Below are 55887 nucleotides of genomic sequence, written 5' to 3' on the forward strand. Positions count from 1 at the left end.
AGCGATCCACGCTGCTTCAGTGCCTGATTATACGCGGGCCAATTGATGGTCTTATAGGTCGGCTTCGGCGGTCTGCTCATGCGAGCCCGCTACTACATTGGACCCACGAAGTGAATCCCGGAGCCTCTTTGTGCAACAAGGCCCTGCAAAGCCCTCAATTCCGTCAGGAGCGCGACGATAGGCAGCTTCCGCAATCAGCCTTAGATGTTGGCACGTCATTGCGGGCAATGAAAACGGTCAAAAAAGGCAATCCTGAGTTGGTTCTGAAACGGCTGGCCACCGCTTTGAATATAACATGCACGCGACAACCCCACTTCAAAACGCCATATAAATTTAACGAAACTTCAATGGTTCATCCGCATCAAAAAGATAAGAAACGTTCCAATTTTCGGGCTCCGTAAAACCTTTACTCGCCAGCATATCGATAATTCTCTTATCTATTGTATCCACAAATCGTCCGAACTCCATTTCGTCCCGAACGACCTTCGCCACGTCTTGTGCGATTTGTACGCGCTGCTGCGCCAGCAATTCCCCGATCCAATGACGCGAGGCCTCGGAAAAAATCTTCGCAGAGGCCATCATGATTTCACGCAGCTTTTCCGGATCCAGTGCATCCTTGTTGAGGCAGTCCATCGAGCCCTTTTTCATTGACGCCACCGCAACATCGGTTCGCATCTCGGACGAGATCATGACAACGGCAGCGCCAAAATTCATGGCGTGATTGTTCACCAAACGTTGCGCAGTCAAGCCATTGCCCTTGGGCAGCATGTAGTCGATCAGGATGACGTCATACGCTTTTTCATCAAGAGCTTGACTGAACTCGTCCATGTCGGAGGTCAACCGCGTCGTCACTGGCAAGCCAGTTTTGCCGCAGGCCCGTTTGATCTGGTTTTGATCAAATCGGCTATCATCTAGCACCAGAACCTCGAAGGATGCGCGCTGTCGGTCCTGCAAGCCGTCTGTGCGGTACGCTGCGCGTATCGCGGCCAGCTCTGCATCCTTGGTTTTATCTGCCATGACCACTATCTCCATTGCCCAAACCCACTCCGCATAAGCTTACGCCACGTGCACCCTTCAATTCAAACAGTGCATTCCTTGCTATTTCATCGAAATTTATGAAAAGTCACTGGCCATGGCATTTGCCCGGCAGCAATTGGGCTGATATCATTTTGATAACAAGAGCTGCTTTGATCGGATCAAGCAAAATGAAGGATGTGGAGACAGATCAACAGGATTTTGAATCCTATCTTTATATTATCACGCATGATTTAAAGACCTATTCCCGCGCGATGCGCGTTATTCCCGAATGGATCGAAGAAGATCTACATGGCGCCGGCATGACACTTCCCGAGGAGGTCGTCACTCATATGTCGATGCTCAAATCCTATGCTCAGGGCATGGACCGCATGTTGGATGGGCTGACAGATTTGTCTCGCGTCGGACGACTGTCCGATCCGCATAGCGCGATCAGCCTGTGCAGTGCGATCGGCGCAGCTTGGGCCCGCATGTCTGACAACGTGGGGTTCGAGCTGGATCTATCTGGCGTCGTGGGCACGGTGCAGGCCCCGCAGAACGATCTGGATCGCCTGATCGAGGCCCTGCTGTCCAACGCCATCATCCACCACGGGACGCGCACCGGCAAAATCCGCGTTTCCGGACGTGAGGACGGGCATCGTGTCATGCTGCGCGTGTTGGACGACGGGCCGGGCATTGACGACGGCTACGCGGAAAAGATTTTTCAGCCGCTCTACACGCTGCGCCCAAAGGACGAGGTCGGCACGGCAGGTATGGGCCTCGCCATCGCGCGAAAAGTGGTGACTTTGCTCGGTGGGCACATTGGCGTTTTGGAATCGCCCGCCGGTTGGGGATGCTGCATAGAATGCGACCTCCCCCGCGCAGGGGTTTGAGAAGCAGCGCAGAATCGGGTAGCTCTGGGGCAGATCACCGCCGGGAGAATGTCCATGACCATGCGCCGCCTATCCCGAGACGAGGTTCACGGACTCGCCACCCGCACCTTGCAGGCTGTAGGCTACGGCCCGCGTCATGTTCAGGCCATCGCGGACATGTTGACCACCTGCCAGATGGACGATTGCCAGAGCCACGGGCTGTTCCGCCTGTTCATGTGCGCCGAAACCACCCGCACCGGGCGCGTCGATCCGCAGGCGGACCCCGCTCTGACCTTGGACGACAGTGCCGTGGTGCGTGCTGATGCGGGCGGGGCGATCTCATTGCTCGCCGTACAAGTCGCCATGCCCCACCTTGTGGACCGCGCAAAACGGTTTGGTGTCGCGGCTTTGGCGGTGACCCGGTGCTACCATTTCTCCGCCCTATGGCCCGAGGTCGAACAGCTGACAGGCCACGGATTGTCGGCCCTCTCCATGACGCCTAGCCACGCATGGGTTGCTCCGGCGGGCGGCACGCGCGGGGCGCTTGGAACCAACCCGATTTCCTTCGGCTGGCCGCGCAACGGCGATCCCTTTGTCTTTGATTTCGCGACTTCTGCCTTTGCCCGTGGAGAAATCGAACTCTATCGCCGTGAAAAAAAAACCCTGCCCGAGGGCGTGGCGCTTGATGCGAACGGTCAGCCCACCACGGACCCGGAGGCTGCCATGGACGGTGCCATGTGCACCTTTGGCAGCTACAAGGGATCGGCACTGTCCCTCATGGTCGAGCTCATGGCCGGGCCGTTGATTGGCGATCTCACCAGCCTCGACAGCATGGCCTATGCCGAAGGCCGCCCCGAAGCCCCCTATCACGGACAAATCCTGCTGGCCTTCGATCCGGACCGGCTGTCAGGTGGCGCGGTGGCAGACAGCGACGCCCGCGCCGAACGGCTCTTTGCCGAGATCGGGGGACAGGGTGCGCGACTGCCATCCGAGCGGCGCTACGCGGCGCGCGCGCGCAATGCCGCGCGGGGCTACGTGGAAATATCGGAAACGCTCTATCAGGACCTCTTGGCGCTGAGCAGCTAACCCCCGAGCGCGGGCCCGAATAATCTCGCGACGTTCCACACCGCCCCCGGCTCACATCGTGGATCACCCGCCAGCCGCCGGGCCTGTGGGCCTCGCAACGCTCAGGAGGCGTAGCCGATCGTCGCATCCACCGCCTTGCGCCATGACGTGTGGCGCGCATCCCGGGTGGCATCATCCATCGCAGGTTCGAACCGCGCCTCGGCGGACCAGCCCTTGGCAAAGGCCTCCATGTCCGGCAACAGCCCCGAATGCGCGCCCGCCAGCCATGCGACCCCCGTCGCCGTGGTTTCCAGCACGGCAGGCCGCTCCACTGGCGCGTCGATGATGTCCGACAGGAATTGCATCGCGTATTCAGAGGCGCTCATTCCGCCATCGACCCGCAGGGGAGCATTCGACACCGCGTCGCCGGACGCGGACCAGTCGGCTCTCATCGCGTCCAACAGGTCGCGCGTCTGAAAACCGACGGATTCAAGCGCCGCGCGGGCAAACTCCGCCGGGCCGGAGCCGCGTGTCAGGCCAAAGATCGCGCCACGGCACTCCGCATTCCAATAGGGCGCGCCAAGGCCGGTGAAGGCAGGCACCAGCACGACCTCCTGCGAGAGATCCGCGCGTTCCGCCAAGGGCTGCGTCTCCGCCGCGTTGCGGATGATCTGCAAGCCGTCACGCATCCATTGCACCACCGCCCCGGCAATGAAGATCGACCCTTCCAACGCATAGGTCGGCTTGCCGTCCAACTGGTAGGCGATGGTGGTCAGCAATCGGTTTTGCGAGCGGACGGGCTCTGACCCGGTGTTGAGCAGCGCAAAACATCCCGTGCCATAAGTGGATTTCAGCATTCCCGGCTGGAAACACGCCTGCCCGATGGTGGCCGCCTGCTGGTCACCCGCGATGCCGCGAATGGGGATCGGCTTGCCAAACAGATCGGCGCGCGTCTCGCCAAAGTCGGCCGCGCAATCGCGCACCTCCGGCAGCATGGACATCGGGATACCCAGGCGGTCGCAGATCGTCTGCGACCAGCGCCCCTTGCGAATGTCATACAGCATTGTGCGCGCCGCGTTGGTCGCATCTGTCAGGTGGTGCTTACCGCCGGTGAGGTGCCAGACGAGCCAGCTGTCCACAGTGCCAAAGCACAGCTCCCCCGCTTCGGCCCGCGCCCGAGCGCCGTCGACATTGTTCAACAGCCACGCCAGCTTGGTGCCCGAGAAATAGGGATCGAGCAGCAGGCCCGTGCGGTCGGTGACCGTGTCCTCGAACCCCTCGGACTTCAGCCCCTTGCAGAACTCGGAGGTGCGGCGGTCCTGCCAGACGATGGCGTTGTGGATCGGCTTGCCGGTCTTGCGGTCCCAGACCAGCGTGGTTTCGCGCTGGTTGGTGATGCCGATGGCGGCGATTTCTTCGGCTTTCACCCCGGCCTTTTCCATCACACCGCGACAGGTCGCGGCGGTGGTCGTCCAAAGATCGGAACAGTCGTGTTCCACCCAGCCCGACGCCGGATAGTGCTGCTCGAACTCTTCCTGCGCGCTGGCCGTCACCTGCAGCTCTTCGTTGAACAGCATCGCGCGGGTAGACGTGGTGCCTTGGTCGATGGCGAGGATCAGCGTCATGTGGGGAAACTCCGTGTCGGGGGCGGTGTCGCGTTGTGGCCTGCAATCCGCAGAGAGGCCAGAAAACAATCACACCGCCGAAATGTCAAAACGCCGGGGCCTCGCGACTGGAGGCCCCGGCAAAGTCAGGCTTACTGCCAGGACTTGATCAGCTCATCATAAGAGATGGTCTCGGGCTCTTCTTCCTCGTTCTCCAGCTTCGCCTTGGGCGAACCTTCCTGAGAAAGCCAGTATTCCGGATCACGCTCTTCGTTCAGCTTCGGGCCGATTTCGCCCTGAATGCCAGCACGTTCGAGGCGCGCCATGACATCTTCCTGGTCCTCGCACAGGGCGTCGAGCGCCTCCTGCGGGGTCTTGGCGCCGGACATGGCGTCACCGATGTTCTGCCACCACAGCTGTGCCAGCTTGGGGTAGTCAGGCACGTTGGTGCCGGTCGGCGACCATGCCACGCGTGCGGGCGAACGGTAGAATTCCACCAGACCACCCAGCTTGTCGGCACGCTCGGTGAAGGACTCGTGGTTGATCGAGCTGTCGCGGATGAAGGTCAGACCCACATGCGACTTCTTGGTGTCCACGGTCTTGGAGGTCACGAACTGCGCATAGAGCCACGCGGCCTTTGCACGGTCCACCGGCGTGGATTTCATCAGCGTCCAGGAGCCCACGTCCTGATAACCGATCTTGGTGCCCTCTTCCCAATATGCGCCGTGCGGGCTGGGGGCCATGCGCCACTTGGGCGTGCCGTCCTCGTTCATCACCGGCAGACCCGGCTTCACCGTGTCGGCGGTAAAGGCGGTGTACCAGAACATCTGCTGGGCCACGTTGCCCTGCGCCGGGATCGGGCCTGCCTCCGAGAAGGTCATGCCAGCCGCCGCCGGGGGCGTGTACTTTTCCAGCCATTCGATGGCTTTGGTCACAGCGTAGACCGCTGCGGGGCCGTTGGTGGCACCACCACGTGCAACACAGGAGCCCACGGGCTGGGACTGCTCGTTCACACGGATGCCCCACTCGTCGACCGGCAGTCCGTTCGGCTCACCCTTGGACCCTGCACCCGCCATGGACAGCCACGCATCGGTGTAGCGCCAGCCAAGGCTCGGGTCTTTCTTGCCGTAGTCCATGTTGCCATAGATCTCGTCGTCGATGCCCATGTGGGACAGATCACGACCGGTAAAGAACTCGGCGATGTCCTCGTAGGCGGACCAGTTCACCGGAACACCCAGCTCGTAGCCATATTTCTCCTGGAAATCGGCCTTGTTCTTCTCGTCGTTGAACCAATCGTAGCGGAACCAGTAGAGGTTCGCGAACTGCTGCGTCGGCAGCTGGTACAGCTTGCCATCGGGCGCAGAGGTAAAGGCCGTGCCGATGAAGTCGTCGAGGTCGAGACCGGGGTTGGTCACGTCCGCGCCTTCGTTCGCCATCCAGTCGGTCAGGTTGCGCACCTGCTGGTAGCGCCAGTGCGTCCCGATCAGGTCGGAGTCATTGACGTAGGCGTCATAGATGTTCTCGCCGGACTGCATCTGGGTTTGCAGCTTTTCGACCACGTCGCCTTCGCCGATCAGGTCGTGTGTGATCTTGATGCCGGTGATGGCCTCGAACGCCGGTGCGAGCACCTGGGATTCGTATTCGTGGGTGGTGATGGTCTCGGAGACGACCTTGATCTCCATCCCTTCCATCGGCGCGGCTGCGTCGATGAACCACTGCATCTCCTGCTCCTGCTCTTCGCGGGTCAGGGCCGACTGGTCGCCGATTTCCTCGTCAAGGAACTTCTTCGCGGCTTCCATGTCCGCAAATGCCGCTCCGCCCGTCAGGCTAAGCGCCACCGCCAGTGCGGTGGTGGATTTCAACGTAAAGTTCATATTGGTTTCCTCCCTTATGTGAACTTTTGTTTAGGCCGCGCGCCCCCAAGGCTGGGACCACGCGCAAGTCTGTCTTACACCCAGCGGAACACCGCCGCGGCGTAGACCCCGCAGACGACAAGCGCCCACGGCTGCGTGTCGGCGCCAACCAGCCCCAGCCACGCAAGATTGATAAAGGCGCTGCCCAGAAGCGTGATGAACAGGCGGTCGCCTCGTGTCGTTTCGATCCGAAGGATGCCGGTGCGCGGCGTCTCCGGGAATTTGATCGCGAGGATCGTGAAGAGGATCAGAAGGCTTGCGATCACCATGAAGAAGATCGCGGTCGGCCATGTCCATGCCATCCATTCCATGTCAGGCGCTCCTCGTTTCAAATTGCGTCGTGGTGTCCGTGCCCAGAATTGTCAGCTGACAATTCTGGATGGGACGTTCGTTGCGCGGATGTCCCTGCATCATCACACCCTCCCCAGGGCAAAGCCCTTGGCGATGTAGTTGCGCACGAAGTAGATCACGAGCGCGCCCGGCACGATGGTCAGGATGCCCGCCGCGGCCAGTACGCCCCAGTCGATGCCCGACGCCCCTTGGGTTCGGGTCATGATCGCGGCGATGGGCTTGGCGTCCACCGTGGTCAGGGTGCGCGACAGCAGCAGCTCCACCCACGAGAACATGAAGCAGAAGAACGCCGCCACCCCGATGCCACTGGCGATCAGCGGCATGAAGATCTTCACAAAGAAGCCGCCGAAGGAGTAGCCGTCAATGTAGGCGGTCTCGTCAATTTCCTTCGGGACGCCCCGCATGAAGCCCTCCAGGATCCAGACCGCCAGCGGCACGTTGAACAGGCAGTGCGCCAAAGCCACGGCGATGTGCGTGTCGAACAGGCCGACCGAGGAGTAGAGCTGAAAGAACGGCAGCGCAAAGACGGCAGGCGGGGCCATGCGGTTGGTCAGCAGCCAGAAGAACAGATGCTTGTCCCCCATGAAGCTGTAGCGCGAGAACGCATAGGCCGCCGGCAGCGCCACCGAAAGCGAGATCACCATGTTCATCACCACGTAGATCAGCGAATTCACGTAGCCCATGTACCACGACGGATCGGTCAGGATCGTGCGGTAGTTGTCCAGCGTCAGATTGCGCGGGAACAGGGTGAAATCGTTCAGGATCTCGGTGTTGGTCTTCAGGCTCATGTTCAGCAGCCAGTAGAGCGGCAGCATCAGGAACAGCAGGTACAAGCCCATGACAATGGCCGATGTATTCACCTTGAACCGCTTGCGGGTGTTGGCCCCTTGCGCGGTCAGGTTTTCGGGAATCGTGGCGTCCGTCATCACATGCCCTTTTTGTCGAGGTTGGTCATCACGGTGTAAAACACCCACGAAATCAACAAGATAACCAAGAAGTACATCAAGCTGAAGGCCGCCGCAGGACCAAGGTCAAACTGTCCCAGCGCCATTTTCACAAGGTCGATGGACAGCAGCGTCGTGGCGTTGCCGGGGCCACCGCCGGTGACGACGAACGGCTCGGTGTAGATCATGAAGCTGTCCATGAAACGCAGCAGGATCGCGATCATCAAGACACCCATCATCTTGGGCAGCTCGATAAAGCGGAAGACCTTCCAACGGTTGGCCTGGTCGATCTTGGCCGCCTGGTAATAGGCGTCGGGGATGGACTTCAACCCGGCAAAGGCCAGCAGTGCCACAAGCGAGGTCCAGTGCCACACGTCCATGACAATGATCGTCACCCATGCATCAAACGTGTTCTGCGTGTAGTTGTAATCGATGCCGATCTTGTCCAGCACATAGCCCAGCAGGCCGATGTCCACCCTGCCAAAGATCTGCCAGATCGTGCCCACCACGTTCCACGGGATCAAAAGCGGCAGCGACATCACCACAAGGCAGAAGCTGGACCAGAAGCCGGATTTGGGCATGTTCAGCGCCACGAAGATGCCCAGCGGGATCTCGATGGCCAGGATGATGCCGGAGAACATGAGCTGGCGCTGAAGCGCGCCCCACATGCGTTCATCCTCAAGCAGATCGCTGAACCACATGAGCTTGTCGTCGAGCGGGTAAAACTGGCCACCGAAGGTGTCCTGAATGGAGTAGTTCACCACGGTCATCAGCGGGATGACGGCGGAAAAGGCGACCAGCAAAAGCACTGGCAAAACCAGAAACCATGCCTTTTGATTGACTGTCTTTTGCATCAGTCGGTTCCTCCCAGACGCTCGGACGTCGTCGTGACCTCATTGAAACGGCGGGCTTGGCACTGCTGCGCCTTGTACGTTGCGTTGCCCATCATGCCGCCCCCACGGTTTCGGTGCGGACCTCGGGGGTGACGCGCCAGTCGTTGGCATAGACGTTCACATGCGAAGGATCGAAGTGGACGCGGTTCATGTCCGCGCTCACCCGGTCGTCTTCGCCTGCGATGATATTGATATCGTGGCCAAAAAAATCGGCACGGATGATCTTGTGGCGGCCGACATCCTCGACACGACGCACGGTGACGGGCAGGCCTTCGGTCTGCGACAGGCGCGCAAATTCGGGACGCACGCCAAGCTCCACCTTACCGTCGAGCGGGCCGTAGCCGTTTGCCAGCGCCATCTCCATGCCATCGATAAAGGCGCGGTTGCCCTCGACCTTTGCCGGGATCACGTTCATGCCGGGCGAGCCGATGAAGTAGCCGACGAAGGTGTGTTCGGGCCGCTCGAAAAGCTCCTCGGGCGTGCCGATCTGGACCACGCGACCGTCGTACATAACGACGACCTTGTCCGCGAAGGTCAGCGCCTCGGTCTGGTCGTGCGTCACGTAGATCATCGTGTGCCCGAAATCATGGTGCAGCTTCTTCAACTGCGTGCGCAGCTCCCACTTCATATGCGGGTCGATCACCGTCAAAGGTTCGTCGAACAGCAGCGCGTTCACGTCCTTGCGCACCATGCCACGGCCCAGCGAGATCTTTTGTTTCTGGTCCGCGCCGAGGCCTTGGGCCTTGCGTTTCAGCATGTCTTCCATGCCGATCATGCGGGCGATTTCCTGAACGCGTTCCGCCACATAGCTCTCGGGTTGGCCCCGGTTGCGCAGCGGAAAGGCAAGGTTGTCGCGCACGGTCATCGTGTCGTAGACCACCGGGAACTGGAACACCTGCGCGATATTGCGTTCGGCTGTGGGGGCGTGGGTCACGTCCTTGCCATCAAACAGAATGCGCCCCTGCGACGGATGCAGCAGGCCGGAAATGATGTTCAAAAGCGTGGACTTGCCGCAGCCGGACGACCCCAGCAGCGCGTAGGCTTCGCCATCGACCCAGTCGTGGTTCAGTTCCTTGAGCGCGAAGTCGTCTTCGGACTGCGGCGATTTCAGGTAGGAATGCGCGAGGTTATCGAGCGTGATCTTGGCCATCTCGTCTCTCCCTCAAGCTGCCAGCGCGTAGGACGCGGGCGCAACCAGCGCGCCGTCCTCGGCAAAAATGTAGACGTGGCGCGGATCGAGATAGACCTTCAACGCCTCTCCGATCCGCAGATTGTGCACGCCGTGGATCAGCCCGACCCAGCGTTCGCCGTGGTGGTCGAGGTGCACAAAGGTTTCCGAGCCGGTCAACTCTGTCACGTTGAGCGTGGTGGTGAATTCCACCGCATCCGCCGCGTGTTTGCCGATCTCCAGGTGGTTGGGGCGGAAGCCAGCAAGATAGCTGCCGTCCGCCAGATCCAAGAGCGGCCCCGTGGCCGGCGCGGCCTGACCGTCGCCGAACGTGATGCGGTTGCCGGTCTTGGAAATCGGCAGGAAATTCATCGGCGGGTCGGAGAACACCCGCGCCGTGGTCGCATCCACCGGCTTGCGGTAGACCTCCGGCGTGGGGCCGAACTGCGTCACACGGCCCTCCCAAAGGGTGGCCACATTCCCGCCAAGCAGCAGCGCCTCTTCCGGTTCGGTGGTGGCATAGACAAAGATGGCGCCGGATTTCTCGAAGATCTTCGGGATTTCGACGCGCATCTCTTCGCGAAGCTTGTAATCGAGGTTGGCCAGCGGTTCATCCAGCAGCACCAGCCCGGCGTTTTTCACCAGGGCCCGCGCCAGAGCGCAGCGCTGCTGTTGCCCGCCGGACAGTTCCAGCGGCTTGCGGTCCAGCATCGGCGTCAGCTTCATCAGCTCTGCGGTTTCGCGCACGCGTGTGTCGATCTCTGTCTTGGAGACGCCCATCAGCTTCATCGGCGAGGCGATGTTGTCGTACACGCTCATCGAGGGGTAGTTGATGAATTGCTGGTACACCATGGCGACCTTGCGGTCCTGCACGCGCTGCCCGGTGACATCCTCACCTTGCCAGATGATCTGCCCCTTGGCCGGTGCGTCGAGCCCAGCCATGAGCCGCATCAGGGAGGTTTTCCCCGACGTGGTCGGCCCGAGCAGGACATTCATTGTGCCTTTTTCCAACGTCAGATCGGTGGGATAGACGTGCGTCTGCCCCTCCACGACCTTGGAAACGCCCTTGAGTTCAAGCGTCACCGTGTTCCTCCCTTACTGGCGGCAACCATTCAGTCGCCTGCCCTGCGTTATTCGGCAACCTGTGCGGACTGTCGCCGCTGTGCCATCCAATCATTCAACGCCGCGATTTGCGTCTCCTCCAGACGCAAGCCCAGCTTGTTGCGCCGCCACACAACGTCCTCTGCGGTGCGGGCGTATTCCTTTTCCATCAGCCAGACGACCTCCGACTCGGTGAGCGTAGCACCGAAGTCGCGGCCAAGGTCCTGCAACGTGACGGCACGGCCCAGAATCTTGCGGGCGTCGGTGCCATAGGCGCGGGCCAAGCGACGGGCGTGGAACGCCGTCAGAAAGTCGAAGTCTCGCTGCAAATCACGGACAAGGTTTTCAAAACCGTCCACCGGGAAATCCCCGCCGGGCAAGGACACCCCTGCCGTCCACGGGCCGGAGACGGAGAGATGTTCACCGATCTTTTCCAGCGCACTTTCGGCCAGACGACGATAGGTGGTGATCTTGCCACCGAAGATGTTGAGCAGCGGCGCGCCACCGTTCGCGTCGACCTTCAGCGTGTAATCCCGCGTCGCCGCCGTGGCGCTGCTGGCCCCGTCATCATACAGCGGCCGCACGCCGGAGTAGGTCCAGACGATGTCGGCATCCGTGATCTCGGCCTTGAAATAGGCGTTGGCGAAGTTCACCAGATAGGCGCGCTCCTCCGGGGTGCATACGGGCTTCTTTTCGGGATCCGTTTGCTCGGCGTCCGTGGTGCCGATCAGGGTAAAGTCGTTCTCGTAGGGGATCGCAAAGATGATCCGCCCGTCCGTGCCCTGGAAAAAGTAGCATTTGTCGTGATCGAACAGCCGCTTGGTCACGATGTGAGAGCCGCGCACAAGCCGCACGCCTTCGCGCGAGTTGATCCGCACCTTGGTCTGGATGATGTCGCCGACCCACGGCCCACCGGCATTCACCAGCATCCGGGCGTGGTGAACGGTGTTCGCGCCGGTTTCGACGTCTTGTGTTTCGACGCGCCAAAGGTCGTTTTCGCGTTCGGCGCTGATCACCTTTGTGCGGGTCATGATCATGGCGCCACGCGCCTCGGCGTCGCGGGCATTCAGCATCACCAGACGCGAATCTTCGACCCAGCAATCGGAATATTCGTAGGCGGTTTCGAAACGATCCTGAAGCGGCGCGCCCTCAGGGCCGCTGGTCAGATCGACAGATGTGGTGCCCGGCAGGATCTTGCGACCGCCAAGGTGGTCATACATGAAAAGCCCCAGCCGGATCAGCCACGCCGGGCGGCGGCCCTTCATCCACGGCATGAACAAGCTGAGCAGGCGGGATGTGGGCGTGTCGTTCTCGAACCGCATATCCTTATGATATGGAAGCACAAAACGCATCGGCCAAGAGATGTGCGGCATGGCGCGCAGCAGGGTTTCCCGCTCGATCAGCGCCTCGCGCACCAGTCGGAATTCAAAATATTCGAGGTAGCGCAGACCGCCGTGAAACAGCTTGGTCGAAGACGAAGATGTCGCCCAGGCGAGGTCGTTCATCTCGGCCAGCGTTACGGTCAACCCACGGCCCGATGCATCGCGGGCGATGCCGCAGCCGTTGATGCCGCCGCCGATCACGAAAAGGTCGACTGTCTGTGTTTGCGCTTGCGCCACGCCGCTTCTCCCCAGTGCTTATGGCTCTGCCAAACGTGACAAATATCAGGCAGTTTGGCAATGGTTTATTTTCGTTTATGTTCGTTTTTGATGGCGATCCGTAGAAACCGCCGCAAAACGCCGGGTCAAATGTTCGCTTTTCGTCTCTCGGACAGAAACTGGCGCGCAGCATTGATTGCCATCCCTCCGCCGCCGTATGATAAGTTCCATGAACGGTCGAGGGAGGGCCGCCCCATTGTCAGTGACCTTTCGCCATCCTGAAATCCTTGAAATCGCGCGTCGCAACGGAAAGGTGACGGTGGACGGGCTGGCCGAACATTTCGGCGTCACGCTGCAAACCATCCGCCGCGACCTTGCCGATCTGGCGGAAACCGGGCGGCTGGAACGTGTGCACGGCGGCGCAGTCCTGCCCTCTGGCACGACGAATATCGGCTACGAGGAACGCCGCGCCATCAACCCGGACGGCAAGAACGCCATTGCCCGGGCATGTGCCGCACGCATTCCCAGCGACATTTCCCTGTTTCTCAACATCGGAACGAGCACGGAAGCCGTCGCCCGTGAGCTGATCCACCACACCAACCTGATGGTGATCACCAACAATATGAACGTGGCGAATATCCTTGCGGACAATCACGAATGCGAGGTCATCGTCACCGGCGGCCAGCTGCGCCGTGCCGATGGCGGGCTGGTGGGCACCCTCGCCGCCGAAACCATCGCCAAGTTCAAATTCGATGTGGCCGTGATCGGCTGCTCCGCGCTGGATCGCGACGGCGACCTGCTGGATTACGACATTCAGGAAATCAGCGTCAGCCAGGCGATCCTGCGCCAATCCCGGCAGACCTACTTGGTGGCGGACCATTCAAAATTCAAACGCTCCGCCCCGGCCAAGATCGCCTCTCTGGCGGAGGTCGACACCTTCTTTACCGACCGCCCTCTGTCCGCCGATCTGTCGCGCGCCTGCGCCAACTGGGGCACCGAGGTCGCCTTGTCCGACGTCTGACGTCTGACCGTCCGAAGCGGTCACCATGGCGTTGGCTTGGTCCGCGCGACCCGGTTTCTGTCGATGACATGACGCGAACCGGTCGTCACGGCACTGCATCTTATCCCGCAGGAAAGGACTGGCGCCGCGACGGGACGCCATCGGGTCTGAGGTGGGATGTGGCCCCTGTCCAGGGCTATCAAGATGCAACGCAGACCCCGGCAAGCGCGACTGCTCGCCCCTGTTCCACCCGGACCCTAAGGCAGACCATTCTCGACGATCTGGAGCGGCACGCGCAGGCGGGCTATTCCGCCATTGGACGCCTCAAACGCTTGGCGGACTTGCGCGATGTTGTCCCCGCCCTGTTCCACACCGGTGCTTTATCACTCTGGAATGGTCAGAACGTCGTCATGCTGCAAGGGCGCGTCCTTGAGCCAGAAGGTCACACCATCCGCACCGCTGCGCGCTGTGATCCCCTGCCCCGCCGGACGGCGCAGCCATGCCTGAGGACCAAGAGTCAGTCCTTCCAGCCGCAGGGCACCGGCCAGCACCATAAGCTCCAGGCCACGGGCGTTGTCGAGAATGATCGGAATATGCGGATCGCGCCGTTCCAGCGTCACCCGCTCCGCCCCATCGTCGAACAGGACACGCGGCCCAAGCACATTCTCGGGCGGGCGAACGATCTGCTGAGCGTCGCCCGCGCGAAACTGCCAGAGCCGTACAAGGAGGGTACAGCCTTCCTCCGATGCCGGACTATGCGCCGTGCCGGGAGGGTTGCGAAAATAGCAGCCCGCCGGATAGTCGCCGTGTTCGTCCTGAAAGGTGCCGCCGAGCACGAGGATCTCTTCGCCGCCGGCATGCGTATGCTCGGGAAAGGCGCTGCCCGGCGCATACCGCACGAGCGATGTGGCGCGCGCCACTTCCTCCCCCTCGCGATAAAGCATCTTCCGATCCACGCCGGGCGCGGGGCTCGGCACCCAGTCCATCGTCTCGGTGTCGATGGTCACTGGCAGGGCAAGATTGGCATTGATGCGCATGGCCCGGTCTCCTTTCCAACCTTTCAAGCAGAGTAGCACGGAAATGCGTGAGGGCGAGGGGGCAGACCCGCCTGGCAGCAGATTGCCCCATCGGGCTGCGACACCAGTATGGGTTGCAGGTCGCCCAAAGATCCCGCCAGGGAAGGATCGTATGCGCCGATCATCGCATGGAATGGCTTCACGAGCCGCGCGTATCGCGCCTCAGACGCGGTGGACCACGACGATGGCTGTGATCGGCGCAGGCCCGATTGGTCCGCCTGAGGACGCTGTCTGGTCCGGCGAGGAGACGCGCCCCGCGCGCACGTCGTAAGGCGCTGAAAACCTGTCCCGAACAGCGCCCGACGTGCAGGGCGTTGCCTAGCCGCCGCTGGCTGGCAGCGTCACCTCGACGATCAAACCCGGGTGGTTGTCCGAGAGCGCCACATGGCCGTTGTGCTTTTCGGCAATTGCCCGCACCAGCGCCAGTCCCAGGCCGTTTCCCGGCTTGGACCGGCTGGGGTCGAGCCGGTGGAACGGCTCGAAAACCCGCGCCCTTGACGCTTCGGGAATGCCCGGCCCCTTGTCCGCGACCTTGAACAGGACGCGGCCGCCCGCGCGCCTCAGCCGAACCGTGATAAGGTTGCCCTCGCGGCCGTGGGTCACGGCGTTCTGCAGCAGGTTCACCACCATCTGCTGAAGCATCTGCGCATCGCCCATGATCGCGTGGTCCTGTGCGGCATCCTCCTCGAACGTCATGGTTTGGCCCTCGTCCTCGGCGATCAGTGCGAAGGTCTCGACAAGGTCCGCCGTGAGCACTGCCAGATCAACCCGGTCGCTCATGCGCTCTTCTCCGGCGGCCTCGATGCGGGAGAGTTGCAGGTAGGAATCGAAGATGACACGCATGGTCTCAAGCTCGTCCTGCGTGTCGCCCAGCGCCTCGGTCGGGTCCGCGCCCTGATCGACGCGCTCCATCGCCTTGCCCAGCGCGAGATAGGCGCGGCCGAGCGGCGACTTCAGATCATGGGCGGCCGCGGCGGCGGTGTTGCGGGTCGTGGCGACCATCCGCGACAAGCGTTCAAGATGCTGGTTCAACTGCCGCGCGATCCGATCAATCTGCGTCGTGCCACCGTTCTCGGGGATGCGGACCGTCATGTCCCCCTCGCTGGTTTTCGAGAGCGCGGTTTCGATCTCCTTCAGGCGGCGCAGGCTCTTGGCGCTCAAAAGATAGCCCACGGACAACATGGTGAGCAGGATCAGGAACCCGCTCAGCGTCAGGGCGCGAAAGACAAGGATCTTGGTGTGGTACAGCAGGTCCAGCCGCAGACCGACGACCAGCGTATTTTCGTCCACAGGGCCGGCAAAATAGACATATTCATGCGTGATGTCGTCAGGCGTTACGCCAGCATGATCGAGCGGGCCGACCTGCAGGCCCGAACCTTCGGGACGGGTCAGGATATTGCCGACGACAAGAGTATCCGCCGCCTCGAACAACGCCACGGCGTGATGTCCGCCGGTCGTCGTCCGCGACACGGTGGCAATCGCCGCCTCAAGCTGGCCTTCTTCCTCGTCCTCGTGTTCGGAGGCAATGATGTTCCAGCGTTGCTGAACGTCGTCGCCCAGCTCGGTGATCAGGCTGTGCTCGATGTAGGCGAGCGCGGCCCAGCCGAACACCACAAGAACGACGACAAAGGCGATGGCAGAGCGCAGAACCGCCGAGAACGCGGCGCCCGAAAGGATGTCACCGCGGTCCATGCATCGAATACCCGGTGTTGCGGATCGTGTGGATCAGCGGCACGTCGAAGGGTTTGTCGACCTTTGCGCGCAACCGGCTCATGTGGGTTTCGACCACGGTGGTGTTGGGTTCGAAATTGAAATTCCAGACCCGCTCCAGCAGCAGGGTACGGGTCACGACCCGGCCTGCATTGCGCATCAGGATCTCGAGAATGGCAAATTCCTTGCTGTGCAGCTCCATCACGGTGCCCTGACGCGTGGCGGTGCGCGACAAGAGGTCGAGCTGAAGGTCGTGCACGGTCAGGACAGGCTCGGCGCGTGTCTGTGTCTTGCGGCGGACAATGGCGTCGATGCGGGCGGTCAGTTCGGAGAAATGAAAAGGCTTGGTCAGGTAGTCGTCGCCGCCAGCGGCAAGCCCTTCGACGCGGTCGTCGACCTGTCCCATGGCGGTCAGGAACAGCACCGGCAAGGGTTTCCCCGAAGCCCGCAGCGCCTTGAGCACCGACAGGCCATCCATCCCCGGCAACATGCGGTCCAGTATCGCCAGGTCACACTCGTTATAAAGGCAGTAGCTGAGCGCGTCCCGGCCATCGGCGACATGATCGACGGAATGGCCATGTTCCGAGAGGCCGGCAACGATGTAGTCGGCGACCTTGGCGTCGTCTTCCGCGAGCAGGATCTTCATGGGCGTCATCTCCTTGCCGTCATCTAGGGGAATTCGCGCCCGATGCGCCAGCGAAACAAACTTCTTTGCATGAAAGTAAGGTTCGCGCGAAATCCGGGCGATGGCGCGCACCTAGTGATGTTTCCTGCCGGTCGAACCAACCGGAACCCTGGGAGCAAAACACGTGCAGACTTATCTGAGCCATCTGAAATCGTCGGGGCGTCCGGACAGTGGCCGGGCGGCGTTCAAACATCTGAGACTGGTGGGCGCCATCCTCGCGGGGCTTGGTGTGCTTGCCATTCTTCTGCCCAACATCGCGACCTTTGGCGCGGAATTGCTGGTGGCGTGGATGCTGACCCTGTGGGGCGCCGTCGGGCTGGGGTTTTCCTGGGCGATCCGGCCCGCGCCGGAATGGCGCTACGGGGTCGCGGCCTTCGGACTTCTTTTTGTCGTCGGTGCCGCGCTCGCCCTGTTTCCCATCGCGGGTGTCGCAGCATTGACCCTGCTGATGATGCTGTCTTTCCTGATGGAGGGATTGCTTTCAATCCTCTTTGGCCTGCGCAGCAGCGCACATGTCTCGAACTGGGGATGGCTGGTGTTCAGCGGACTGTGTTCCTTCGCGGCGGGTGTGGTGATCCTGTTCGGCTGGCCCTGGACCGCAAGCTGGACGCTGGGCCTGATGCTGGGCCTGAACTTTCTCTCGACCGGCCTGTCGGTCGTCATGCTGGCAAACTCGGCACGTGTCGAGGCCTGACATGAAGACAAAAAACGACGGCCGTGGAACCCACGCCACCTGCCATGTCTGCAACAAGACCTTCCCTGCATCCGGGCTGCAACCTTGGATCGGCGTCCGGCCGGGGGTCTCTGCCCTGATCGTGCAGGAAGCGCCCGGCTGGGCCGACGGCAAGCGCATCTGCAAGGCCGATCTGGCACGGTTCCGCAGGCTGTATGTCGAGCGGTTGCTCGAAGGCGAACGCGGGGAGCTCGATGCGCTCGACCGACAGGTCCTGGCCAGCCTCGAAGCGGGGCAGCCGATCTCGCGCAGGCCCGAGGACGACGTGGCCGAACGCGCCACCTTCGGCGATCGCCTGTCGGACCGGGTGTCGGAATTCGGCGGCAGCTGGACCTTCATCACCGGGTTCTGCGCGGTGCTGGTCGTCTGGATGATCGCGAACGTGCTTTTGCTCGGCCCGAAACCCTTCGATCCCTATCCGTTCATCCTGCTCAACCTGGTGCTGTCCTGCGTGGCCGCCCTTCAGGCACCGATCATCATGATGAGCCAGCACCGGCAGGACGCCAAGGACCGGCTGCGCGCCGAAAACGACTACCGGGTGAACCTGAAATCCGAACTCGAAATCCGCCTGCTGCACGAGAAGATCGACCACCAGCTTGCGCATCAATGGGAAAGACTTGCCGAATTGCAGCAGATACAGATCGACCTTCTGGAGGACGGCGTGAATGGCCGACGCTAAGACCCCGACCGTCGTGGCACGCGTGCTGCGCGTGATCGAACACCCGGCCGTCAAGATCGTGATCCCGGTCATCATCGGCATCATCGCCGTGGTCGTGCTGCACAAGCTGGCGAGCCATGTCAGTTGGGCAGACGTGCGCGGCGACCTCGCTGCGCAACGTCCTTGGGTGCTTCTGGCGGCGCTGGGCTGCACTGCCCTGAGCTTTTCAGGCATCGCGGCCTACGATTTCCTCGCCATGCGGGCCGTCGCGCCAAAGGCCATGCCGGCGCGCGTGCCGATGGTTTCCGGGGCGGCGGGTTACGCCATCTCCGGCCTGCTCGGCGTGTCATACCTGACCGGCACAGCGGTCCGCTACCGCGTCTATTCTGCCTTTGGTCTGGATCTGGTCAAGGTCTCGGCGGTGGTCGCGATCTCTTGGTCGGGCTTTGTCTCCGCGCTGCTTTTGCTGTTCGGCGCGCTGCTGACGCTGCACCCCACCGGGTTAAGCGCGATCCTGCCGATTCCGGAGCTGGTGGAAACCACGCTCGGGTCTCTGCTTCTGGCTGGATATGCCGGCTACCTGATCTGGCTGGCCACCGGTCAGAGGCGTCTGAGCTCACATGCCTACAGCCTCGATCTGCCCCGCCCTGCGCAGGCCCTCGGCCTCACTCTGGCGGGCCTGCTCGATGTTTCCGGTGCGGCCCTGACGCTGTATGTGCTGTTGCCTGCGGACCTCGGACCAGGCTTGCCGGTCTTTGCAACCGTCTTCGTTGCGGCCGTCATGCTCGGCATCCTCAGCCACGCGCCGGGGGGCCTCGGCGCTTTCGAGGCGACCATCATCGCCGGGCTCGGCGCCGCTGGCCGCTCCGACGTTCTGGCGTCGCTTGTGCTGTACCGCCTGATCTACACCGTGCTGCCCTTCGCCATCGCGGCCTTTGGGCTGGCCATTGCCGCGACCCTGGCAAACCGGGGCCGGTTTCATGTCGCGTCGAGCACGCTCTGGCGGGCGCTCAAGCCCGTGGTTCCGATCCTGGCGGCGGCGCTGGCGATGCTCGCCGGGATCGTGCTGCTCGTCTCGGGCACCCTGCCCGCCGAAGGCACCCGGCTGGAGCTGTTGCGCGACGTGGTCCCGTTGGGCGTCATCGAAGCGTCCCACCTTGTCGGCAGCCTCGTGGGTGCGCTTCTGATCGTCGTGGCGGCGGGGCTGTACCGCAAGCTCTACCGTGCGTGGCTTTTCGCCATGGCCCTGATCGGTATCGGGCTGATCGCGTCGCTGGTCAAGGGGCTCGACTGGGTCGAGGCGCTGTCGATGGCCGCGACCTTCGCGACGCTGAGGCTGCTGCGACCTGCCTTTTACCGCGCCGAAGGGATCGCGCTGTTCCGGCTGGACCGGCGGTGGATCCTCAGCATCCTCGTCCTGGCCGCGGCGATCTTCTGGATCGGCCTGTTTGCCTATGATCATGTCGACTACCGCAACGCCCTGTGGTGGCAGTTCAGCTGGAACGGCGACGCCTCGCGGTTCCTGCGCGCCAGCCTGATCGTGGCAATCGTCCTTGCCGCCGTCGTCCTCAACTCGATCATCAGCCACCGCCCCGCGATCCGGGAACTGCGCGAGATCCCCGACGTCGTGCGCAGACTGGTTGCAAACAGCGAGGATACAGAGGCCAACATCGCCCTCACAGGGGACAAGCTGTTCCTCGTCTCGCCGGACGAGACCGCATTCATCGCCTACGCCGATACCGGCAAGTCACTGATCGCCAAGGGCGATCCCGTGGGTGAGGTGAAGGCGGGACAGGCGCTGATCTGGGCGCTGCGGGAGCGGGCCTACCGGGCCGGAAAACGGGTGGCCTTCTACGCGGTGTCCCCGACCTACCTGCCGACCTACCTCGATCTGGGGCTGTCGATCCTGAAGATCGGTGAGGTCGCGCGCGTCGACCTGCGCGGCTTCACGCTGGACGGATCAAAGCGCAAGGACCTGCGGCAGGCGCGCAACCGCGCCGCCCGCGACGGCTTTGTCTTTGCCGTGGTTCCCTGCGCCGAGACCGGGCCGATCCTGCCAGAGTTGCGGCACATCTCGGATGCCTGGCTGGCGCGCAAACAGGGAGAGGAAAAGGGGTTTTCCCTCGGGGCCTTTACCGAAGGATACATGCGCAATTTCGACGTGGCCGTGCTGCGCGACCCCGACGGCCGGATCGTGGCCTTTGCAAACCTCTTTCAGGGCGCCAACCGGCACGAGCTGTCACTGGACCTCATGCGCTACCTGCCCGAGGCCCCGCATTTCGCCATGGACGCGCTGTTTGCCGAGATGCTGCTCTGGGGCGCCGAGACGGGCTATCGCTGGGCCTCGCTGGGCGCCGCGCCCTTCGCCGGGGTCGAGAACCGGGAGCTTGCGCCGCTATGGAACCGCATCGGCGGCTTCATCTACGAGCACGGCGAGCATTTCTACCGCTTCGAGGGGCTGCGCGCCTACAAGGAGAAGTTCGACCCGGTCTGGTCGCCCAACTACCTCGCCTGCCCCGGCGGACTGGCCGCGCCGCAGATCCTGTATGAGGTCAACGTGCTGGTCTCGGGCGGGCTGCGTGGATTGATGAAATAAGGGGGGCTTATGATCGTCAACTTTGAAACCCATGCCTCGAACGAACGGACCTTCCTGTCATGGGTGCGCACCGCCGTTGCCATTGTCGGCTTTGGTCTTGCGGCGGCGCGGCTGAGTGCGCGTGCGGAACCGCTTTGGTCGACCTATCTGCTGTTTGCCGCAGGCGGTGCCGTGGTGATGATCGCCTGGCTGCGGATGCGTCACAAGCGCAGGCGGATCGACCTGAAAGAGCAGCTGCCCGACGATGACGGCCCGGCCGAAACCTTCCTGCTGTTGCTCGTCATGGCCCTGTTCGTATTGCTCGGGAGCTTTGCCGTCCATGTCGCGCCCTGATCTGCCAATGCTGTCGCCGTGCACGGCCCTCCTGCGGCGGGTGCCGTTCACCTGTGCCTTTCTCGCAGTCATGCTGGTCGCCAATGGCCTGGCCGGGACGTTCTCGGGGCACATCGACCAAAGCGTGCTGGCCGCGCGGGGGATCGGCGTGGACGCGTTGCGCGACGGGAATCTGTCGCGCTTTGTCTCGGCTATCGTCCTGTCGCATGACCTGCCGATGCTGCTGCGCCAGCTTCCCTTCGCGGCCCTGGTGATCGGCCGGGCGGAATGGCTCTGGGGCACATGGCGCGCCGCCGGCCTGTTCTTTGCGGTCGACGTCATGGCGACCTTGGTCCTTCTGGCCGCCGTCGCACGGGTCCCTGCCCTTGCAACGCTGGCGGAGACGACGGACGTGGGCATGTCGCTGGGCGGCTTTGGCGTGATCGGTGTCCTGATCGCCACCTGGCGCCATCGCTTCCCCGCCGTGATCGCGATCCTCGCGCTCGTGGCCGTCAAATATGCACTTGCGCCCGAGCCACTTGCAGACGCGGGGCACGTCATTGCCCTGACCCTCGGCTTTTGCCTCGGTCTTGTCAGAGCGTACATCCCCGGTCTTGAAAAGGCAGCGGATATCGCTCACCAAGACCCATCACATCGGTGGTCAGGAGGACAGGCAGCTGAAAGGCGCGCCCGGCGACCTGCCGCCCCTTGCCAGCAGGATGGACAGCAATGAGTTTTCGGCAAGCTTCCATAATCACCTCCCTGTTGGGCTGCCTTGCCCTTGCGGCGTGCAGTGGATCGGGGGACACGTTCCTGATGCCCGGCGGTCCAATCGCGGCCGCGCAACGGCTGGAGCTGTTAAAGATCCTCGGGTGGACCATGATCGCGATCTTGCCGGTCTTCCTGCTTGTTCCGATCCTGCTCTGGCACTTCCGCTATCGCAATTCCGCGGCACGCTACACGCCGGATTGGGACAGATCATCCGTGCTCGAGGTGCTGATGTGGGGCGTCCCGCTTGTCATCGTGGCGGTGCTGTCGGTGCAGCTTTTCCGGACAACCCACGCGCTCGACCCTTACAAGCCCATCGCCTCTGACAATCCGCCGCTCAGGGTCGAGGTCGTGGGCCTCGACTGGAAATGGCTGTTCATCTACCCCGAGCTCGGCATCGCGACGGTCAACGAGCTGGCGTTTCCCGAGCAGACCTCCGTCGCGCTGGACCTGACAAGCGACACCGTGATGCAATCGTTTCTGGTCTCGGCGCTGGCGGGGCAAATCTACATCATGCCCGGGATGCGTACGAAGCTGCATTTCCTGGCCGACGTCCCGGGCCGCTTCGAGGGCGAGAACACGCAGTACAACGGCACCGGCTTCGCACAGCAGAAATTCCGTGCCGTCGCGATGGAGCGGGCCGATTTCGACGCCTGGGTCGCGCAGGTCCAATCGGACGGCGTGCCGCTGACGGCCGAGCGCTACGCCGTGCTTGCCGACGCCTCCACCGGGGCCGAGGCGCAACAGCGGATGGCCGCAGAGGGCCTGCCCGAAGGCGTCATCCACTTCTCGTCGGTCGAGAGCGATCTGTTCGACACCGTCCTGCACCGCTACATGCACGGAACGCCCGTGCCCCCCTCGGCCCAGCCCGGTGCCCAGGAGTATGATCCGCAGACAGAGGCAGGAGAGCCCACCCAATGACCGACGCACTCTTCGGCCGGCTCGACCTGTCGTCCCTGTCCATCTGGCACGCCCTCCAGGACCCCACCCCCAGCGAGCTGGTCGCGGCGGGGGCCGCCATGGCCGTGATCCTCGGGGGGCTTGGCGTACTGGTCCTGCTGACCTGGTTCCGGCTATGGGGGCCGCTCTGGCGCGACTGGCTGACCAGCGTCGACCACAAGCGGATCGGCATCATGTATTGCGCCCTGGCGCTCATCATGCTGGCGCGCGGGGTCATCGAGGGCGTGCTGATGCGGACCCAGCAGGCCTTTGGTCTCGACGGAGGGTTCCTGACCCCGGACCACTTTTCCCAGCTGTTCAGCACCCACGGCACGATCATGATCTTCTTCGTGGCGATGCCCTTCATCGCCGGGGTCATCAACTACGTCATGCCGTTGCAGATCGGCGCGCGCGACATGGCGTTTCCGGTGATGAACCAGATCAGCCTTGGCCTGACGGCAACGGGGGCTGCGCTGGTGATGATCTCGCTCGTGCTGGGCAAGTTCTCGACCGGGGGCTGGGCCAATTACCCGCCTTACACGGGGGCCGATTTCCAGCCCGGACCGGGGCCGGATTACTGGATCTGGGCCATCACGCTGGCGGGGATCGGCACGACTCTGTCGGGTATCAACTTTGCCGTCACGATCTACAAGGAACGCGCGCCGGGGATGCACTTCCTGCGGATGCCGATCTTCTGCTGGACCGTGATCTGCACCTCGATCATCATGATCTTCGCCCTGCCCCCGCTGACCGTGGCGGCGCTGATGCTGGCCGCCGACCGATACCTGGAGTTCCACTTCTTCACCAACGATCTCGGCGGCAACATGATGAACTACGTCAACCTCTTCTGGCTGTTCGGCCACCCGGAGGTCTACCTGCTGGTCATCCCCTGCTACGGCATGTTCTCCGAGGTGATCACGACGTATTCCGGCAAGCGCATCTACGGCTATATGTCGATGGTCTATGCCACCATGTCGATCGCCGTGCTCAGCTTCTGCGTCTGGCTGCACCACTTCTTCACCATGGGGCAAAGCGCCAATGTCAACGCCGCCTTCGGCATCGCATCCATGGCCATCGCCGTGCCGACAGGCGTGAAGATCTACAACTGGATCGCCACGCTCTTTCGCGGTCGGGTGCGCATGACGGTGCCCATGATCTATGCGGTCGGGTTCTTCTACCTCTTCACCATCGGAGGTCTGACCGGGGTGATGCTGGCCAACCCGGTCATCAGCTACCAGGTGCACAACACGCTGTTCCTCGTGGCGCACTTCCACAACGTGATCATCCCGGGCGTGCTGTTCGGGCTGCTGGCAGGCTATCACTACTGGTTCCCCAAGGCCTTCGGCTTTCGCCTGCACGAGGGCTGGGGCCGCGCGGCGGCCATCCTGTGGATCATCGGCTTCTCCTTCACCTTCCTGCCGCTCTACTGGCTGGGTCTGCATGGCATGCCGCGCCGCTCACCCACGTTCGCCGAGCCGTCCTTCCAGCCGATAATGTGGCTGGCGCTCTTCGGGGCCGCACTGATCCTTTCGGCGCTCACCTGCCTGGCGATCCAGCTCTGGATCAGCATCCGCCGCCGTGACCAACTGGCCGTGCCGCTGGGCGACCCCTGGGACGGGCGCGCGCTTGAATGGTCGATCCCCTCGCCGCCGCCGCCCTACAACTTCGCCGTGGTGCCACGGGTCACCGCCCGCGACGATTTCGCAGAGGCCAAGGCCGCGGGCCGCGCCTATGCCGAGCCTGAAGCATACGAAGACATCGAGATGCCGAACAACACGGCCATCGGCCTGGACGTCTGTGTCTGCTCGACGCTGATGGGTGTGGCGCTGGTGTTCTGGATCTGGTGGCTCGCCGTGCTGTCACTGGCGGTGATGCTGCTGGCCTTGGTCGGCCGCACGTTCCACACCCGGAACCACCACGTCATCCCCGCCGCCCGGGTCGCGGCCGAACATCGCGCGTGGCTGGCCAAGGTGCAGGCGGCCACGGCAGTGGACCGGCTTCAGGAAACCCACACCCGCAACATGGGCCGCGCCATGCCGGAGCGCCCAAATCGGACCGAGGCCGCAGAATGAGCACATCCAACCTCCATCCCGGCCTCAACCTCGGGGACCATCACGGCGAGGCCCATGAGGGCGCCGAGACCATCGTTTTCGGCTTCTGGATCTTTTTGATGAGCGATCTGGAGATCTTCGGACTGGTCTTTGCGTCCTATCTGACGGTCGCCAACCCAATGGGCATGGCAGGTGGCCCGGGGCCGGCGGACGCCTTTGACCTGGCCAGCATCTTTGCCCAGACGATGATCCTGCTCACCAGCAGCCTGACCTTCGGCTTTGCCACGCTGGCGATGCGGCACGAACGCGGGCGGGCGGCGATTGCCCGCTGGCTGGGCGTGTCGTTGCTGCTTGGGCTGGTGTTCCTCTCGCTGGAGCTGCGGGACTTCGCCCACATGATCGAGGCCGGCGCGGTGCCCCAGCGCAGCGGCTACTGGTCGGCTTTCTGGGGCCTTGTGCCGCTGCACGGACTGCACGTCGCCGTAGGCTGCCTGTGGCTCATGGTGATGCTGGCGCAGATGGCGACACTCGGTCTGATCCCGGTGGTCAAGACACGGCTCTTGCGGCTCGGCCTCTTCTGGCACTTCCTCGACCTGATCTGGGTCGCGATCTTTTCCATCGTCTATCTCGGAGGGCTGATGCCATGACCGATCCTGACCACACCAAAGAGGCCCGGTTCTATCTGGCGGGCTTCGGTCTTGCCCTGACGCTGACGCTGGTGCCCTTCGCACTGGTGCATTGGGCACTGATGGAAGGGCGCGCGCTGGCGATCACGATTGCGGTGCTGGCCGTGGCGCAGATTGTCGTGCACCTGCGCTTTTTCCTGCACATCGACCTGTCCCGCCAAAAGCGCGAGGACCTGCAACTGATCCTGTTCACCGTTCTGCTGCTGGCCATCATGGCGATCGGCACGCTCTGGATCATGGGGAACCTCGCGACCCGGATGTAGCGCCTCAGTGCGCCGCCACCGGCGCGGCCTGCGGATTGGGCCGTTGCAGGATCAACACCACCGGCAGCATCGCGAAGGCCGCCACCCCGGTCAGCCAGAAGGCATCCTGGAACGCCAGCAGGCTGGCCTGCTGCTGGATCTGGGCGGCGATCTGCGCGGCCCCTTCGGGCGAGGCGGGGTCGAGGTTCAGCGGTGCCAGCCAGGCCCGCGCCGCGGCATCGAAAGGCGTGATGCCTGACGCCAGCGTGGCATAGTGGAACTGCAACCGGCTGGCGACCTGCCAGCCCACCAGCGCAATCCCCACCGACGAGCCGAGCGAACGTGTCACACCGTAGATGCCCGAGGCCTCGTCCTGCCGGTCCGGGCCGATGTTCTGAAAGGCCAGCGTCGACATCGGCACAAAGAACAACCCCATGCCAAGCCCCGACACCACGCCGGGCCACGCGAGGTTCCAGAACCCCGCATCGAGGTTGAGCAGACCCAAAAGGATGTTGCCGGATCCCGTCAGGATCAGCCCCACAACCAACAGCTTGCGCGGATCGAAACGCGTGACCAGCACCGATCCCGTCAGCACCATCGAAAAGCCCGCCGCGATCCCGCGCGGAATAAACAGCCTCCCCGCATCCAGCACTGGATAGCCCAGCAGGCCCTGCACAAACAGCGGCAGGATCGCGATGGAGCCGAACATCGCCACGCCAAAGCCCAGAATGGCCACGTTCGCCCCGGCAAAACTGCGGTCGCGGAACAGCGAGAAGTCGATGATGTTGTCGCGCTTGCCACGCCCGCGCAGAACGAAGCTCACCGCACAGGCGACGAGGGTGATCGCCGCGACCTGTATCAGCTTCGAGGCGAACCAGTCACGGCTTTCCCCGAGGTCCAGCATCAATTGCAGCGACGCGATCGCCCCCACCATCAGCGCCAACCCGACCCAGTCCACGGTGATCCGCTTGGTGTCCTCGGACTTCAGCTCCCCGGTCATCATCGTCAGCGCGAAGGCCGCGATGGGCAGGTTGACGTAAAACACCGCACGCCAAGAGAAATACTCGGTCAGCAACGCGCCCAGCGTCGGCCCGAGCACCGGGGCCACCACGACGCCAAGGCCAAAGAAAGCCATGGCCTGGCCGCGCTTTTCCTTGGGAAAGCTGTCGAACAGGATGGATTGCGACAGCGGGATCAGGAAGGCGCCAAAGATGCCCTGACCCAAACGGCAGGCGACCATGATCTCGACGCTCCAGGACAGCCCGCAAAGCGCCGAGAAGGTTGCAAACCCCACGATGGCCGAGATGATCAGCCGCCGCCGCCCGAACCTGCGGACGAAAAAGCCGGTCAGCGGCATGACCACGACCGAGGCGACGATGTAGCTCGTCAAAATCCAGACCGTCTGGTCGTTTGTGATGCCGAAGGCCGCCTGGATCTGCGGCAAAGCGACGTTGACGATGGTGCTGTCGAGCACCTCCAGCACCGCCGTCAGCACCACGGCCAGAACGATGGTCCAGCGCACCGCGCCCGCGCCGGAAGCCTCTTCCGAAACAGCTGCGGCACTCATTGCGCGGCGTCCAGACCGGAGGTATCGACAGTCACGTTGGTGCTCGCGCCGACGCGCAGCTGCAGGGCGGGATCGTCAGGCCGGGTGTCAAGGGCGATCCGCACGGGAAAGCGCTGCGTGACCTTGACCCAGTTGCCGCTGGCGTTCTGAGGCGGCAGCAGGGAAAACACCGCGCCGGACCCGGCACCGAGGCTCTGAACCGTGCCGTCCAGCGTCAGGCCAGGATACATGTCGATGTCGACCGCCACAGGCTGGCCGGGACGCAGGCGCGCCAAGTCGGTTTCCTTGAAATTCGCGTCGATCCACCAATCCCCGTCCTCGACCAGCGAGAAAAGCGGCATGTTCGGTGCGACCAGCGCGCCGGGCCGCAGATCGAGGTTCGACACCCAGCCCGAGACCGGGGCCGTCACCTCGGCCCGCGCGAGGTTGGTCTGCGCCAGGGTCAACTGCGCCTTGGCCGCGCGCACCGCCGGGTTGTCATCGCCCGCCTGTCCCGCGCGTTCACGGGCCGACGCCAGCGCGGATTGCGCGCTGGCGAGCGCGGCCTCGGCCTGATCGCGCGCGGAGGTGGCCTGATCCAGCGCCGCCTGCGCCACATCGCCCTTTTGGAACAGCGTCGCCGTCCGGTCAAAGCTGTCCTGCGCATCCTTGAGCGCCGCCTGCGCGCTGTCGACCTGGGCCGAAACCGAGGACAGGTCGGTGATCGCCGCGCTGGTTTGCTGCATCGCGGCCTCATAACTGGCCTGAGCGGCCTGAACCTGCTGCTCCAGATCGGTCGTGTCGATCCCGAACAGCACATCACCGGCCGCGACATGCTGGTTCTCGATGACCGCAACGGTTTCGATCGCGCCACCGACCTGCGGGGCGATGGTCAGCACATTGGCCTTGAGGTAGGCGTCATCGGTCGAGGGGTGGATGCGCTCATGCTGCCACCAAAGCCAAAGCCCGCCCCCGACGGCGACGACGGCAACAGCAAGAATGATCAGTTTCAGGTGTTTCATGGTGGCCCCTGCCAGATCGCGACGGATTCCGATGGTGGTGTCCGTCGCCGAGTATGTTGGCGCTCAGGCGCCGAAGAGATGCGGGAACAATCCGGCCAATCCGAACAGGATCAGGTAGCCGGCGATCACGTAGTTGAGGAGTCGCGGAACGATCAGGATCAGAACCCCCGCGATCAGCGCCAGCAGCGGCTGGACGAACACCACGGAAGTCATGCCTGCTCCGGCGCGGTTGCGCCGACCTCAGCCTTGTGTGCTTCGTCAAAGGCGCGCCGCAGATGGTTTTCGGCATCGGTGTCGAGGTTGGTGCGCAGCACGCGCCCGCCGTGTTCGCCCAGCCGCTCGATCACCCTGTCGGAGGCATTGGTCCGCACCATCATGAACAGCGCCGCCTGCCCCGGTTGCAGAACGCCGCCAACCTCTTTCATGAAGTCGTCGTTGATGCCGTAATCGGTCAGCGCGCCCGACAGCGCCCCTGCCCCGGCGCCGACGGCGACACCAAGCAGCGGGTTGAAGAAGATCATCCCCACCAGCAGGCCCCAGAACGCTCCGCCGGTCGCCCCGGCCGTCCACATGTTGACCATCTGATTGAGCTTGACGTTCCCTTCTGCGTCCGCGACGGCGACAACCGCGTCGGCCACATCGACCAGATATTCCCCGGCCATCTTCATGAGGTCGGCGCGGGCTTCTTCGGCCTTTTCGGGCGTTTCGTACCCGATGACGATCAGTTCGGACATGACGGTCTCCTTTTCAAAACTTGTGGGGTTGTCAGTTGGATGCGGTGTGCGAGGTGTCGAAGCTGTCGAGCCACTGCCTCACCGAGCGTTCGAGGTCGGTCACGTGATCGCCGTGGGCTTCATCGTCGGCGGCCTCGTCGTCCAGACGGGCCTGCAACCGCGCGTACCGCTCCTTGAGCTCTTTTGACGTCAGATGCGCCTGGTCATGGTACAGATGCGCGTGGTCGCGAAGCTTCTGCTCCGCCGCGTGGATCTTGCGTCCGAGCGCTGCAAGGCGGTCGTGAAGGGGGTCTTTTTCCATTGTCGGTCTCCTGTTCCCGAGGGTCTCAGTTCATGTACCAGCCGTGGCTGACCACCAGCGACTGGCCGGTCAGCGCATTGGTCGGGAAGGCAGCAAAGACATGCGCCACTTCGGCCACGTCCTCGATGGTGGTGAATTCCTGGTCGACGGTCTCGCCCAGCATGACCTTGTTCACGACCTCCTCTTCGGAGATGCCAAGGTCACGCGCCTGTTCCGGGATCTGCTTTTCCACCAGCGGGGTCTTCACGAAGCCGGGGCAGATCACGTTGGCGCGGATGCCGTGCTTTGCGCCTTCCTTGGAAATGACGCGCGCCAGACCCAGCAGACCATGCTTTGCCGTCACGTAGGCGGACTTCAGGGCGCTCGCTTCCTTGGAATGGACGGAGCCCATGAAGATGATCGACCCGGACCCGGCCTTTTGCATATGCGGCATCACCGCCTTGGAGGTCAGGAAGGCCCCGTCGAGATGGATCGACAGCAGCTTTTTCCATTGGTCGAAAGGAAAATCTTCGATCGGGTGCACGATCTGCACACCGGCGTTCGACACCAGCACGTCAATCTGGCCCCATGTATCGATGACCTTGGCCACACCGGCGTTGACCATATCCTCGTCGGTGACGTCCATTTCGACGGCCATGGCCTCGCCCGGGCCTTCGGCGGTCAGCGCGTCGGCGGTCTTTTGCGCCGCGTCGAGTTTCAGGTCAGCGATGACGACCTTGGCGCCGTCGGCGACGTAGCGTTTCGCGATGCCGAGGCCGATGCCACTGGCCGCGCCGGTGATGATGCAGACTTTATCCTTGAGGTTCATTTGCTGGTTTCCTTCTTGGTCGCGGTGTGGAGGGACCACATCTCGCGCAGGTTGAAATCGGTGAAGATGTGCTGGAGGACGGCGAGGCCCGCGTGGCCGATCAGGTAGGCCCAGGCGAGGTTCGCCAGCGCTTTGTGGATCTCGAGTATGACGCCTGCCAGACCGCCGGTGTGCGCGTCGCCTCCGCCGAAAAAGTAGAAGACCGTGCCGGTGGCGGCCATCGCGCTGATCAGCAGGATGCCCAGCCCGTGCACGGCACTGGCCAGCGGGCTGGCGTCGTCATGGGGCGGCAGGCGCATCTGGCGCAGTGTCGCGGCATGGTGCTTGATGTCGGACCAGAGCGCCGCGCGCCTTGGACCCGAAAACCACGGGAACAAGAGGCCGCCCGGCGTGCCACGCTTGCGGGCCGTCAGGACGATCCAGAACAGCACGATCAGGGCAAAGGCCGCGAGGCCGCCGTATTCGTGGATCTCGTACCAGAGGTTCCCGGCATGGCCGTCCTCTGCCGGTTCCATCACGAGGCTGACCAGAAGTTGCGTCACGACGGCCAGCGCCAACCCGGCATGGACCAGTCGTGTGGTCCGCGTGTGGCGGGACGCGCGTGGTGTCGCGGCGGAAGGGGCTACGACAGGCATGGTCGCTTATCCTTTCGCTGGCAGGTAGTCGTGGACGACCTCGCCCAGACCAAGCGTCAGGTCGGTCATCAGGTGCACGGCCGACACGACCTCCCGCACAGGCAGCTCGGCCACCGGGGCCAGCGCGTGCTGGTGAAGTTCGAGACCCGCGGGACCTTCCCAGGCGCCTTTCAGGGTCACGTCCTTGGTGTAGTAGCGGACCAGCTCGCAAATCCGTGGTGTGCAATCGACGTGCGGGATGACCTTGAGCATGAAGTTCGGCGCCTCGAAGCCCTTGAGCACCGCGTCGTGGTCGAGCGCGCGATGCTTGTAGCCCATCGTCCCCGTCGCAACCCGGACGGAGCCCACGTCCAGCGTGCCCACCAACGTGTCTTTCTCGACCCGAAGCGCCGGATCAGCGAGCTTCTTCGGGAAGCCCCAGATCTCGCGCCCCCCGGCGATGGGGGCATCGTCGTTCAGGAACATCGAATGCACATAGCCGCCCGCGACGCCGTCCAGCGTCACCGGGATGACCTGGCCGCTTTCGGTGTAATCCCCGAAACCGGTGCTGTCGGGCATCCGGATAAATTCGTATTTCACCAGCGGCTCCGGGATCTCCAGCGGCTCGGGCACCACGCGGCGCAGGGCCTCCATGTCGGTGCGGTAGGTGATGGTCAGGAACTCGCGGTTGACGAAGCGGTACGGCCCCTTGGGATAGGACGGGCTGGTGACAGGCATGGCAAAGGCGTTTGCGAGAAGATCAGAGGCGTTCATGGTCAGGGTCCTTCAGGTTTCGGATGTGCCAAGGTCAAAGACGTGCAGGCCGTCGGCGCCCACGCAGCGGGATGTCCAGGTTTCGTGTGTCAGCGTGCGGGTGACGTCGCCGCGCCCCGCCGCCCAGTGGTCCGTCATCGACTGGCGCGAGAACTCGTAATCTTTGGTGCCGCCCTCAAAGCCCTGCTTCCGGTGGATCAGATGCACCAGCGTCACGGGACATGACGGCCCGGCCTCGCGCAGAAGCGCCAGATCGGGATCGTCCTTGAGCGTGTCGGGCAATTTCGCCGCCAGCCGCTCTGCCGCCGCCTGCAACGCGTGCAGCTGGCGGTAGCGGTCCGTGGTCAGGCGCGTGCGGCTGGAATACTGGATGTCCTTCTGGCGCTGCTGCACGTCGATCACATCGACCGGAAGCCCGCCGCGCGCATTGAACAGATCGACCTGGAAAATGCACAGCGGCGTTTCGCCCTCGGCCCGCTCCATCACGTATTGCAGAGGCGTGTTCGACACGAGACCGCCGTCCCAGTAGAAACGACCGTCAATCTCCACCGGCGGAAAGCCCGGCGGCAAGGCACCGCTGGCCATGATGTGGCGCGCGTCGATCCGCGTGTCGCGGCTGTCGAAATATGTGAAGTTCCCGGTCTCCACGTCCGTCGCCCCGACGCAAAGCCGTGGGCCGGTCGCGTTCAGCAGGTCGAAGTCCACCAAGTCGTTCAGCGTCGCCTCAAGCGGGGTGGTGTCATAAAGGCTCAGCGCCGGCGCGGGAGCGAAGGGCCAGAACGCGACGGGCATCCGCGGCCTGAAAAAGCCCGGAGCGCCGACCATCGACACCTCGGCGGCGGCAAATTCCGAAAAGGCGCGGCGCGCGGAAGCGGTCCAGAAACCAAACGATTGTGGCGTGTTCGACGTGATCCTGTCCCAGAACGCTTCCAGCGCGGCAACGCGGTCTCCCTTGCGGTTGCCGCAGATGAGCGCGGCGTTGATCGCCCCGATCGAAATGCCGGCGATCCAGTCAAAGTCGAAACCGGCCTCGTCCAGGGCCGAGAAGGTGCCGGCCTGATAGGCGCCAAGCGCTCCGCCCCCCTGCAAGACCAGTGCGTTGAGTTCGGTTGAGGCCATGTCCGTCGTCCCTTTCGCGCAGCGGGTGCTGCCGTTGAACAACATCTAGGGAGCCACTTCGTCACCAGACTTTCGGCAACCTTACATCCACGACATATTCGCCAAGCCATTATGAATAATACGAAAAAACCCGCCACCAAGGGTGACGGGCTCTCGCATTCGGGGCTGGGGAACGGTCAGTTTCCGTAAAGCCACCCCTGCTTTTCATAGGACTGGTCCGGCGCACCACCAAAGACCGCGTCATACACCTCGCTCTCGAAGGCGCGCACATTCGACTCGCTGCGGTGATCCTTCGGCGCATCGGTGTTGAGATAAGTGCAGAAGGCCGTGATCATGATATCGGCGACATCTGCATCCTTGGCCTCGGGATAGTCCGCGCGGATATCTTCTGCGACCTTGCGCAGTGATGTGCCGTCAAGCTCGGCTTGTCCCACCGTTTTCGCAAGCTGTGACAGGTCAAAAGGCTCCGCGTCAGCCGCGGTGAACACGGGCGCAGGCGCGGGGCAGTCCAGCGGTTGCGCCGAGGCGAGCATCGGGGCCGACAGGCACAGGGCCGTCAACAGCGGAAGCAGGGGATGTTTCATGAGGGTGTCCTTTCAGATGTCTTGCAGGGCCGTCCGTGAAGGGCCGCTTTGGGGCCAAGCCGCGCGGCGGGCGACCGAACCGGCACCCTGATTGCTTCGTGACGCGGGGCGATCAGCGCAGGGACGATCTCTCGGTCAGATATTTCAGGCAGAGTGTCAGCATGTGGGGCCTTTGGCGCGGGTTGCTTCGATAGGACCTTTCTGCCCGACCCGTTTGCAGTGGTCTTGTCCGCGACCTTACATTGATGAAAGGTTCAGCCGCGGCCTTGCACACCCTCCGGCAACGCCGGAATTTGCACACCAGACGCGCAGGCTGAAATCCACGCTCGACGCGCCCAGATTGGTCACCGGACAGCCGACGACTTCTTCGACCTGCGGCAATCCAGACGCGACCTCGAGGATCAGCGCCCGCGCCTTGTCGATGTCAGAATCGTAGCCCACCGAGATCGGAACGACTGCCATCGTCCGCGGTTCACGCGCCGACAGGTTGATCATCGTCATGCTTGAAATCGAGGAATTCGAGATGATGACCCGGCGGTTATCGTAGGTCTTCAGCATCGTGTAGCCCAGCGACACGTCCTCGACGATGCCGGTTTCGACACCGGTCGGCGCGTTGATCTGCAACTTGTCGCCAAGGCGGAACGGGCGGTAAAAGATCAGGCTGAAGCCCGCCACGAAGTTTGACAAAGTCGATTGCGCGGCAAGGCCAAAGACCACCGACGCGACCGAAACGCTTGCCAGAAGCGCGGTGGCGACCTTGTCCAGAGCCGGAATCATGTGCGCGTAGAGCATCAGGATCATGATCCAGACAAAGGCGCTCGCCACCTTCGAGAGAAACGCGATGGACATGCGGTCAAGGCGGTTGTCGTGATCGCGCGCCACGACCAGACGGATCGTCCGCTTGAGAAGATGCGACAGCAGCAGCCCGGCAAGAATGAAAAGCGCAAGGAGGATGAGCGCCCCCGACCATTTGTCAGGATGCAGATGCGTCGCCCAGGTCTGCACGGTTTGCCAGGTCATCGGTTCCTCATTCAACACTCGGGGCGCAGTTCAGCCCAGGCGACCGAAGCACAAGCGGTCAGGACCGTCCAGTGCCGTCGGCGCCCACGCAGGGCGTGACCCCGGATGCGTCAGAACATGCCGTTGTCGTTGGCAGAAACCTTCGGCAGCACTTGCAGCACATCCCAATGTTCCACCACGCGGCCCTCGGCATCGAGCCGGAAGATGTCCATCCCGGCGTAGTCGTCCGATCCCGGCCAGCGCTGTTCGCAATGCAAAACCACCAGGTCGCCCTCGGCAATCACCCGGTGAAAGGTCACGGACTTGCCCGGATATTCCTGCGCCATCCGCTCGAAATAGGTGATGAAGGCGTCCTTGCCGTTCCCCACATGCGGGTTGTGCTGGATGTACTCCGCCCCGGCGTAGCGCGCGATGGCCTCGCGCGGGCGGCACTGGTTGAACATCATGTCGTAAAAGGCCGTGACTGTGGCCTTGTTGGCCGCTGGTGTTGGCATGATGCTGACCTCCCGCTGAAAGCCGAAAGTCTCCGCTGCGCAGCGGCCAGATGCAAGCCTTCGCAGCCCGGCCTCCCCGTATGCGAATGCCTTGCGCAACACGTGTTGGAACGGCCAAACCCGGGCATAAAGACACCGAAGCGCATCGGACCATAGTCTTCGCAGGGTCACGCCGCATGACCCAAACGTGGGCGCGGCCACCCGTGGTCGCGATGGGGAGCAGCCCTGCGGACGCCAGCGAAAGGCGCTCAATGGCAACCCGACGAAGCGACATCAGCACCACGCAATGCAGTCACCCGCGAGGACGCACCTTGCGCCTTGACCGGTTGTTCGTGCAGGCGGTCCGCTGGTGCAAACGCAAAAATCGCCCGCGCACCGTCACGATACGCGGGCTGATACACTTATTTCTTCGTAAGCTGGTCCACGTCGCGCACGGCACCCTTGGCCGCCGAAGTGGCCAGCGCCGCATACGCTTTCAACGCGGAGGACACCTTGCGGGTACGCTTTTCTTCCGGCTTCCAACCTGCCTCGTCACGGGCGGCGCGGCGGGCAGCCAGCGTCGCGTCATCCACGGCAAGGTGGATGCTGCGGTTGGGGATGTCGATCTCGATCGTGTCGCCCTTCTCCACCAGACCGATGGTGCCGCCCTCTGCCGCTTCGGGGGACACGTGGCCGATGGACAGGCCTGACGTGCCACCGGAGAAACGACCGTCCGTCAGCAGGGCGCAGGCTTTGCCCAGACCCTTCGACTTCAGATAGGACGTCGGATACAGCATTTCCTGCATCCCCGGCCCGCCTTTGGGGCCTTCGTAGCGGATGACCACGACGTCGCCTTCCTTCACCTTGTTGGTGAGGATGTCGCTGACGGCGGTGTCCTGGGATTCACACACATGCGCTTTGCCGGTGAACTTCAGGATCGACGCGTCGACGCCTGCCGTCTTCACGATGCAGCCTTCCTGCGCGATGTTGCCGAACAGAACCGCCAGACCGCCATCCTGCGAGAAGGCATGTTCCTTGGACCGGATCACGCCGCCTTCGCGGTCGGTGTCCAGTTCCTTGAACCGGTTCTCGGTGGAGAAAGCCTGCGTGGTGCGCACGCCACCGGGCGCGGCCTTGAACAGCTGCTCTGCCTCGGGGTTGTTGGCGACCTTGATGTCCCACTTGCCGATGGCCTCGGCCATGGTGGACGAATGCACCGTGGAACAGTCGGTGTGCAGCAGCCCCGCGCGCGACAGCTCCCCGAGGATGGAGAAAATCCCACCGGCACGGTGCACATCTTCCATGTGCACGTTCTCGGTGTTCGGCGCGACCTTGCACAGGCACGGCACCTTGCGCGACAGCCGGTCGATGTCGTCCATGGTGAAATTCACCTCGCCTTCGGCGGCGATGGCCAGCAGGTGCAGAACGGTGTTCGTCGATCCCCCCATGGCAATGTCCAGCGACATCGCGTTCTCGAACGCCTCGAACCGGGCGATTTCGCGTGGGAGCAGACCTTTTTCCTCTCCGTCGTAGTGCCGCTTGGTGATCTCGACGATCTTGCGCCCGGCTTCGAGGAACAGTTGCTTGCGGTCGGCGTGGGTCGCCAGCGTGGAGCCGTTGCCCGGCAGCGCCAGACCCAGCGCCTCCGCCAGACAGTTCATGGAGTTCGCGGTAAACATGCCCGAGCACGACCCACAGGTCGGGCAGGCGTTTTCCTCGATGTGCTGCACCTGTTCGTCGGTGTAGGTATCGGAGGCGGCGGCGACCATCGCATCCACCAGATCGACCTTCTTGACGTCCAGCCCTTCGAGGTCGATCTTGCCGGCCTCCATCGGCCCGCCGGAGACGAAGATCGCCGGGACGTTCAGGCGCATGGCGGCCATCAACATGCCGGGCGTGATCTTGTCACAGTTGGAAATGCACACGATGGCGTCGGCGCAGTGGGCGTTGACCATGTATTCGACACTGTCGGCGATGACCTCGCGCGAGGGCAGCGAATACAGCATCCCGTCGTGGCCCATGGCAATGCCATCATCCACGGCGATGGTGTTGAATTCCTTGGCAACGCCACCCGCGGCCTCGACCTCGCGGGCGACCATCTGGCCGAGATCCTTCAGGTGGACGTGGCCCGGCACGAACTGGGTAAAGCTGTTGACGATGGCAATGATCGGCTTGCCGAAATCGTCGTCGCCCATGCCCGTCGCCCGCCAAAGGCCACGGGCCCCGGCCATGTTGCGTCCATGGGTGCTGGTTCTGGAACGATAGCGCGGCATGTGATCCTCCGGTATTTGACTCGTGCCCTCATAAACGCCAACGCACCAAAGGTGAAATCAAATTGCACCCTGCCCCGTCATCGCGTGATCGAGACCGGGGCGCGCGTCTTCCTTGACATCGGCTACATCGCGCCCTGCCGGGCAGAAGCGCCGTCACCGACCGTGCGGCGCAGATCATTCAAGACCCGGCGTCCGATAGGCTTGGCCCGATACAGAACGCAAAAACGGCCGGCACCCCTGCGGGAACCGGCCGTTGCGGGGAACTGATACCATCAGGCTTCGACAACCACCTTGCCGATAGGGTTGGAACAACACGCAAGGATGTAGCCGTCCTCGATGTCCTCGTCGGTGATGCCACCGTTGTGGACCATGTGCACCGTGCCTTCGGTTTTCTTGATCTTGCAAGTGCCGCAGACACCGAACGTACAGCCGGACGGGATTGCCAGACCAGCGGTGCGCGCCGCACCCAGCAGGGTTTCCGTCTCGGCGCATTCCACGGTCTTGCCAGACAGCGTGAACTCGATCTGGGCCTTGGTTTCTTCGTCCAGCGTGACGTCTTCGGGGAAGTCCTCGGTCGCGCCCACAGGTGCGTGAAAGCTTTCCTGATGGTAGCGGTCCATGTCGAAGCCGAGGCCCACCAGCGCCTCACGCACGGCGGTCATGAAGGACTCCGGCCCGCAGCAGAACACTTCGCGTTCAAGATAGTCCGGCGCCGTGAGGCCCAGGAGAAGCTGGTTGAAGTGGCCGCGATACCCGGTCCAGGGCTGGTAGCGGTCCGTCTTGTCCACCACCCATGCCAGCTCGATCCCCGTGATGCGCGCGGCCATATGCTCCAGCCGCTGGCGGAAGATGATTTCCGACGGGCGGCGCGCGCAGTTGATGAACACGATGTCCGGGTCCCGGCCCGCGTCATACATCGCCGTGGTCATCGACATCATCGGCGTGATGCCCGATCCCGCAGAGATGAACAGATACTTGGACGCCGGGTGGTTGACGTTCGAGAACGTGCCGCCCGGACCCTTGGCATTCAGGCGCATGCCCGCGCGCAGATGGTCGAGCATCCAGCGCGTGCCCAGCGAGCCGTCCTGCGCCTTGACCGTGATGGTCAGCGACGTCGGGCGCGAGGGCGAAGAGCTGATCGTGTAGGTCCGGAACAGCGGCCCGCCCGGCACCGGCAGCTCCAGCGTGACGAACTGTCCCGGCTTGTAGCGGAACAGCGCACCGGACGGCGCCTGAAAGGTGAAGGTCACGACGTTATGTGCTTCCGGCAGGAAGGACACGCATTCCAGCGGTTCGTCATCGGACCAGAAGGCCAGCGTCGGAGAAATCGCGTTCATTGTGTCACTCCGCTGCTACGGCGCGCGGACCCAGCCCGCGCAGCATGGTCTGTTTGTACCAGTCGACGAATTGCACCACGCCGTCTTCCATGATCGGGCTGTAGGGGCCGGACTGGTAGGCGGGCGAGTTGATGCCGAGCTGGTTGTCCTCGACGATCTGGCGGTCCTCGTCATTGGTGGCGAGCCAGACCTCGGTCAGGCGCTTCATGTCGTAATCGACGCCTTCGACGGCATCCTTGTCCACCAGCCAGCAGGTGGTGACCTCGGTTTCCTGCGGGCTGATCGGCGTCACGCGGAACGTCAGGGAGATGTCGGGCAGGAAGTGGTTCCAGGTCGACGGGTAGTGGAACTTCAGCAGCGTGCCGGCATCCGGCACCGACACCCGGCCAAGCGGGCGCTTGGAGGCGGGCAGCAGGTCCATGGTGTAGGACAGCGCCTTGGCTTCCAGCGGCATCCGCGCCAGACGGTATTGGCCCGCCTCGCCCGCCATCACGAACTTCGACGGTGCTCCGGCGGCTTCGCATTTGTCAAAGTGCGCCTGAAGATACGCCGGGATCGAACCATCCGCCGACACGCCCGCGACAGCCGGGTCCAGCGGGAAGGAACGCGACAGCGCCGGATGGGTGCCCGCGCAGTGATAGCATTCGCGGTTGTTTTCCCAGACCAGCTTCCAGTTGCCTTTTTCGATGATCGACGACTGATAGGCGACCTTGGCGCGGCTCAGGTCGTGCACTTCCAGATAGGGCTGCGCGAGGTCGGCAAAGGCGTCGAAATCGGGTGCATCATCCGCGAGGCAGATGTAGATCAACCCGGCCAGATTGCGCAGGTGCACCGACTTCAGGTTGTGCTGCGAAGGATCGAAATCCGGGCCCATGTCCCGCGCCCAGATCAGGCGGCCGTCCAGATCGTAGGTCCACTGGTGGTAGGGGCAGGTCAGCTTGGCGACCGCACCCTCACGGTTCTTGCACAACACCGATCCCCGGTGGCGGCAGGAGTTGTGGAAGGCACGGATCTCGCCGTCGGCACCGCGCACGATCACCACGTTGTAGGCGCCCACCTGCACCCGCGCATAGGCGCCGGTCTTGGTCAATTGGCACGCGGGAATGGCATACAGCCACTCGCGGTACCAGATATGCTCAAGGTCCTGAGCATAGACATCGGGGGAGGTGTAGAACGCCTGGTCCAGCGAATAGCCGGAGGTCTGTTGCGCCAAAAGCTCGGATAGATCGTGTGACATGGGGGCGGCCTCATTCGAGGAAAGATGATTTCACCTCTTGCGATGCCGATCAATCTGCCGCTCATCAATGGTAAAAAAAATCACCTTGAGTTAGATTAATTCACCTGACACCATTCCCGACACCCAGCCACCCAAAAGCGACACCATGCCACGTCACTATGACCTTCCTTCGCTCAATGCGCTGCTTTGCTTCGAGGCGGCCGCTCGAAATTTAAGCTTCAAAACTGCCGCGACAGAGCTCAACGTCACGCCCGCGGCGGTCAGTCACCAGATCCGGCGACTCGAATCCGACCTCGGCAGCGAGATGTTTCGCCGCCAGCATCGCGGCGTCGAACTGACCGAAGCGGGCGCCTATCTTTTCGTCGCGTTGCAGCGCGGGTTCGAGGGAATCGCCGAAGCCGTGCGCGACGTCCGCGCCGGTCCCGACACGGAGGATGTGGTCGTGCAGACCACCACGGCGGTCAGCGCCTTTTGGTTGACGCCGCAGTTGACCGCTTTTTGGAAAGCGCGCCCCGACATCATTGTCTCTCAACTTGTGAGCGATGCGGCCTCGGCCCCCGGACGCGCAGACCTGAGCATCCACTACGGCAGCATGGCCGAGGATGACCCTGCCTGCCTGCCGCTGTTTCGTGACGACATCATCGCCGTCGGCACGTCCGAGTTCGCAGCCACAAGGGGCATCAACTCGATCCATGATCTGCATGGCGCGCCGCTGATTCACGTCGTGGCAGAGGGCATGGAATGGACCGGGTGGTCCGAATGGTTTGCGAAGTTCGGGTTGTCCCCGCCCCCCGGTCGCGGGATCGTGGTGAACAACCACATGATCGCGTTGCAACTGGCGCGGGATGGCGTGGGCGCGGTGCTGGGCTGGACCGGGCTGATTGATGATCTGCTGGACAGCGGCGCGCTGGTCCCGCTGGTGGCAGAGCGCATGACCTCGCCGCAGACCTTCTACCTGCAAACCCACACAAAGGCTTCGCGCCAGGCGCTCGTCTTTCGCGACTGGCTGGCCGCGACCAAGGGGTGACGTGTGTCGGTCATGTGAACCGCGCGCGGAAACGCATCAGCTCCGCCTCGGTCGCAGGCTGCCCGGCGTATGTCTTGACGTAGGCCGGAATGCGGGCCAGCCGATCCTCCAGAGCCTCTTTGGTCTGCAAGGCGATGTAGCCGATCTGCACAAGGTAGACGGTGCGCGCACGGACGTCGGCCTCCCCTGCCTCGAACCCGAAGCGCATGAACATGCTCCGGATCGCGGCCAGCCGTTGATCGTCCGCCGCACTGACCCGCGCGGCCACGGCGTCGGACTGATGTGCCCAGCCGCGCACCGCCATATCGTAGCGTGGCATGAAACGGTTTTCGTCCAGAAACACGGCAAGCAGGTTCAGCACGGCCTCTGAAATGGTCTCTGCCGGGGCCTCGCAGCCCGCGACCAGCGCAGCCGTGTTGGTGGATTCCCAGTCGTCTTGCAGCGCGTCGAGGATCGCCGCCCGGTCCTTGAAAAACCAATAGAAACTGGTGCGCGACAGGCCAAGCCGCGCGGCCAGCGGCTGCACCTTCACCGCGTCCAGTCCACTGTCGAGAAACGCCGCCCGCGCGGCCTCCAGCCAGACCTCCCGCGAACCACGCCACCCCTTTTGTTCGTCTGAAATCACCTCTGTCATGGCGGCACGATAGGCGCATCGAAATACCCCGGCAATGCAAAATGTACATCTATGCACATTTAAATTGACACCTCTGTACATTTTGTGGAATCGCTAGAGCAGCAAGGGAGCCCGCCATGACCAACGATCCGCTTCTCCAGCCCTATCAACTGAAGCATCTGACCCTGAAAAACCGGCTGATGATCACCAGCCACGAACCCGCCTACCCCGAGGACGGGATGCCCAAGGACCGCTACCGCGCCTACCATGTGGAGCGCGCGCGGGCCGGTGTGGCGCTGACCATGACCGCCGGGTCGGCCAGCGTTTCGCGGGACAGCCCGCCGGTCTTCAACAACATTCTGGCGTGGAAGGACGAGGTCGTCGTCTGGATGAAGCAGCTCGCCGACGAATGCCACGACCACGGCTCTGCGGTGATGATCCAGCTCACCCACCTTGGCCGCCGCACGCGGTGGGACAAGGCCGACTGGCTGCCGGTTGTCTCGCCGGGACATGAACGCGAGCCCTCGCACAAGGCGTTCCCGAAGAAGGCCGAGGAGTGGGACATCGCCCGCATCATCACCGATTACGCCGACGCGGCAGAGCGGATGCAGGCCGCAGGTCTGGACGGGATCGAGCTGCAGGCCTACGGCCACCTGATGGACCAGTTCTGGTCGCCGCTGACCAACGATCTGGATGGCCCGTATGGCGGCTCGCTGGACAACCGACTGCGGTTCACCTTCGACATCCTGTCCGAGATCCGCAAACGCTGCGGCTCCGATTTCATCGTCGGCCTGCGCTACACCGCGGATGAGGACATGCCCGGCGGCCTGACCAGGACTGACGGGATCGAGATCTCGCGCCGGCTGAAGGACAGCGGCATGGTCGACTTCCTGAACGTCATCAAGGACCATATCGAGACCGACGCCGGACTGACCGACGTGATCCCCGTGCAGGGGATGCGCTCTGCCCCGCATCTGGATTTCGCCGGGGAAGTGCGCGCCGCGACCCAGTTCCCCACCTTCCACGCCGCCAAGATCCAGGACGTTGCCACCGCGCGCCACGCCATTGCCAGCGGCAAGCTGGATATGGTCGGCATGACCCGCGCCCACATGGCCGACCCCCATATCGTGGCCAAGATCCTGCGCGGCGAAGAAGACCGCATCCGGCCGTGTGTCGGCGCGAACTACTGTCTCGACCGCATCTATCAGGGCGGCATGGCACTCTGCCTGCATAACCCGGCGACGGGCCGTGAGCTGGAACAGCCCCACGACGTGCCCGCAGCCGATGAAAAACGCCGCGTGGTGATCATCGGCGCCGGGCCGGCGGGGCTGGAGGCCGCGCGCGTGGCCGCGGCCCGTGGGCATGAGGTCATCGTCCACGAGGCCGCCAACGATCCCGGTGGTCAGGTCCGGCTGACCGCGCAGACCCCGCGCCGAGCCGAGATGATCCAGCTGATCCAATGGCGCTTTGACGAATGCGCACGCATGGGCGCCACCTTTCGCTTCAACAGCTTTGCCGATGCCGACACGGTACAGGCGGACGCCCCGGATGTGGTCATCGTCGCCACCGGTGGCCTGCCCCACACGGAGGTTCTGACCAAAGGCGATGAGCTTGTCGTCTCCGCCTGGGACATACTTTCGGGCGACGCGGTGCCGGGCAGCAACGTGTTGATCTACGACGATGCGGGCGATTACGCCGCGCTTCAGGCGGCGGAAAAGATCGCGGCAACCGGCGCCAGGGTCGAACTGATGACCCGCGACCGCAACATCTCGTCCGAGGTGATGGCCATGTCCCTCACCCCGGCGATGCGCGAACTGCAACAGCGCGACGTGACCTTTACCGTGACGTGGAAGCTGGACTCGGTGACGCGCGACGGCAACCACCTGCGGGCCACCATCGGCAGCGACTACGGCGGCGTGACCCGCACCCGCGAAGTGGATCAGGTGGTGGTCAACCACGGCACCCGGCCGCTCGACGATCTGTACTTCGATCTGCTGGCCGGGTCGTCGAACCTTGGCGAGGTGGATTACGACGCACTCATCAGCGGCGCACCCCAAATTGTCAGCCGCAATTCTGCAGGACTTTATAAACTTTTCCGCATTGGCGACGCCGTCGCCGCGCGCAACACGCACGCGGCGATCTACGATGCGCTCCGTCTGGTAAAGGCGATCTAGGCCAACCGGATGTCAGAACGTCACGGACAGATCACTGCGCGCAGGCTCTGTCCGTGAGACCACCTTCCCGTTGGAGACCACCGCCAGACGCGCGGGCCGCAGGCGCAGCGCCTCGATCGGATCAGGCGCATCCAGCACCACAAGGCTGGCGCGTTTGCCCTTGGCCAGACCAAAGTCCAGCCCGAGGATCTCTGCCGGGGTTCTGGTGACCATCTCGAACGCCGTGCGCATCTCGTCCGGCGCGGTCATCAGGCCGACGTGCAGCCCCATATGGGCCACGTCCAGCATGTCGCCCGAGCCCAGCGGATACCACGGGTCGCGCACACAATCCTGACCGAAAGCCACCGTCACCCCAGCCGCGCACAGCTCTGGCACACGGGTCTGGCCACGCCGCTTGGGGTAGCTGTCCATACGTCCCTGAAGTGTGATGTTGATCAGCGGGTTGGGGATCGCGGCCACCTGTGCCTCAGCGATCAGCGGCAGCAGTTTGGCGACGTAGTAGTTGTCCATCGAATGCATGGAGGTCAGATGCGACCCGGCAACGCGACCTTGCAGACCACAGCGCAGGGTCTCGGCGGCCAGCGTTTCAATGTGCCGCGACAGGGGATCGTCGCTTTCGTCGCAATGCAGATCTACCCGCAGGCCACGCGCGGCGGCCAGCTCACAGGCCGCCCGGACAGAGGCCGCGCCATCCGCCATGGTGCGTTCGAAATGTGGAATGCCGCCGACCACATCGACACCGGCGTCCAGCGCGCGGATCACCTGATGTTCTCCGTTCGGGGCGCGGAACCAACCATCCTGCGGGAAGGCGACCAGTTGCAGGTCCAGCACGCCGCGCACACGGTCGCGGACCTCCAGCAGCGCCTCGACCGTGTTGAAGCTTTCGTCCGTCACATCCACATGGCTGCGGATCGCAAGGATGCCCTTGGCGACTGCCTGCCGACAATAATCGAGCGCGCGGGCGATGATGTCCTCGCGCGTCTGCTGCTGCTTCAGCTCCCCCCACAGCGCGATGCCTTCGAGCAATGTGCCAGAGGCGTTCACCCGTGGCCGCCCGTAGGACTGAGTCGCATCCATGTGAAAATGTGCATCAACGAAGGGCTGCGTGACCAGCTTTCCCCGCGCGTCGATCACCTCGCCCGCCTCGGCGGAGATACCCGGCGCGACCTCTGTGATGGTGTCGCCAGTGATGGCGATGTCGGCCTGCGTGCCGTCGGCCAGCAGACCACCCTTTACCAGAATATCCATGCTCACACTCCCTATGGCAATATGTGTTCGGTGCCCGGCCACGGCAAATCGGCGCGCCCGGCAGCAGGTCGAGCGCAGCACGCTGATCCTCGCCTTCGGCGCCTGCCCTTCCGGCTTTTGGAATAGCAGATGATACCCGTGCCTGCGAATGTTTCGGTAAGGTGCTCTGCCCGGATTGCGTCTTGCGACGACACGTCGGCTGCGCGGCATCCGGATCACCATATACGCGCCCGGCGCCGGGGATCGCTCATCCAGCAGCAGCCTCATCCGTTTCATCACGTGATAGCGCGACCCGGTGCCACCGCCCGCCGGGCAATTCGTCGATGGCGTAAGCAGGGATCCGTACCTGATCGCGGCCTTCAGGAAGGCCGCAGCGCTCTGCCTCTGTGGCGATGTTTTTGCGGCGTTGGTGGTGACGCCTGACGGCCCCTCCCCTTTCCTGTGATCGAGACCACACGGAAACGCGGGCCATACTTCTTCCCATGTGGAATGCGCGGGGTCCTTTCCGTGATGCAGTCGGCCGGATCTGATCGTATGTGCCGGGCAGAGTGGCAATCAACGGTCCAGCGCGCGCGCCATCTGCAGCAGCATCGCCTCTGCCCCGTGATCACCGATCAACTGCATCCCGATTGGAAGCCCGTTCATTGGCTCCCCGGGAAAGGCGAGCGCAGGAAGCCCGGCGGCATTGACCCACCCCGTGTAGACCGCGTGGCCTCTTGGCCCGACCGTTTGCCCGCCGATGGTGTCGGGGTAGGCCTGTGTCGCGGACCACGGCGGCGCGGCGGCGGTCGGCATCAGGACCGCATCAAACCCCCAGAGCCCGCGCACCGCCTCGCGCAGCGTGAACACACGCGACAGCGCCTCGTAGAGGTCGACAGCGGACCGCGCCGCGCCGCGTGCGGCCATGGCCTGATACTTGTCGGCGGCGGTCTTCATGACCACTGGATCGATGCGGGTGAGATGGGCCAGCCCGATCTCTGCCATGCCGGTCCAGACTTCTCCCAACGGCTCAAGGTCCAGCGGCAAAGGCTGCTCCACCACGCTATGGCCCAGGGCTCGCAGCCGCGCCACTGTGCTTTCGAACGACGACAGGATGTCCGGATCGCAGGGCGCGTCCTTGATCCGGGACACGGCCAGAATGCGCAAGGGCCGGTTTGTCACGTCCGGGATCGGCGCCAGAACGGATTGGAACAGCGCAAGGTCCCGCGCGGACCGGGTGATCGGGCCGACCGTCTCGAAATCAAGCAGCACCTGTGGCAGCCCCCTGCCCCGCTGCACCGTGCCGATGCCGGGCTTCAGCCCCCACAGGCCGGTGTAGCCCGCAGGCCGCCGGATCGAGCCGCCGCCATCCGTGCCCAGCCCGGCCACCGCCATCCCAGAGGCCACGGCGGCGACCACGCCACCTGATGAGCCACCGGGCGTCAACGCCGGGTCAAAGGGGTTGCGCGTGGTCCCGAAGGTCGTGTTGCCGGTGTAGCCCTCGACGGCGAATTCCGGTGTATTGCCCTTTCCCACCACAATCGCGCCCGCCGCGCGCAGGGCTGCCACGGGAAGTTCATCCAGCGTCGGCGTTCGGGACGCCAGCTCCGCATTGCCCCAGGCCGCGGGCAGTCCGGTAGAGACGAGGTTGTCCTTGATGATGATGGGCAGACCATCGAGCGGACCTTTCGCCGTGCCGTCGGCCCAGCGCGCCCGCGCTTCCTCGGCGCAGTCCATCGCATCCGAGGCGCGCGCCGAGAACGCGTTCAGCACAGGGTCCAGCCGCGCGATGGTGGCGAGATGATCGCGCATGACGCCGACAGGGTCCGCCGTGCCGTCGCGGAAGCCCTGGAGCAGGGCGCAGGCGTCGGTCAGCCTGCCAACCTCCAGCCGCGCGGTCATCGGCCCACCGCCTGCGGCAGCCACATGGCAATGGCGGGCCAGAAGATCAGCGCCGAGGTGAAGAGCACCATCAACAGGGCGTAGGGCACCGCCCCATAGATGACATCGGTGAACGCGCCCTTGTCGCCGCGCACCCCCTGGACCACGTACAGGTTCATACCCACCGGCGGCGTGATCATCCCCAGCTCACACATCAGGACCACGAAGATGCCGAACCACACCGGGTCGATCCCGGCCACGGTGATGATCGGCACGACGATGGGAATGGTCAGCACCTGCATCGACAGAACGTCCATGAACATGCCAAGCACGAGGTAGAAGACCATCAGCGCAAAGAGCAATTCGACCGCAGACAGGCCAAGCCCCTGAACCCATGCGGACATGACACCGGTGATGCCGCCCAGCGCCAGCGTCACATTCAGCGTAAAGGCCGCGACGATGATGAGAAGGATCATGCCCGTCGTCTTGGCCGTCTTGCGAAAGCAGATGTCGAGAAAGCCCAAGGTCAGCTTGCCCTCCGCCGCGACGAAGCCCAAGGCGACGATCACCGCCAGCGCGGCACTTTCGGTCGGTGTGGCGATGCCAAGGTAGATCGACCCCATGACGATGGAAAACACTGTCGCCGCAGGGATCAGATGCTTGAGCGCCTTCAGTTTTGCCTCCCAGGGCACATGGGCATCCTCGAAGGCACCGCCGGGGGACAGGATGTCCTGAACGGCGATAAAGGTCATGAACAACAGCGTCAGCAAGATGCCGGGGATCACACCTGCGATGAACAATTGTCCGACCGACACGCTGGCAAGCGACCCATAGACCAGCAGGTTCACGGACGGCGGGATCAGGATGCCCAGAGTGCCCCCGGCCGCCAGGGATCCCAACGCGCGGGACGGCTTGTAGCGCCGCTCGGTCAGGGCCGGAAGCGCAACGGTCCCCACGGTTGCCGCGGTGGCGACAGAAGATCCGGAGGTCGCCGCGAACAACGAACAGCAGCCGATGTTGGTGTGCAGCAAGCCGCCCGGCAGCCGCCCAAGCCACAGCGCCAGCGCGCCGTACATGCGATCCGCCAGCCCCGAGCGCAGCAGCAACTCCCCCAGCAGGATGAACAGCGGAATGGCCGTCAGCACAGGCTCGTTCGAGGTGCCCCAAAGCACAGGCCCCATGCTTTTCAGCAGCACCGGGCCGTAGAGGATCATGCCACCCGCCACCCCCATGACGACCATGACCGTGGCCACGGGCAAGCCTGCGAGAAGCAGGCCCATCATCGTGATGAAGCCAACGAGAACGTCGAGAATATCCATGACAGTTTACCTTCAGCGGGATTTGAGTTGGTCGAGTTCTTCGGCCAATTCATCCTCGGCAGAGGACGGGTTGAATTCAGAGGCAAGCCGACGGTGGTCGCCGGACAAAAACAGACGGGTCGCGCGATAGGCCATGGCAAAGGCGCAAAACGCAAAGATCACCAACCCCGCGTACCACGCAGACTGCGGCCAGATCAGCGGCGTGCGCCACGGCGTCGCGGCGGTGGACCCGTAGTCAAGCGTATCGCCGATCACGAACCAGCCCACGTAAAGAAAGAACAGCCCCAGCACGCCCAGCGACACCACCGACACCCAGTCCAGCGCGGCTTGCACACGCAATGGAAAGCGCGCGTGCAGGACGTCTATGCGGATATGCGCCCGGTCGATCATGGCCACGACAAAGGACAGCGCCGCCCCGGCAGCCAGAATATAGCCGCCCAACTCGTCCGCGCCCTGAAGCGAGGTGTTGAACAGTTTGCGCAAGACGGTCTCCAACGCGACGAAAGCGGAAAGAAACAGGAGCGCCCATCCGAACAGGCGGCTGATCCATGTGGCAAGGCGGTCCATTTCAGGCCTCCGGTTTGGGGAATAGAGCGCGCGCCCCGTGTCGAGGCGCGCCACAGTGTCAGATGAACAGACCGAAGGTCAGTCAATCACATGGAAGCGCCGGTGGCGGCGAGCCATGCCTCGGAGCAGCCCGGATTGGTCGCGTCACAAACCTCTTTCCACGCCGGGAAGGAGACATTGGGAACGGCGGTGCCGACCAGTTCCTTGTCTGCGGCGGAAGGCTCGACCAGTTTGAGGTCATAGGCGGTGCCCGTTTCGCAGGGTTCCGTGCCGGTGTTGCAGTTGACCGCGTCGTCAAAAAGCTCTTCGGAGTAGGTCCAGATCTCGTCGGTCAGCGCATCGAAGCCCGCTTGGAGTTTATCTTGCTGCTCCGGCGTCAGGCTGTTCCACGTGTCGAGGTTGATGCCATAGCCGTTCATGGCAAGCTGGAACGCGATGGGCAGCGTGTAGGCGGTCACTTCGGGCCAGCCTGCGGAATTGGCCGAGGACGGACCCGTGATCGCACAATCCACGACCCCGCGCGCCAGAGACTGCTGCACCTCGGGGAAGGACAGAGGCACCGGTGTCCCGCCGAGCAGGGAGACGAATTCCGCAAGGTTCTGATCGTAGACGCGGACCTTCAACCCTTTGAGATCGGCCAGCGAGGCTATTTCCGGCTCACAGAACAGGACCTGCGGACCAAAGGGCCAGACGCCCAGAAGCTTGGTGTTGAATTTGGCCTGAAGGCGCTCATCCACCACGGGGGCGAAAGCTTCGACCGTCTTGCGGCCCGTGTCGTAGTCCGGGTTGAGGCCCACCAGGTCAAGGCCAAGGATCGTCGGCTCATCGCGGCTGACCTGAGACAGGCGCAGGGACACGATGTCGAACAGCCCGTCCTTGAGGATGCGCAGCTGCTCTGTGTCCTTGATGCCGGTGACGTCGACGGGCTGGTAGTCGGCGGTGAAGCTTTCGAGGCCGGTGTTCTCGGCGAAGTTCTCGAAGAACGGCTGTTCGACGTTTTTCTGGATCAGTCCGGTGGCAACCGGCTGGCCCATCACGCGAAGGGTTTCGGCCTGTGCCGGCAGGGCAAGCATCAGTGCGGCAACGCACGTCGTCAAGGGGCGGATCATGGTGTGTCTCCTCTGTTCATGGTGTTTCGTGTCGTTCAGGAAATGTCGGTGAAACTGTCAAAGACGCCGCCCCAGCCGGTGACCCGCGCCGGGTCGAGGCCCGTCAGCCGAAGGCAATGGGCGGCGGTGATGGAAACGCTGTCGAGGACCGGCACGCCGGTGGCCTGTTCGATCCCGGCGGCCACGGGGGCGCCGCGAAAGTTCGTGCAGACGATGGCGATGGCGTCCGGTTTGCTTTGGGCGACGTCGGCCACGAGGTCTGCCACCTGCTCTGGCGGATAGGTGGCAAAGCTGTAATTGCCCTTGTCATTCAGCCTGCGAGCGGCGGTGACGGCAATGCCCTGGGCGGCGTAATTGGCAATCATGCGGGTTTCGATATCCTCGATATAGGGCGTCACGAGGCCGAGCGTTTTCACCGCACGGGCGCGAAAATAGGCATCGTAGGCCAGGATCGTGGAGGTCGCGGGCACGCCGGTGCGCTCGGTGATGGCGGCGCACAAGGCACGGTCCTTGTCCAGACCCAGCCAGGAGGCCGACGTGCCATTCCAGCAGATCAGCGCGGGCTTGGCCTCTGCCAGCCGTTCGGCGGCCTCAAGGATCGGCTCCAGCGTGAACTGTGCCTGCGACGCCTCGGACATGGAGATTTCCACCACGCGGAAGCGACCGAAATGCGCGCTGGCCTGTGGGCCAAAGGGGGCGAGCATGGCCGAGGTGTAGGGTTCCAGAACCGTGTTGGAGGACGGCGTCAGCATGCCGATCCGGGTTCCGTCGACGGGGGGAAAGCTCATGCCGTGACGCCCGCTTGTGGGCGCTTCATCCGGACATCGGCTGTTGCGCCAATGGGCGTCAGATTTGACAGGACGATTGACCCGGAGATGATCATGCGGCCCTGCGATGTCGAGTTCCCGCAGAAGACATCTGGACAGGCGGGCAAGACGCCGGGGACTGTTGTGTCGGGCTGCATGAGATGCGGTCCTTTCAGGCGAAACGGTAATGTTTCAACAGACGGTACGCAGTCCAACGATTGCCATCCATGACAAATTAGATGATTTTGCGTTCTCAAATTGAGCATGCAAAATTTGGGGTATTGATGAAACTTCACCTCTTTCCGCGCCAACTGCTGTATGTTGAGGCAGTGGCGGAACACGGCTCGGTGCAGGCCGCGTCGCGCGCCCTTGGAATCGCGGCGTCGGCCATCGACCGCCACATAAAAACGCTCGAAGAGGCGAATCGCGCGCCCTTGTTTGAACGGTTGCCCCGCGGCATGCGCCCGACCGCCGCAGGCGAAGCGGTGGTCGTCATGGCGCGCCGTTGGCGATCGGACGCGGAGCGGCTGGAAGCGGAGCTGCAGGAGATGCGCGGCCAGGAGCGCGGCAACGTGCGGCTCGTCGCCATGGACAGCCTCGCCAATGGCGTGCTCGAAGACCTGCATTGCTGGCTGCGTGCAGAGCACCCGCAAATTCGCCTGACACTGAACATCGCCACCCCAGCCGCCGCCGCGCGTGAACTGGACGAAGGGACGGTAGAGGTGGCCATGGCCTTCAACCTGCCGCGGCTGCGTCACCAGCATGTGCTATGGAGCGAAAAGCTGCGCTTTGGCTGCATCGTGGCGCCGGAGCATCCGCTTGCCGCCGAGGCGGAGACGACATTGGCCAAGGTCAACGGCCACGCCCTTGTGTCGCAAAGCGCCCTGCTGCCCATGCGCCAATACATGGAGGCGCGGCACGCGTGGTTCTTTGCCGAAAACACCCCGGTTCTGGCGTCGAATTCGCTTCAGGTACTCAAGCGCGCCCTGCTGCAAGGCGACGTGGCGATGATCACCTCGGAACTGGACGCCCTGCCGGAATTGCGGGATGGGCGGCTGGTGTTTCTGCCCTTGCGGGACAAGGGATTGGTGCCGCCCACGATTGCCGTCGCCATTGACGCGCGGCGACCCCTGTCACGCGCCGCTCGGCTGGTCGCAGAGTATCTTTCCGATCGAACGCAGGCGCTGTTGTCCGAGGCGCAGGATCACCCCTGAACGAGGCGGCAGGAGATGTCACCGAAGCCGTCGATCCGGGCTTGGACGTCCGTGCCCGGCGGAAACCATTCCAGGCCGGAGACAGACCCCGTGATGATCGTCTGCCCGACCTGAAGCCCGCCACAGTGATCGCCCAGATGGTCCATCAGCACCCACAGAGCGCGCAGCGCGGACCCGCCCGGCACGCTGACCGGGCCATCCACCACCACGTCCTCTCCACATTGCAGACGTGCGTTAAGGTGTCCGAAGTCGGCCCCGTCCCAATCCGTCAGAACAGGACCGAGGACCAGACCGTGGTTAAGCTGCATGTCCGCAAGCTTTACCGCCGGGTCCAGCGCTTCGCCGGACAACCGCTGATCACACAGCTCCAGCACGAGGCGCGGCACAACGTAGTCCTGCGGCCTGTCCCGCATCGCCGGGTCGGGCGCGCGCAGAAGGTCGAAACCGATTTCCAACTCCAGCCCAAGTCGGCCGCGTGCGGGCACATCGGCCCCATTATCATGGGTATGCGCGCGCGGGATCGGCGCCATCGCCGGCTGCCCGTCGCGAAATGCGCCGACCTTGAAGCCGCTGATCGGACCAAGGTGACGGAGCTGCCGGGTCTGGATGTCGAGCGCTTCGGCATAGTCTGGCACCGGCAGCCGCGTGGCATCGCCGCGCTGCCCCGTCTCGCGCGCCGTCATCAATATGTCAGCGACGCGTTCCGCCGTGTTCGTCTCCGCCGTATTGGTCATTCTGCCCGTCTCCTCGCATGGGGCGCACCCCTGTCTTGCAAATCCTGATAAAGGCGCGTCTGCGCCTTGGCGAGACTCGCGTCTGGCGGTAGATACCTTTGTCACGAGCGACGCAGATGTTCGCGTGGCTGGACCCATGCGCCACATTGCGCGTAGATTTCAGGCCAAGCCGTTGCAGTTGCCACAGACCTTGCCTACCCCTGACGAACGCATTCCATCCAAGGCCCGCGCATGCAACAAACCGAAGATCAAAACCCGGGCCGCCCAGAGACGGAGCCCTATTTTTCCAAAACGGATTGGCCGTTCTACTGGATCACCCAGACGTCGAACCAATACAACATGGTCATGGAGCAACGGCTGAAGGCCGAAGGGCTCGACATCACCTATTGGCGGGTGCTCATGTCGGTTTACGAGGAGCCGGCGCTGTCGGTCTCTGAGATCGCGCGCCTGTGTATCATCAAGCTCACCACCGCCACCAAGATCGTACAGCGCATGGCCGCGCAGGGTCTGGTCACCACGGCCCCGCGCCAGACCGATGGCCGCGTGACCGAGGTCACGCTGACGTCCGAGGGCCATCAGTTGCGCCGCAAGGCACGCGCCGTGGCCGATGAGATCTTCCGCGCTGTCTTTGACGATATGTCGCGAGAGGAAAAAATGGTGATGAACCTGCTGCTGGAGAAGGTGTTTCACAAGCTCGGGGACCTTTAAGGCGGGGCCGTCTGGCCCCACCTGTGCGTGTCGTCAGGCGAATTCCGGGCGGTCACGCTTCATCTTGCGGACCATGGCGTCGAACAGCAGCGTGGCGAAGGATGCGCTTTCCTTGAGCCGCTGTGCATCGGCTGCGCATTTTTCCTTGATGGTCTCGGGAAGCTGGCTGTCCGGCCCCGGCAGCGCAGCGGAGGCGCATTGGATTTCCGCCGCGCGCTGAAACGTCCAGAGCAGGAAGAAGGTCAGCGGGATGTCCGTCTCCATGCAGGCGACGCCGTGGTTTTTCAAAACCAGAACATGCTTGTCGCCAAGCGACTGAAGCATGCGGTCGCGCTCCTCGTCGTAGATCGTGATGCCTTCGAAGGTATGATACGCCACGCGCCCATACAGCTGCGCGCCGTAGAAGGAATTGTGGTCTATGTCATAGCCCTTCATCGTGATGGCAGAGACAGGCGTGGTGTGGGTGTGCACCACGCAGCCCACATCCGGGCGGTGTTCGTGGATCGCGCCATGCAGCGCGAACCCCGCAGGATTGGGCTTGTATTCGCTTTCGCGCTTCAGCTTGCCATCGACACCCACCACCAGCAGATTGTCTGGCGTGACCTCGTCGTAGTGCAGCCCCATCGGGTTGACCAGATAGGCGTGCTCATCACCGGGCAGGCGCACCGAAATATGATTGAAGATCAGCTCGGTCCAGCCGAGGTAGCTGACGAGGTGATAGAAATCCGTCAGTTGCACGCGCAGTTCGGCCTCGGTCATCTGGTCGATGGGTTTCTGGACCGTGGACATATCGTTCATTGGATTAACTCCTTTTCCAAGTTTGCCAGCAGGCGAGGCGGAAGGCCCCCCGCTTTGGCAGGGGAGAGCGGCAGGCTATCGGCTTCATCAATGGCTTCGAGGATCGCCTTTAGCGCGGGAATGGGGTGGCCGGACTGCGCCGCCAAAGCCAAAGGCGCGCGGGCGATGGCGTCCAGTTCAAGCGTGCGACCAGCGCGCGCGTCCTGCAACATGGAGGTGGGGAAATCCCCGGCGTCGATCAGCAGGTCCAGAAGCCATTGATTGTCAGGCAATGCCACGCCCTGTCCCGCCGCCCACTGGCGAAACGGATCGGCGACGGCGCACACCAGTTGCCCCAGCTCGGGCGTTTCGCCGATCGTCTTGAGCGTGCAGCCAAGCAGCGCCGACAGAGGGTTCGTGGTGATGTTGCCCAGCAATTTGCCCAGCACCTTTTCGCGGATGTCGCTGGCGAGGTCGACGCGCACGCCGGCTTGTTCCAGAGTGTCCTGCAAAGGCGCCAGTCCCGACGGATGACCCGCCGCAGGCCCCAGCGAAAGCGTCGGCGTATTGGTGGAGAGGGCCAGATCCCCCTCCATCCGCACGGTCATCAGCAGCACCGCCCCAAGGATCTGCTCGGGCCGCAGATGGCGCGCAAGAGTTCCCTCCGGGTCCACAAAGGGCACCTCGCCCTTTCCGGCGAAGAACCAGAACGGCAGCCCGTTCACCATCGGAATGATCAATGTGTCCGGGCCGATCCCGCCTGCGTTGAGAGCAACCGCCTGCGGCAGCTGATGCGATTTCACGCAAAGGAAAACGGCATCCTGTGGCGTCTCCAGCCGTTCAACCACCGGCGGACGGGCCTCATGCAGGGTTCCACGATCATCGAGGCGCAGGCCGTTCGCCGCGACCTGGGCGGCGCGGGGGCCACGCGCCACCACCGTCAGGTCGCAGTCGGTGCCTCCCAGCAGGGCGGTCATGGCGGTGCCGATATTGCCCGCCCCGACGACAGCAATCTTGAGGGTCATGTTGGCCTCCTCAGGTCAAGAACAAAACGATGCCGGGGAAGATGGTCAGCAAGGCCACCCGCACCACGTCCAGCACCACAAAGGGCGCAAGCCCGGAGAAGATGGTGCCCAGCCGCACGTCCGGCACAACAGACCGCAGCACGAAGGCATTCATCCCCACCGGCGGCGTGATGTAGCTGATTTCCGTTACCATCACGACAAAGATGCCGAACCAAATCAGGTCAAAGCCCTGCGCCGCAACGATGGGGTAGAACACCGGCACGGTCAGCATGATCATCGACAGGCTTTCAAGCACGCAACCCAGCAAAAGATAGATGCCCAGAATGATCAGAATGGTCATCGTCGGGGTCGAGCCAAAGCTGGCAAGGAACCCCTGGATGTCAGCGGTCATGCCGCTCATGTTGACGTAGTTGGTAAAGGTCAGCGCACCGAACAGGATGAAGAACATCATGGCTGTCGTCTTCATCGTGTCATAGAGGACATCGCCCAAAGCGCGCAGCGAGAAGCGGCCCGACAGAAGCACCAGCAGCAAGGCCCCGCCCGCGCCCATCCCTGCGCTTTCCGTGGGGGTGAAGACCCCCAGATAGATGCCGCCCATCACGAAGGCGAACAGCAACAGCGCCCCGGCCGTGCCCTTCAGCGCGCGGATGCGATCCATCAGCGGCAGCTTTTCCTCCACCGGCAGGTCCATACCGCGCCAGGTCACGGTGATGCGCACCGCGATGGCGTAGCCGATGACGCCAAGGACGCCGGGGATCAACCCCGCCAGGAACAGCTTGCCGATGTCCTGCTGGGTCATGATGCCGTAGAAAACCAGAATGACGGAGGGCGGGATCAGAATGCCAAGCGTCCCACCCGCTGCGATGGCCGCAGTTGAGAGTTGAT

Annotated in this window: 56 protein-coding genes (1 of these 56 only partly in view); 17 read left to right on the forward strand and 39 right to left on the reverse strand. The window is 63.3% G+C overall.

The window, feature by feature from the left end; all coding sequences use genetic code 11:
* Positions 1–333: 333 nt before the first annotated feature.
* The gene (locus tag J4E08_RS21445; protein ID WP_349540228.1) at positions 334–1017 is read right to left on the reverse strand and encodes a response regulator; all 684 of its coding nucleotides are present in this window, start codon (positions 1015–1017) and stop codon (positions 334–336) included.
* Positions 1018–1205: 188 nt separating this feature from the next.
* Between J4E08_RS21445 and J4E08_RS21450 the strand changes: the two genes are divergently transcribed.
* A complete protein-coding gene (locus J4E08_RS21450) occupies positions 1206–1907 on the forward strand; it encodes a sensor histidine kinase (RefSeq protein ID WP_349540229.1) in 702 nt (233 codons plus the stop codon).
* Positions 1908–1961: 54 nt separating this feature from the next.
* Entirely contained in the window at positions 1962–2972 is a 1011-nt protein-coding gene (locus J4E08_RS21455; RefSeq protein ID WP_349540230.1) for an Ldh family oxidoreductase, read from the forward strand.
* 101 nt (positions 2973–3073) lie between these two features.
* On the opposite strand, the gene glpK is transcribed toward J4E08_RS21455, so the two are convergent.
* From glpK to glpD, 8 genes are all read right to left on the reverse strand, one after another.
* The gene (glpK, locus tag J4E08_RS21460; RefSeq protein ID WP_349540231.1) at positions 3074–4576 is read right to left on the reverse strand and encodes a glycerol kinase GlpK; all 1503 of its coding nucleotides are present in this window, start codon (positions 4574–4576) and stop codon (positions 3074–3076) included.
* Positions 4577–4707: 131 nt separating this feature from the next.
* Positions 4708–6429 (reverse strand): ABC transporter substrate-binding protein, encoded by a 1722-nt coding sequence (locus J4E08_RS21465; protein ID WP_183965859.1) that lies wholly within the window; start codon positions 6427–6429, stop codon positions 4708–4710.
* Positions 6430–6503: 74 nt separating this feature from the next.
* Positions 6504–6779, reverse strand: a complete 276-nt coding sequence (locus J4E08_RS21470) for a DUF2160 domain-containing protein (protein WP_183965857.1) — start codon at positions 6777–6779, stop codon at positions 6504–6506.
* Positions 6780–6881: 102 nt separating this feature from the next.
* Positions 6882–7745, reverse strand: a complete 864-nt coding sequence (locus tag J4E08_RS21475) for a carbohydrate ABC transporter permease (protein WP_349540232.1) — start codon at positions 7743–7745, stop codon at positions 6882–6884.
* The gene (locus J4E08_RS21480; RefSeq protein ID WP_183965853.1) at positions 7745–8617 is read right to left on the reverse strand and encodes a carbohydrate ABC transporter permease; all 873 of its coding nucleotides are present in this window, start codon (positions 8615–8617) and stop codon (positions 7745–7747) included. Before J4E08_RS21480 ends, J4E08_RS21475 begins: the two co-directional genes overlap by 1 nt.
* 91 nt (positions 8618–8708) lie before the next feature.
* Entirely contained in the window at positions 8709–9806 is a 1098-nt protein-coding gene (locus J4E08_RS21485) for an ABC transporter ATP-binding protein (protein WP_349540233.1), read from the reverse strand.
* Positions 9807–9818: 12 nt separating this feature from the next.
* Complete coding sequence (locus tag J4E08_RS21490; protein WP_183965849.1) at positions 9819–10907, reverse strand: ATP-binding cassette domain-containing protein; 1089 nt, start codon at positions 10905–10907, stop codon at positions 9819–9821.
* Positions 10908–10954: 47 nt separating this feature from the next.
* Complete coding sequence (gene glpD, locus J4E08_RS21495; RefSeq protein WP_349540234.1) at positions 10955–12544, reverse strand: glycerol-3-phosphate dehydrogenase; 1590 nt, start codon at positions 12542–12544, stop codon at positions 10955–10957.
* A 235-nt stretch (positions 12545–12779) separates the two neighbouring features.
* On the opposite strand from glpD, the gene J4E08_RS21500 reads away from it, so the two are divergent.
* Positions 12780–13544 carry a DeoR/GlpR family DNA-binding transcription regulator gene (locus tag J4E08_RS21500; RefSeq protein ID WP_183965845.1) on the forward strand — a complete coding sequence of 255 codons (765 nt, stop codon included), beginning with the start codon at positions 12780–12782 and terminating at the stop codon, positions 13542–13544.
* A 362-nt stretch (positions 13545–13906) separates the two neighbouring features.
* On the opposite strand, the gene J4E08_RS21505 is transcribed toward J4E08_RS21500, so the two are convergent.
* On the reverse strand, positions 13907–14560 hold the full coding sequence (locus tag J4E08_RS21505; protein WP_349540235.1) for a cupin domain-containing protein: 654 nt from the start codon (positions 14558–14560) through the stop codon (positions 13907–13909).
* A gap of 172 nt (positions 14561–14732) precedes the next feature.
* On the opposite strand from J4E08_RS21505, the gene J4E08_RS21510 reads away from it, so the two are divergent.
* Entirely contained in the window at positions 14733–14870 is a 138-nt protein-coding gene (locus tag J4E08_RS21510; RefSeq protein ID WP_349540236.1) for a hypothetical protein, read from the forward strand.
* 47 nt (positions 14871–14917) lie between these two features.
* Here the strand turns inward: J4E08_RS21510 and J4E08_RS21515 are convergent, their stop codons facing one another.
* Complete coding sequence (locus J4E08_RS21515; RefSeq protein WP_349540237.1) at positions 14918–16291, reverse strand: HAMP domain-containing sensor histidine kinase; 1374 nt, start codon at positions 16289–16291, stop codon at positions 14918–14920.
* Entirely contained in the window at positions 16278–16955 is a 678-nt protein-coding gene (locus J4E08_RS21520; RefSeq protein ID WP_349540238.1) for a response regulator, read from the reverse strand. Before J4E08_RS21520 ends, J4E08_RS21515 begins: the two co-directional genes overlap by 14 nt.
* A 163-nt stretch (positions 16956–17118) precedes the next feature.
* On the opposite strand from J4E08_RS21520, the gene J4E08_RS21525 reads away from it, so the two are divergent.
* The 9 genes from J4E08_RS21525 to cyoD are packed head-to-tail and all read left to right on the forward strand — an operon-like array spanning position 17119 to position 26000.
* On the forward strand, positions 17119–17688 hold the full coding sequence (locus J4E08_RS21525; protein WP_349540239.1) for an HdeD family acid-resistance protein: 570 nt from the start codon (positions 17119–17121) through the stop codon (positions 17686–17688).
* Position 17689: 1 nt separating this feature from the next.
* Positions 17690–18406, forward strand: a complete 717-nt coding sequence (locus J4E08_RS21530) for a DUF1003 domain-containing protein (protein WP_349540240.1) — start codon at positions 17690–17692, stop codon at positions 18404–18406.
* Positions 18393–20981 (forward strand): bifunctional lysylphosphatidylglycerol flippase/synthetase MprF, encoded by a 2589-nt coding sequence (mprF, locus tag J4E08_RS21535; RefSeq protein WP_349540241.1) that lies wholly within the window; start codon positions 18393–18395, stop codon positions 20979–20981. The genes J4E08_RS21530 and mprF overlap by 14 nt, the downstream gene beginning before the upstream one ends.
* A gap of 9 nt (positions 20982–20990) precedes the next feature.
* Positions 20991–21314: a YidH family protein gene (locus J4E08_RS21540; protein ID WP_183965836.1), complete on the forward strand. Its 324-nt coding sequence runs from the start codon at positions 20991–20993 to the stop codon at positions 21312–21314.
* Positions 21301–22026 (forward strand): rhomboid-like protein, encoded by a 726-nt coding sequence (locus tag J4E08_RS21545; protein WP_349540242.1) that lies wholly within the window; start codon positions 21301–21303, stop codon positions 22024–22026. The genes J4E08_RS21540 and J4E08_RS21545 overlap by 14 nt, the downstream gene beginning before the upstream one ends.
* Complete coding sequence (locus J4E08_RS21550) at positions 22023–22982, forward strand: cytochrome ubiquinol oxidase subunit II (RefSeq protein WP_349540243.1); 960 nt, start codon at positions 22023–22025, stop codon at positions 22980–22982. Before J4E08_RS21545 ends, J4E08_RS21550 begins: the two co-directional genes overlap by 4 nt.
* On the forward strand, positions 22979–25072 hold the full coding sequence (locus J4E08_RS21555) for a cbb3-type cytochrome c oxidase subunit I (protein WP_349540244.1): 2094 nt from the start codon (positions 22979–22981) through the stop codon (positions 25070–25072). The genes J4E08_RS21550 and J4E08_RS21555 overlap by 4 nt, the downstream gene beginning before the upstream one ends.
* Positions 25069–25698, forward strand: coding sequence for a cytochrome c oxidase subunit 3 (locus J4E08_RS21560; RefSeq protein WP_349540245.1), 630 nt, complete (start codon positions 25069–25071; stop codon positions 25696–25698). Before J4E08_RS21555 ends, J4E08_RS21560 begins: the two co-directional genes overlap by 4 nt.
* Positions 25695–26000: a cytochrome o ubiquinol oxidase subunit IV gene (cyoD, locus tag J4E08_RS21565; protein WP_349540246.1), complete on the forward strand. Its 306-nt coding sequence runs from the start codon at positions 25695–25697 to the stop codon at positions 25998–26000. The genes J4E08_RS21560 and cyoD overlap by 4 nt, the downstream gene beginning before the upstream one ends.
* A 4-nt stretch (positions 26001–26004) precedes the next feature.
* On the opposite strand, the gene J4E08_RS21570 is transcribed toward cyoD, so the two are convergent.
* From J4E08_RS21570 to J4E08_RS21640, 15 genes are all read right to left on the reverse strand, one after another.
* Positions 26005–27546, reverse strand: a complete 1542-nt coding sequence (locus tag J4E08_RS21570; RefSeq protein ID WP_349540247.1) for a DHA2 family efflux MFS transporter permease subunit — start codon at positions 27544–27546, stop codon at positions 26005–26007.
* Positions 27543–28547, reverse strand: a complete 1005-nt coding sequence (locus J4E08_RS21575; RefSeq protein WP_349540248.1) for an HlyD family secretion protein — start codon at positions 28545–28547, stop codon at positions 27543–27545. Before J4E08_RS21575 ends, J4E08_RS21570 begins: the two co-directional genes overlap by 4 nt.
* A gap of 63 nt (positions 28548–28610) precedes the next feature.
* Complete coding sequence (locus tag J4E08_RS21580; RefSeq protein WP_183965822.1) at positions 28611–28760, reverse strand: DUF3096 domain-containing protein; 150 nt, start codon at positions 28758–28760, stop codon at positions 28611–28613.
* Entirely contained in the window at positions 28757–29281 is a 525-nt protein-coding gene (locus tag J4E08_RS21585) for a DUF1269 domain-containing protein (RefSeq protein ID WP_349540249.1), read from the reverse strand. The genes J4E08_RS21580 and J4E08_RS21585 overlap by 4 nt, the downstream gene beginning before the upstream one ends.
* A gap of 31 nt (positions 29282–29312) precedes the next feature.
* Positions 29313–29582 (reverse strand): 3-ketoacyl-ACP reductase, encoded by a 270-nt coding sequence (locus J4E08_RS21590; protein ID WP_349540251.1) that lies wholly within the window; start codon positions 29580–29582, stop codon positions 29313–29315.
* A gap of 25 nt (positions 29583–29607) precedes the next feature.
* Positions 29608–30390 (reverse strand): 3-hydroxybutyrate dehydrogenase, encoded by a 783-nt coding sequence (locus J4E08_RS21595; protein ID WP_349540252.1) that lies wholly within the window; start codon positions 30388–30390, stop codon positions 29608–29610.
* A complete protein-coding gene (locus tag J4E08_RS21600) occupies positions 30387–31025 on the reverse strand; it encodes a cytochrome b/b6 domain-containing protein (RefSeq protein WP_349540253.1) in 639 nt (212 codons plus the stop codon). Before J4E08_RS21600 ends, J4E08_RS21595 begins: the two co-directional genes overlap by 4 nt.
* A gap of 6 nt (positions 31026–31031) precedes the next feature.
* Complete coding sequence (locus J4E08_RS21605; protein WP_183965817.1) at positions 31032–31778, reverse strand: acetoacetate decarboxylase; 747 nt, start codon at positions 31776–31778, stop codon at positions 31032–31034.
* A 12-nt stretch (positions 31779–31790) separates the two neighbouring features.
* Positions 31791–32897 carry a DUF3734 domain-containing protein gene (locus J4E08_RS21610; protein ID WP_349540255.1) on the reverse strand — a complete coding sequence of 369 codons (1107 nt, stop codon included), beginning with the start codon at positions 32895–32897 and terminating at the stop codon, positions 31791–31793.
* A 176-nt stretch (positions 32898–33073) separates the two neighbouring features.
* Positions 33074–33481: a hypothetical protein gene (locus tag J4E08_RS21615; RefSeq protein WP_349540256.1), complete on the reverse strand. Its 408-nt coding sequence runs from the start codon at positions 33479–33481 to the stop codon at positions 33074–33076.
* A gap of 237 nt (positions 33482–33718) precedes the next feature.
* Positions 33719–34501, reverse strand: a complete 783-nt coding sequence (locus J4E08_RS21620) for a mechanosensitive ion channel family protein (protein ID WP_349540257.1) — start codon at positions 34499–34501, stop codon at positions 33719–33721.
* Positions 34502–34611: 110 nt separating this feature from the next.
* On the reverse strand, positions 34612–34995 hold the full coding sequence (locus J4E08_RS21625; protein WP_349540258.1) for a nuclear transport factor 2 family protein: 384 nt from the start codon (positions 34993–34995) through the stop codon (positions 34612–34614).
* A gap of 401 nt (positions 34996–35396) precedes the next feature.
* A complete protein-coding gene (gene ilvD / locus J4E08_RS21630; protein ID WP_349540259.1) occupies positions 35397–37247 on the reverse strand; it encodes a dihydroxy-acid dehydratase in 1851 nt (616 codons plus the stop codon).
* A 272-nt stretch (positions 37248–37519) separates the two neighbouring features.
* Positions 37520–38584, reverse strand: coding sequence for an FAD-binding oxidoreductase (locus J4E08_RS21635; RefSeq protein ID WP_349540260.1), 1065 nt, complete (start codon positions 38582–38584; stop codon positions 37520–37522).
* Positions 38585–38588: 4 nt separating this feature from the next.
* A complete protein-coding gene (locus tag J4E08_RS21640; protein WP_349540261.1) occupies positions 38589–39821 on the reverse strand; it encodes an aromatic ring-hydroxylating oxygenase subunit alpha in 1233 nt (410 codons plus the stop codon).
* Positions 39822–39966: 145 nt separating this feature from the next.
* Here J4E08_RS21640 and J4E08_RS21645 point away from each other — a divergent pair, with 145 nt between their 5' ends.
* A complete protein-coding gene (locus tag J4E08_RS21645; RefSeq protein ID WP_349540262.1) occupies positions 39967–40848 on the forward strand; it encodes a LysR family transcriptional regulator in 882 nt (293 codons plus the stop codon).
* 10 nt (positions 40849–40858) lie between these two features.
* On the opposite strand, the gene J4E08_RS21650 is transcribed toward J4E08_RS21645, so the two are convergent.
* A complete protein-coding gene (locus tag J4E08_RS21650) occupies positions 40859–41482 on the reverse strand; it encodes a TetR/AcrR family transcriptional regulator (RefSeq protein ID WP_349540263.1) in 624 nt (207 codons plus the stop codon).
* Between the two features lie 116 nt (positions 41483–41598).
* Between J4E08_RS21650 and J4E08_RS21655 the strand changes: the two genes are divergently transcribed.
* Complete coding sequence (locus tag J4E08_RS21655) at positions 41599–43635, forward strand: oxidoreductase (RefSeq protein WP_349540264.1); 2037 nt, start codon at positions 41599–41601, stop codon at positions 43633–43635.
* 12 nt (positions 43636–43647) lie between these two features.
* On the opposite strand, the gene J4E08_RS21660 is transcribed toward J4E08_RS21655, so the two are convergent.
* From J4E08_RS21660 to J4E08_RS21690, 7 genes are all read right to left on the reverse strand, one after another.
* Positions 43648–44883 (reverse strand): cytosine deaminase, encoded by a 1236-nt coding sequence (locus tag J4E08_RS21660; protein WP_349540265.1) that lies wholly within the window; start codon positions 44881–44883, stop codon positions 43648–43650.
* 555 nt (positions 44884–45438) lie between these two features.
* A complete protein-coding gene (locus tag J4E08_RS21665; protein ID WP_349540266.1) occupies positions 45439–46764 on the reverse strand; it encodes an amidase in 1326 nt (441 codons plus the stop codon).
* The gene (locus J4E08_RS21670; protein WP_349540267.1) at positions 46761–48062 is read right to left on the reverse strand and encodes a TRAP transporter large permease; all 1302 of its coding nucleotides are present in this window, start codon (positions 48060–48062) and stop codon (positions 46761–46763) included. The genes J4E08_RS21665 and J4E08_RS21670 overlap by 4 nt, the downstream gene beginning before the upstream one ends.
* A gap of 12 nt (positions 48063–48074) precedes the next feature.
* A complete protein-coding gene (locus tag J4E08_RS21675; protein ID WP_349540268.1) occupies positions 48075–48629 on the reverse strand; it encodes a TRAP transporter small permease subunit in 555 nt (184 codons plus the stop codon).
* An 86-nt stretch (positions 48630–48715) separates the two neighbouring features.
* Positions 48716–49738, reverse strand: a complete 1023-nt coding sequence (locus tag J4E08_RS21680; protein ID WP_349540269.1) for a TRAP transporter substrate-binding protein — start codon at positions 49736–49738, stop codon at positions 48716–48718.
* A gap of 35 nt (positions 49739–49773) precedes the next feature.
* Entirely contained in the window at positions 49774–50526 is a 753-nt protein-coding gene (locus tag J4E08_RS21685; protein WP_349540270.1) for a maleate cis-trans isomerase family protein, read from the reverse strand.
* A complete protein-coding gene (locus J4E08_RS21690; protein ID WP_349540271.1) occupies positions 50523–50702 on the reverse strand; it encodes a hypothetical protein in 180 nt (59 codons plus the stop codon). The genes J4E08_RS21685 and J4E08_RS21690 overlap by 4 nt, the downstream gene beginning before the upstream one ends.
* 126 nt (positions 50703–50828) lie before the next feature.
* Here J4E08_RS21690 and J4E08_RS21695 point away from each other — a divergent pair, with 126 nt between their 5' ends.
* Complete coding sequence (locus J4E08_RS21695) at positions 50829–51758, forward strand: LysR family transcriptional regulator (protein ID WP_349540272.1); 930 nt, start codon at positions 50829–50831, stop codon at positions 51756–51758.
* Here the strand turns inward: J4E08_RS21695 and J4E08_RS21700 are convergent.
* Entirely contained in the window at positions 51749–52492 is a 744-nt protein-coding gene (locus J4E08_RS21700) for a hydratase (RefSeq protein WP_349540273.1), read from the reverse strand. The genes J4E08_RS21695 and J4E08_RS21700 overlap by 10 nt on opposite strands.
* A 231-nt stretch (positions 52493–52723) precedes the next feature.
* On the opposite strand from J4E08_RS21700, the gene J4E08_RS21705 reads away from it, so the two are divergent.
* Positions 52724–53200 carry a MarR family winged helix-turn-helix transcriptional regulator gene (locus tag J4E08_RS21705; RefSeq protein WP_349540274.1) on the forward strand — a complete coding sequence of 159 codons (477 nt, stop codon included), beginning with the start codon at positions 52724–52726 and terminating at the stop codon, positions 53198–53200.
* A gap of 33 nt (positions 53201–53233) precedes the next feature.
* Here the strand turns inward: J4E08_RS21705 and J4E08_RS21710 are convergent, their stop codons facing one another.
* The 3 genes in view from J4E08_RS21710 to J4E08_RS21720 are tightly spaced (at most 10 nt apart) and all read right to left on the reverse strand, a layout consistent with a single transcriptional unit that may run on beyond the window.
* Positions 53234–53998, reverse strand: coding sequence for a class II aldolase/adducin family protein (locus J4E08_RS21710; protein ID WP_221235571.1), 765 nt, complete (start codon positions 53996–53998; stop codon positions 53234–53236).
* Positions 53995–55002: a ketopantoate reductase family protein gene (locus tag J4E08_RS21715; RefSeq protein ID WP_349540275.1), complete on the reverse strand. Its 1008-nt coding sequence runs from the start codon at positions 55000–55002 to the stop codon at positions 53995–53997. The genes J4E08_RS21710 and J4E08_RS21715 overlap by 4 nt, the downstream gene beginning before the upstream one ends.
* A 10-nt stretch (positions 55003–55012) precedes the next feature.
* A protein-coding gene (locus J4E08_RS21720; RefSeq protein WP_183965774.1) for a TRAP transporter large permease crosses the window boundary here: on the reverse strand, positions 55013–55887 show its 3' portion. It continues 415 nt past the right edge of the window; only the last 875 of its 1290 coding nucleotides appear in the window; its start codon lies beyond the right edge, outside the window — the gene reads right to left on this strand; it ends in the stop codon at positions 55013–55015.

This window comes from Sagittula sp. NFXS13 (genome assembly GCF_040148795.1).
GTDB classification, from domain to species: Bacteria; Pseudomonadota; Alphaproteobacteria; order Rhodobacterales; family Rhodobacteraceae; genus Sagittula; species Sagittula marina.

Bases quoted from the DNA above. Each gene is read 5' to 3' on its own strand.
- J4E08_RS21450 (WP_349540229.1), top strand. From the start codon at position 1,206: ATGAAGGATGTGGAGACAGATCAACAGGATTTTGAATCCTATCTTTAT.
- J4E08_RS21705 (WP_349540274.1), top strand. From the start codon at position 52,724: ATGCAACAAACCGAAGATCAAAACCCGGGCCGCCCAGAGACGGAGCCC.
- J4E08_RS21580 (WP_183965822.1), bottom strand. From the start codon at position 28,760: ATGACTTCCGTGGTGTTCGTCCAGCCGCTGCTGGCGCTGATCGCGGGG.
- J4E08_RS21655 (WP_349540264.1), top strand. From the start codon at position 41,599: ATGACCAACGATCCGCTTCTCCAGCCCTATCAACTGAAGCATCTGACC.
- J4E08_RS21640 (WP_349540261.1), bottom strand. From the start codon at position 39,821: ATGTCACACGATCTATCCGAGCTTTTGGCGCAACAGACCTCCGGCTAT.
- J4E08_RS21650 (WP_349540263.1), bottom strand. From the start codon at position 41,482: ATGACAGAGGTGATTTCAGACGAACAAAAGGGGTGGCGTGGTTCGCGG.
- J4E08_RS21620 (WP_349540257.1), bottom strand. From the start codon at position 34,501: ATGACCTGGCAAACCGTGCAGACCTGGGCGACGCATCTGCATCCTGAC.
- J4E08_RS21635 (WP_349540260.1), bottom strand. From the start codon at position 38,584: ATGAACGCGATTTCTCCGACGCTGGCCTTCTGGTCCGATGACGAACCG.
- J4E08_RS21515 (WP_349540237.1), bottom strand. From the start codon at position 16,291: ATGGACCGCGGTGACATCCTTTCGGGCGCCGCGTTCTCGGCGGTTCTG.
- J4E08_RS21505 (WP_349540235.1), bottom strand. From the start codon at position 14,560: ATGCGCATCAATGCCAATCTTGCCCTGCCAGTGACCATCGACACCGAG.
- J4E08_RS21700 (WP_349540273.1), bottom strand. From the start codon at position 52,492: ATGACCAATACGGCGGAGACGAACACGGCGGAACGCGTCGCTGACATA.
- J4E08_RS21675 (WP_349540268.1), bottom strand. From the start codon at position 48,629: ATGGACCGCCTTGCCACATGGATCAGCCGCCTGTTCGGATGGGCGCTC.
- J4E08_RS21660 (WP_349540265.1), bottom strand. From the start codon at position 44,883: ATGGATATTCTGGTAAAGGGTGGTCTGCTGGCCGACGGCACGCAGGCC.
- J4E08_RS21615 (WP_349540256.1), bottom strand. From the start codon at position 33,481: ATGAAACATCCCCTGCTTCCGCTGTTGACGGCCCTGTGCCTGTCGGCC.
- J4E08_RS21575 (WP_349540248.1), bottom strand. From the start codon at position 28,547: ATGAAACACCTGAAACTGATCATTCTTGCTGTTGCCGTCGTCGCCGTC.
- J4E08_RS21590 (WP_349540251.1), bottom strand. From the start codon at position 29,582: ATGGAAAAAGACCCCCTTCACGACCGCCTTGCAGCGCTCGGACGCAAG.
- J4E08_RS21480 (WP_183965853.1), bottom strand. From the start codon at position 8,617: ATGCAAAAGACAGTCAATCAAAAGGCATGGTTTCTGGTTTTGCCAGTG.
- J4E08_RS21470 (WP_183965857.1), bottom strand. From the start codon at position 6,779: ATGGAATGGATGGCATGGACATGGCCGACCGCGATCTTCTTCATGGTG.
- J4E08_RS21455 (WP_349540230.1), top strand. From the start codon at position 1,962: ATGACCATGCGCCGCCTATCCCGAGACGAGGTTCACGGACTCGCCACC.
- J4E08_RS21645 (WP_349540262.1), top strand. From the start codon at position 39,967: ATGCCACGTCACTATGACCTTCCTTCGCTCAATGCGCTGCTTTGCTTC.
- J4E08_RS21520 (WP_349540238.1), bottom strand. From the start codon at position 16,955: ATGAAGATCCTGCTCGCGGAAGACGACGCCAAGGTCGCCGACTACATC.
- J4E08_RS21555 (WP_349540244.1), top strand. From the start codon at position 22,979: ATGACCGACGCACTCTTCGGCCGGCTCGACCTGTCGTCCCTGTCCATC.
- ilvD (WP_349540259.1), bottom strand. From the start codon at position 37,247: ATGCCGCGCTATCGTTCCAGAACCAGCACCCATGGACGCAACATGGCC.
- glpK (WP_349540231.1), bottom strand. From the start codon at position 4,576: ATGACGCTGATCCTCGCCATCGACCAAGGCACCACGTCTACCCGCGCG.
- J4E08_RS21610 (WP_349540255.1), bottom strand. From the start codon at position 32,897: ATGGCCTCAACCGAACTCAACGCACTGGTCTTGCAGGGGGGCGGAGCG.
- J4E08_RS21665 (WP_349540266.1), bottom strand. From the start codon at position 46,764: ATGACCGCGCGGCTGGAGGTTGGCAGGCTGACCGACGCCTGCGCCCTG.
- J4E08_RS21485 (WP_349540233.1), bottom strand. From the start codon at position 9,806: ATGGCCAAGATCACGCTCGATAACCTCGCGCATTCCTACCTGAAATCG.
- cyoD (WP_349540246.1), top strand. From the start codon at position 25,695: ATGACCGATCCTGACCACACCAAAGAGGCCCGGTTCTATCTGGCGGGC.
- J4E08_RS21550 (WP_349540243.1), top strand. From the start codon at position 22,023: ATGAGTTTTCGGCAAGCTTCCATAATCACCTCCCTGTTGGGCTGCCTT.
- J4E08_RS21625 (WP_349540258.1), bottom strand. From the start codon at position 34,995: ATGCCAACACCAGCGGCCAACAAGGCCACAGTCACGGCCTTTTACGAC.
- J4E08_RS21600 (WP_349540253.1), bottom strand. From the start codon at position 31,025: ATGCCTGTCGTAGCCCCTTCCGCCGCGACACCACGCGCGTCCCGCCAC.
- J4E08_RS21545 (WP_349540242.1), top strand. From the start codon at position 21,301: ATGTCGCGCCCTGATCTGCCAATGCTGTCGCCGTGCACGGCCCTCCTG.
- mprF (WP_349540241.1), top strand. From the start codon at position 18,393: ATGGCCGACGCTAAGACCCCGACCGTCGTGGCACGCGTGCTGCGCGTG.
- J4E08_RS21715 (WP_349540275.1), bottom strand. From the start codon at position 55,002: ATGACCCTCAAGATTGCTGTCGTCGGGGCGGGCAATATCGGCACCGCC.
- J4E08_RS21605 (WP_183965817.1), bottom strand. From the start codon at position 31,778: ATGAACGCCTCTGATCTTCTCGCAAACGCCTTTGCCATGCCTGTCACC.
- J4E08_RS21560 (WP_349540245.1), top strand. From the start codon at position 25,069: ATGAGCACATCCAACCTCCATCCCGGCCTCAACCTCGGGGACCATCAC.
- J4E08_RS21670 (WP_349540267.1), bottom strand. From the start codon at position 48,062: ATGGATATTCTCGACGTTCTCGTTGGCTTCATCACGATGATGGGCCTG.
- J4E08_RS21510 (WP_349540236.1), top strand. From the start codon at position 14,733: ATGGCTTCACGAGCCGCGCGTATCGCGCCTCAGACGCGGTGGACCACG.
- J4E08_RS21690 (WP_349540271.1), bottom strand. From the start codon at position 50,702: ATGCAGCCCGACACAACAGTCCCCGGCGTCTTGCCCGCCTGTCCAGAT.
- J4E08_RS21540 (WP_183965836.1), top strand. From the start codon at position 20,991: ATGATCGTCAACTTTGAAACCCATGCCTCGAACGAACGGACCTTCCTG.
- J4E08_RS21585 (WP_349540249.1), bottom strand. From the start codon at position 29,281: ATGTCCGAACTGATCGTCATCGGGTACGAAACGCCCGAAAAGGCCGAA.
- J4E08_RS21695 (WP_349540272.1), top strand. From the start codon at position 50,829: ATGAAACTTCACCTCTTTCCGCGCCAACTGCTGTATGTTGAGGCAGTG.
- J4E08_RS21595 (WP_349540252.1), bottom strand. From the start codon at position 30,390: ATGAACCTCAAGGATAAAGTCTGCATCATCACCGGCGCGGCCAGTGGC.
- J4E08_RS21530 (WP_349540240.1), top strand. From the start codon at position 17,690: ATGAAGACAAAAAACGACGGCCGTGGAACCCACGCCACCTGCCATGTC.
- J4E08_RS21680 (WP_349540269.1), bottom strand. From the start codon at position 49,738: ATGATCCGCCCCTTGACGACGTGCGTTGCCGCACTGATGCTTGCCCTG.
- J4E08_RS21710 (WP_221235571.1), bottom strand. From the start codon at position 53,998: ATGAACGATATGTCCACGGTCCAGAAACCCATCGACCAGATGACCGAG.
- J4E08_RS21570 (WP_349540247.1), bottom strand. From the start codon at position 27,546: ATGAGTGCCGCAGCTGTTTCGGAAGAGGCTTCCGGCGCGGGCGCGGTG.
- J4E08_RS21685 (WP_349540270.1), bottom strand. From the start codon at position 50,526: ATGAGCTTTCCCCCCGTCGACGGAACCCGGATCGGCATGCTGACGCCG.
- J4E08_RS21465 (WP_183965859.1), bottom strand. From the start codon at position 6,429: ATGAACTTTACGTTGAAATCCACCACCGCACTGGCGGTGGCGCTTAGC.
- J4E08_RS21445 (WP_349540228.1), bottom strand. From the start codon at position 1,017: ATGGCAGATAAAACCAAGGATGCAGAGCTGGCCGCGATACGCGCAGCG.
- J4E08_RS21475 (WP_349540232.1), bottom strand. From the start codon at position 7,745: ATGACGGACGCCACGATTCCCGAAAACCTGACCGCGCAAGGGGCCAAC.